Annotated in this window: 53 protein-coding genes and 3 pseudogenes (1 of these 56 running past the window's edge); 15 read left to right on the top strand and 41 right to left on the bottom strand. The window is 36.3% G+C overall.

Going from position 1 to position 57,671, the window contains the following annotated elements:
- The 4 genes from Q1B07_RS00280 to Q1B07_RS00265 all read right to left on the bottom strand — a co-directional run.
- Positions 1–866, bottom strand: the beginning of a protein-coding gene (locus tag Q1B07_RS00280) for a beta-L-arabinofuranosidase domain-containing protein (protein WP_299086781.1). The gene continues 1,072 nt to the left of window position 1, outside the view; the window shows 866 of its 1,938 coding nt (coding positions 1–866); its start codon is at positions 864–866; its stop codon lies beyond the left edge, outside the window.
- Between the two features lie 107 nt (positions 867–973).
- On the bottom strand, positions 974–2,032 hold the full coding sequence (locus Q1B07_RS00275) for a LacI family DNA-binding transcriptional regulator (RefSeq protein WP_299086779.1): 1,059 nt from the start codon (positions 2,030–2,032) through the stop codon (positions 974–976).
- Between the two features lie 189 nt (positions 2,033–2,221).
- Positions 2,222–4,042, bottom strand: a complete 1,821-nt coding sequence (locus tag Q1B07_RS00270; RefSeq protein ID WP_299086777.1) for an ABC transporter ATP-binding protein — start codon at positions 4,040–4,042, stop codon at positions 2,222–2,224.
- 9 nt (positions 4,043–4,051) lie between these two features.
- On the bottom strand, positions 4,052–5,806 hold the full coding sequence (locus Q1B07_RS00265; protein WP_299086775.1) for an ABC transporter ATP-binding protein: 1,755 nt from the start codon (positions 5,804–5,806) through the stop codon (positions 4,052–4,054).
- A gap of 516 nt (positions 5,807–6,322) precedes the next feature.
- On the opposite strand from Q1B07_RS00265, the gene Q1B07_RS00260 reads away from it, so the two are divergent.
- Entirely contained in the window at positions 6,323–6,745 is a 423-nt protein-coding gene (locus tag Q1B07_RS00260; protein ID WP_366945109.1) for a CBO0543 family protein, read from the top strand.
- Between the two features lie 139 nt (positions 6,746–6,884).
- Here the strand turns inward: Q1B07_RS00260 and Q1B07_RS00255 are convergent.
- Positions 6,885–7,079, bottom strand: a pseudogene (locus tag Q1B07_RS00255) (ABC transporter permease); the annotation flags it as partial.
- Between Q1B07_RS00255 and Q1B07_RS00250 the strand changes: the two are divergent.
- Both Q1B07_RS00250 and Q1B07_RS00245 read left to right on the top strand, forming a co-directional pair.
- Complete coding sequence (locus Q1B07_RS00250; protein WP_299087115.1) at positions 7,015–7,557, top strand: anti-sigma factor; 543 nt, start codon at positions 7,015–7,017, stop codon at positions 7,555–7,557. The pseudogene Q1B07_RS00255 and the gene Q1B07_RS00250 sit on opposite strands and share 65 nt — an antisense overlap.
- A 258-nt stretch (positions 7,558–7,815) precedes the next feature.
- Complete coding sequence (locus Q1B07_RS00245) at positions 7,816–9,339, top strand: MDR family MFS transporter (RefSeq protein WP_299086774.1); 1,524 nt, start codon at positions 7,816–7,818, stop codon at positions 9,337–9,339.
- 100 nt (positions 9,340–9,439) lie between these two features.
- On the opposite strand, the gene Q1B07_RS00240 is transcribed toward Q1B07_RS00245, so the two are convergent.
- From Q1B07_RS00240 to Q1B07_RS00225, 4 genes are all read right to left on the bottom strand, one after another.
- Positions 9,440–13,186: a bifunctional 2',3'-cyclic-nucleotide 2'-phosphodiesterase/3'-nucleotidase gene (locus tag Q1B07_RS00240; RefSeq protein ID WP_299086772.1), complete on the bottom strand. Its 3,747-nt coding sequence runs from the start codon at positions 13,184–13,186 to the stop codon at positions 9,440–9,442.
- Positions 13,187–13,411: 225 nt separating this feature from the next.
- Entirely contained in the window at positions 13,412–14,125 is a 714-nt protein-coding gene (locus tag Q1B07_RS00235; RefSeq protein ID WP_299086770.1) for an exonuclease domain-containing protein, read from the bottom strand.
- Positions 14,122–15,111: a DUF294 nucleotidyltransferase-like domain-containing protein gene (locus Q1B07_RS00230; protein WP_299086768.1), complete on the bottom strand. Its 990-nt coding sequence runs from the start codon at positions 15,109–15,111 to the stop codon at positions 14,122–14,124. Before Q1B07_RS00230 ends, Q1B07_RS00235 begins: the two co-directional genes overlap by 4 nt.
- A 55-nt stretch (positions 15,112–15,166) precedes the next feature.
- Positions 15,167–16,432 carry an ammonium transporter gene (locus Q1B07_RS00225; RefSeq protein WP_299086766.1) on the bottom strand — a complete coding sequence of 422 codons (1,266 nt, stop codon included), beginning with the start codon at positions 16,430–16,432 and terminating at the stop codon, positions 15,167–15,169.
- A 424-nt stretch (positions 16,433–16,856) separates the two neighbouring features.
- Between Q1B07_RS00225 and Q1B07_RS00220 the strand changes: the two genes are divergently transcribed.
- Positions 16,857–17,144, top strand: a complete 288-nt coding sequence (locus Q1B07_RS00220) for a DUF6509 family protein (RefSeq protein ID WP_299086764.1) — start codon at positions 16,857–16,859, stop codon at positions 17,142–17,144.
- 85 nt (positions 17,145–17,229) lie between these two features.
- On the opposite strand, the gene Q1B07_RS00215 is transcribed toward Q1B07_RS00220, so the two are convergent.
- On the bottom strand, positions 17,230–18,336 hold the full coding sequence (locus Q1B07_RS00215) for a phosphatidylglycerol lysyltransferase domain-containing protein (RefSeq protein WP_299086762.1): 1,107 nt from the start codon (positions 18,334–18,336) through the stop codon (positions 17,230–17,232).
- A gap of 180 nt (positions 18,337–18,516) precedes the next feature.
- Here Q1B07_RS00215 and Q1B07_RS00210 point away from each other — a divergent pair, with 180 nt between their 5' ends.
- Positions 18,517–18,696, top strand: a complete 180-nt coding sequence (locus Q1B07_RS00210) for an H-type small acid-soluble spore protein (protein ID WP_299086760.1) — start codon at positions 18,517–18,519, stop codon at positions 18,694–18,696.
- 230 nt (positions 18,697–18,926) lie between these two features.
- Here the strand turns inward: Q1B07_RS00210 and Q1B07_RS00205 are convergent, their stop codons facing one another.
- The 18 genes and pseudogenes from Q1B07_RS00205 to Q1B07_RS00120 form a co-directional block, all read right to left on the bottom strand.
- Positions 18,927–19,130 (bottom strand): cold-shock protein, encoded by a 204-nt coding sequence (locus tag Q1B07_RS00205; RefSeq protein ID WP_046511360.1) that lies wholly within the window; start codon positions 19,128–19,130, stop codon positions 18,927–18,929.
- A 434-nt stretch (positions 19,131–19,564) separates the two neighbouring features.
- Positions 19,565–19,767 (bottom strand): annotated as a pseudogene (locus Q1B07_RS00200) (molybdate ABC transporter permease subunit); the annotation flags it as partial.
- Between the two features lie 18 nt (positions 19,768–19,785).
- The gene (gene moaD, locus Q1B07_RS00195) at positions 19,786–20,019 is read right to left on the bottom strand and encodes a molybdopterin converting factor subunit 1 (RefSeq protein WP_299086758.1); all 234 of its coding nucleotides are present in this window, start codon (positions 20,017–20,019) and stop codon (positions 19,786–19,788) included.
- Entirely contained in the window at positions 20,019–20,486 is a 468-nt protein-coding gene (locus Q1B07_RS00190) for a molybdenum cofactor biosynthesis protein MoaE (RefSeq protein WP_299086757.1), read from the bottom strand. The genes moaD and Q1B07_RS00190 overlap by 1 nt, the downstream gene beginning before the upstream one ends.
- On the bottom strand, positions 20,479–20,991 hold the full coding sequence (gene mobB / locus Q1B07_RS00185) for a molybdopterin-guanine dinucleotide biosynthesis protein B (protein WP_299086754.1): 513 nt from the start codon (positions 20,989–20,991) through the stop codon (positions 20,479–20,481). The genes Q1B07_RS00190 and mobB overlap by 8 nt, the downstream gene beginning before the upstream one ends.
- Complete coding sequence (gene glp / locus Q1B07_RS00180) at positions 20,970–22,250, bottom strand: gephyrin-like molybdotransferase Glp (RefSeq protein ID WP_299086752.1); 1,281 nt, start codon at positions 22,248–22,250, stop codon at positions 20,970–20,972. The genes mobB and glp overlap by 22 nt, the downstream gene beginning before the upstream one ends.
- 32 nt (positions 22,251–22,282) lie before the next feature.
- Positions 22,283–22,903: a molybdenum cofactor guanylyltransferase gene (locus Q1B07_RS00175; protein ID WP_299086751.1), complete on the bottom strand. Its 621-nt coding sequence runs from the start codon at positions 22,901–22,903 to the stop codon at positions 22,283–22,285.
- Between the two features lie 112 nt (positions 22,904–23,015).
- Positions 23,016–23,471 (bottom strand): TlpA disulfide reductase family protein, encoded by a 456-nt coding sequence (locus Q1B07_RS00170; RefSeq protein WP_299086750.1) that lies wholly within the window; start codon positions 23,469–23,471, stop codon positions 23,016–23,018.
- Between the two features lie 94 nt (positions 23,472–23,565).
- A complete protein-coding gene (locus tag Q1B07_RS00165) occupies positions 23,566–24,108 on the bottom strand; it encodes a peroxiredoxin (RefSeq protein ID WP_046511377.1) in 543 nt (180 codons plus the stop codon).
- 322 nt (positions 24,109–24,430) lie between these two features.
- On the bottom strand, positions 24,431–24,676 hold the full coding sequence (locus tag Q1B07_RS00160) for a YkuS family protein (RefSeq protein WP_299086747.1): 246 nt from the start codon (positions 24,674–24,676) through the stop codon (positions 24,431–24,433).
- Positions 24,677–24,727: 51 nt separating this feature from the next.
- Positions 24,728–25,861 carry an N-acetyldiaminopimelate deacetylase gene (locus Q1B07_RS00155; protein WP_299086745.1) on the bottom strand — a complete coding sequence of 378 codons (1,134 nt, stop codon included), beginning with the start codon at positions 25,859–25,861 and terminating at the stop codon, positions 24,728–24,730.
- A gap of 144 nt (positions 25,862–26,005) precedes the next feature.
- The gene (gene dapD / locus Q1B07_RS00150) at positions 26,006–26,716 is read right to left on the bottom strand and encodes a 2,3,4,5-tetrahydropyridine-2,6-dicarboxylate N-acetyltransferase (protein WP_299086742.1); all 711 of its coding nucleotides are present in this window, start codon (positions 26,714–26,716) and stop codon (positions 26,006–26,008) included.
- 81 nt (positions 26,717–26,797) lie between these two features.
- Entirely contained in the window at positions 26,798–27,664 is an 867-nt protein-coding gene (locus tag Q1B07_RS00145; protein ID WP_299086740.1) for a LysR family transcriptional regulator, read from the bottom strand.
- Positions 27,665–27,717: 53 nt separating this feature from the next.
- Positions 27,718–29,199: an MDR family MFS transporter gene (locus Q1B07_RS00140; RefSeq protein WP_299087114.1), complete on the bottom strand. Its 1,482-nt coding sequence runs from the start codon at positions 29,197–29,199 to the stop codon at positions 27,718–27,720.
- A 146-nt stretch (positions 29,200–29,345) separates the two neighbouring features.
- Complete coding sequence (gene cbpB / locus Q1B07_RS00135) at positions 29,346–29,795, bottom strand: cyclic-di-AMP-binding protein CbpB (protein ID WP_299086738.1); 450 nt, start codon at positions 29,793–29,795, stop codon at positions 29,346–29,348.
- Between the two features lie 306 nt (positions 29,796–30,101).
- Positions 30,102–30,290, bottom strand: coding sequence for an antirepressor AbbA (gene abbA, locus Q1B07_RS00130; RefSeq protein ID WP_299086736.1), 189 nt, complete (start codon positions 30,288–30,290; stop codon positions 30,102–30,104).
- 48 nt (positions 30,291–30,338) lie between these two features.
- Positions 30,339–30,857 (bottom strand): ribonuclease H-like YkuK family protein, encoded by a 519-nt coding sequence (locus tag Q1B07_RS00125; RefSeq protein WP_299086734.1) that lies wholly within the window; start codon positions 30,855–30,857, stop codon positions 30,339–30,341.
- Positions 30,858–31,290: 433 nt separating this feature from the next.
- Positions 31,291–31,527 (bottom strand): YkuJ family protein, encoded by a 237-nt coding sequence (locus Q1B07_RS00120; RefSeq protein WP_299086733.1) that lies wholly within the window; start codon positions 31,525–31,527, stop codon positions 31,291–31,293.
- Between the two features lie 246 nt (positions 31,528–31,773).
- On the opposite strand from Q1B07_RS00120, the gene Q1B07_RS00115 reads away from it, so the two are divergent.
- Together Q1B07_RS00115 and Q1B07_RS00110 are read left to right on the top strand one after the other, a co-directional pair.
- Entirely contained in the window at positions 31,774–32,730 is a 957-nt protein-coding gene (locus Q1B07_RS00115; protein WP_299086732.1) for an MBL fold metallo-hydrolase, read from the top strand.
- Between the two features lie 42 nt (positions 32,731–32,772).
- Positions 32,773–33,009, top strand: a complete 237-nt coding sequence (locus Q1B07_RS00110; protein WP_299086731.1) for a glutaredoxin domain-containing protein — start codon at positions 32,773–32,775, stop codon at positions 33,007–33,009.
- A gap of 731 nt (positions 33,010–33,740) precedes the next feature.
- Here Q1B07_RS00110 and Q1B07_RS00105 read toward each other — a convergent pair.
- From Q1B07_RS00105 to fadH, 4 genes are all read right to left on the bottom strand, one after another.
- Positions 33,741–34,412 (bottom strand): DUF3993 domain-containing protein, encoded by a 672-nt coding sequence (locus Q1B07_RS00105; protein WP_299086729.1) that lies wholly within the window; start codon positions 34,410–34,412, stop codon positions 33,741–33,743.
- A gap of 196 nt (positions 34,413–34,608) precedes the next feature.
- The gene (locus Q1B07_RS00100) at positions 34,609–34,848 is read right to left on the bottom strand and encodes a hypothetical protein (protein ID WP_299086728.1); all 240 of its coding nucleotides are present in this window, start codon (positions 34,846–34,848) and stop codon (positions 34,609–34,611) included.
- Positions 34,849–34,947: 99 nt separating this feature from the next.
- Positions 34,948–36,162, bottom strand: a complete 1,215-nt coding sequence (locus Q1B07_RS00095) for an EAL-associated domain-containing protein (RefSeq protein WP_299086727.1) — start codon at positions 36,160–36,162, stop codon at positions 34,948–34,950.
- Between the two features lie 120 nt (positions 36,163–36,282).
- Complete coding sequence (gene fadH / locus Q1B07_RS00090; RefSeq protein WP_299086726.1) at positions 36,283–37,047, bottom strand: 2,4-dienoyl-CoA reductase; 765 nt, start codon at positions 37,045–37,047, stop codon at positions 36,283–36,285.
- A 325-nt stretch (positions 37,048–37,372) separates the two neighbouring features.
- On the opposite strand from fadH, the gene Q1B07_RS00085 reads away from it, so the two are divergent.
- Entirely contained in the window at positions 37,373–38,236 is an 864-nt protein-coding gene (locus Q1B07_RS00085) for a metallophosphoesterase (protein WP_299086724.1), read from the top strand.
- Between the two features lie 142 nt (positions 38,237–38,378).
- On the opposite strand, the gene Q1B07_RS00080 is transcribed toward Q1B07_RS00085, so the two are convergent.
- Together Q1B07_RS00080 and ppx are read right to left on the bottom strand one after the other, a co-directional pair.
- A complete protein-coding gene (locus Q1B07_RS00080) occupies positions 38,379–40,481 on the bottom strand; it encodes an RNA degradosome polyphosphate kinase (protein ID WP_299087112.1) in 2,103 nt (700 codons plus the stop codon).
- A gap of 187 nt (positions 40,482–40,668) precedes the next feature.
- Positions 40,669–42,204, bottom strand: coding sequence for an exopolyphosphatase (ppx, locus tag Q1B07_RS00075; RefSeq protein ID WP_299086721.1), 1,536 nt, complete (start codon positions 42,202–42,204; stop codon positions 40,669–40,671).
- A 260-nt stretch (positions 42,205–42,464) separates the two neighbouring features.
- On the opposite strand from ppx, the gene Q1B07_RS00070 reads away from it, so the two are divergent.
- The 3 genes from Q1B07_RS00070 to Q1B07_RS00060 all read left to right on the top strand — a co-directional run bounded on the left by Q1B07_RS00070 (position 42,465) and on the right by Q1B07_RS00060 (position 45,101).
- Positions 42,465–42,959 (top strand): L,D-transpeptidase family protein, encoded by a 495-nt coding sequence (locus tag Q1B07_RS00070; RefSeq protein WP_299086718.1) that lies wholly within the window; start codon positions 42,465–42,467, stop codon positions 42,957–42,959.
- A 200-nt stretch (positions 42,960–43,159) separates the two neighbouring features.
- Positions 43,160–44,449 (top strand): MFS transporter, encoded by a 1,290-nt coding sequence (locus Q1B07_RS00065; protein WP_299086715.1) that lies wholly within the window; start codon positions 43,160–43,162, stop codon positions 44,447–44,449.
- Between the two features lie 172 nt (positions 44,450–44,621).
- Complete coding sequence (locus tag Q1B07_RS00060) at positions 44,622–45,101, top strand: YkyB family protein (RefSeq protein WP_299086711.1); 480 nt, start codon at positions 44,622–44,624, stop codon at positions 45,099–45,101.
- 347 nt (positions 45,102–45,448) lie between these two features.
- Here the strand turns inward: Q1B07_RS00060 and Q1B07_RS00055 are convergent, their stop codons facing one another.
- A complete protein-coding gene (locus Q1B07_RS00055) occupies positions 45,449–46,354 on the bottom strand; it encodes a chemotaxis protein (RefSeq protein ID WP_299086708.1) in 906 nt (301 codons plus the stop codon).
- Between the two features lie 304 nt (positions 46,355–46,658).
- Between Q1B07_RS00055 and Q1B07_RS00050 the strand changes: the two genes are divergently transcribed.
- The 3 genes from Q1B07_RS00050 (at position 46,659) to Q1B07_RS00040 (ending at position 48,243) form a co-directional block, all read left to right on the top strand.
- A complete protein-coding gene (locus Q1B07_RS00050; protein WP_299086706.1) occupies positions 46,659–47,054 on the top strand; it encodes a hypothetical protein in 396 nt (131 codons plus the stop codon).
- A 383-nt stretch (positions 47,055–47,437) separates the two neighbouring features.
- The gene (locus Q1B07_RS00045) at positions 47,438–47,827 is read left to right on the top strand and encodes a transporter (protein ID WP_299086703.1); all 390 of its coding nucleotides are present in this window, start codon (positions 47,438–47,440) and stop codon (positions 47,825–47,827) included.
- A gap of 224 nt (positions 47,828–48,051) precedes the next feature.
- Positions 48,052–48,243: an alpha/beta-type small acid-soluble spore protein gene (locus Q1B07_RS00040; RefSeq protein WP_299086701.1), complete on the top strand. Its 192-nt coding sequence runs from the start codon at positions 48,052–48,054 to the stop codon at positions 48,241–48,243.
- 141 nt (positions 48,244–48,384) lie between these two features.
- Here the strand turns inward: Q1B07_RS00040 and Q1B07_RS00035 are convergent, their stop codons facing one another.
- Positions 48,385–48,564: a hypothetical protein gene (locus tag Q1B07_RS00035; RefSeq protein ID WP_299086699.1), complete on the bottom strand. Its 180-nt coding sequence runs from the start codon at positions 48,562–48,564 to the stop codon at positions 48,385–48,387.
- Between the two features lie 268 nt (positions 48,565–48,832).
- Here Q1B07_RS00035 and Q1B07_RS00030 point away from each other — a divergent pair, with 268 nt between their 5' ends.
- Positions 48,833–49,981, top strand: a complete 1,149-nt coding sequence (locus Q1B07_RS00030) for an aminotransferase A (protein WP_299086696.1) — start codon at positions 48,833–48,835, stop codon at positions 49,979–49,981.
- 51 nt (positions 49,982–50,032) lie between these two features.
- On the opposite strand, the gene Q1B07_RS00025 is transcribed toward Q1B07_RS00030, so the two are convergent.
- From Q1B07_RS00025 to Q1B07_RS00005, 5 genes and pseudogenes are all read right to left on the bottom strand, one after another.
- Complete coding sequence (locus Q1B07_RS00025; protein WP_299086693.1) at positions 50,033–51,853, bottom strand: PAS domain S-box protein; 1,821 nt, start codon at positions 51,851–51,853, stop codon at positions 50,033–50,035.
- A 343-nt stretch (positions 51,854–52,196) separates the two neighbouring features.
- The gene (locus Q1B07_RS00020) at positions 52,197–53,813 is read right to left on the bottom strand and encodes a long-chain fatty acid--CoA ligase (RefSeq protein WP_299086691.1); all 1,617 of its coding nucleotides are present in this window, start codon (positions 53,811–53,813) and stop codon (positions 52,197–52,199) included.
- A gap of 290 nt (positions 53,814–54,103) precedes the next feature.
- Complete coding sequence (locus tag Q1B07_RS00015) at positions 54,104–54,286, bottom strand: hypothetical protein (RefSeq protein WP_299086688.1); 183 nt, start codon at positions 54,284–54,286, stop codon at positions 54,104–54,106.
- 86 nt (positions 54,287–54,372) lie between these two features.
- Positions 54,373–56,460 (bottom strand): penicillin-binding protein 2, encoded by a 2,088-nt coding sequence (locus Q1B07_RS00010; RefSeq protein ID WP_299086685.1) that lies wholly within the window; start codon positions 56,458–56,460, stop codon positions 54,373–54,375.
- 241 nt (positions 56,461–56,701) lie between these two features.
- Positions 56,702–57,583 (bottom strand): annotated as a pseudogene (locus Q1B07_RS00005) (NAD(P)-dependent oxidoreductase); the annotation flags it as partial.
- Positions 57,584–57,671 lie beyond the last annotated feature (88 nt).

Here is a 57,671-nt window from a genome sequence, read left to right as displayed (position 1 = left end):
GCTTCACATGCTTTTTTTAAGGATTCATCGTTTGTCTTTGCAGCTAGATCTGCCATGGCTGTATACATATAGACAGCACGTACAGCATGGCCAACTGCTTCTTTTTGCTCTCTAACGGGAATATGTGCTTGATGATAAGCATAGTCATCATTGAACCAAAATGGCTTCATGTCATTTCTTTCTTTTTTCTCAATATCAAAATAATGCGGTTGTTTACCTCGCTCATCAATGAAATATTTACTTAAGTTTAAATACTTTTCATTTCCTGTCACATCATATAATTTTACTAATGCTAATTCAATTTCTTGATGACCTGGGTAGCCTTTTCGCTTATGATCTTCAGGACCGAAAATTGAATCAATATGGTCGGCATACTGACACATAATATCTAAAAATTGTTTCTTCCCTGTTGCTCTATAATATGCAACTGCAGCTTCGATTAAATGGCCTGCACAATATAATTCATGATTATCACGCAAATTCGTCCAACGTTTCGATGGTTCCTTCACTTGGTAATATGTATTTAAATAACCGTTTTCATCTTGAGCTCTGCCTAATAAAGCAACCACTTCATCAACAATTTGCTCAAATTCCTCATTAGACTCGTTTTCCAAGCTAAACGCAACAGCTTCGATCCATTTTGCCACATCACTATCCTGAAATACCATTCCAATAAACTCACCCTCCGCTTCACCTGCGGCAATTCTGAAATTTTCAATAGCATGACTTGGAGGGGTATCATGAAGGCGGTCATTTAAGGCTTCCCATTGATATGGAATGACATGATTACGAATAACCTCTAGGCGTTTTTTCCAAAAAGCATCCGTGATTTTAATATTTTGCTTACTTTTTTGTTCAATTTTCATTATATATCCTCCTTGTAGAGCTATTATTTTAATTGGTGGCAAGCACCGTTTTTTGAATACCAGAATTATTTACTTAATCGTTTCACTATAATATGAACCCGTCATTGTCAAGAAGATAAGTCCTCTGTTACAGTACTGACTGATTCTCTTTCAATCAATTCACAGTTTAACGTTATTTTTAATTCCTTGTAATCTGTTAAACTACCGCTGATTAATTTGTTAATCATTTCAATTGATAAAAGCCCCATCTTTCTTAATGGTAAACTCATCGTCGTTAATCTTGGAGAATAATATGCGCTAAATTCCCGATTATCAAAGCCAATGATCGAGATATCATCTGGTACTTTATAACCTAATTCATTGCAAGCACGAATAGCACCAATAGCCATCTGATCATTCATAGCAAGAATCGCAGTTGGAAGGTCTTTTGTTGTAAGGAGTTCTTTTGTCAGGGAATATCCAGAGTCAAATCGCCAATCTCCTGTCTTGAGATAAGCAGGGGTAAAGATAAGATTATGTTCTTTAATTGACCTATAATAGCCTGAATATCTAGAGTGAGAGGACATGGAATCAATAAGACCGCTGATCAAGGCAATTTTTTTATGCCCTCTTGAAACAAGGTAATTTGTCGCATCATATGCAGCTTGCTCATCATCGTAATTGATCGAGCAGTGAAAATCATTTGTTGTATAGCAATATGTAAAAAGGATCGGGGTATCGATTTCCGGAATGATTTCCGTTACATCTCTTGGATGCAAACCAATATATATAATGCCATCGACTTTTTTACTAATTAATTCATCCATTATTCTTTTAATTACTGATTGTATAGCTTTCGGATCTTTTATGTTGCTGCAAGAACGTTTTTCCAAGCGAATATTTGTTAACAATATTGAAAGCCCAAGCTTTTTGGCATTTTCATTTATTCCATCGATAATCGCTGGTGCATTAAATACAGTTATATCTTCAACAATGACACCAATTGTATTTGTTTTTTGCAGTTTAAGGCTCTTGGCAATTAAATTGGGGCGATAATTTAATTCTTTTATCACTTGTAGGACTTTCTTTTTCGTTTCCTCACTTATGTTTCCGCTTTCATTCAACACATAAGAAACCGTAGCAATTGAAACATTTGCTCGTTCAGCTATATCTTTCATTGTGACCATCTGCATCGCCTCGTCCTGTTTAATCGTTTAAACTATTTTGATAATAAACTAGTACAACGAAAAAAACAAGCTAATTTTCTGAATTTTCTTTCTACAAAAAATGCGATGTTCTTCCACTTGCTATGACGGATTTTGTCTATTAAGATAACGAATAAACGGCAAAAAAATAAGAGATGAAAACTCCATCTCTTAGCCAACATCAAGCATATTAAATTGCGCCTTAACAAGTCCGTAGTAAATTCCTCTTCGGTCCATCAGCTGTTCATGATTTCCTTGTTCCATAATATTTCCATGATCAAGTACGATAATATTGTCTGCCTCACGAATAGTCGAAAGCCGATGCGCAATCATGATTGCTGTACGTCCTTTTAATAAGGTTTTTAACGCTTTTTGTATTTTGATTTCTGTTTCTGTATCAATACTCGCTGTTGCTTCATCCAAAATGATAATGGTTGGATTTGCAAGCAATGCTCTTGCAAAGGAAATTAACTGCCGCTCTCCGACAGATAGGACATTCCCTCTTTCCTCAACCTCTGTCAAATATCCGTTTGATAATTGTTGAATGAAATCATCTGTGCCAACAGCTTTCGCTGCTTCCATAACCTCCTCATCAGATGCAGTAGGACGACCAAAGCGGATATTATCAAGAATCGTTCCTGAAAAAATAAACGTATCCTGAAGAACCACACTTATTTTTGATCTTAAGTCTTCAATAGAAAGTTCTTTAATATTAATTCCATCGATTTTCACTTCACCAGCAGTCGCGTCATAAAAGCGGCTAATTAAGTTGGCAATAGTTGTTTTTCCTGAGCCTGTAAGGCCAACTAGAGCAACGGTTTGGCCAGCATCGATTGAAAGAGATATTTGATTTAATGCCTTTCTTGTTTCATCATAGGCAAATTCAACTGATTCAAAATCGATTTTGCCTTCCATATTTTTAAGATAGATAGGATCTTTCGCCTCTGCAACAATCGGTTTTTCATCCATATATTCAAAAATCCGTTCCGAAGAAGCCATCCCAATTAAAAGTTGATTATATACCTGGCCAAGTCTTGAAATCGGCTCCCAGAACATTCCTAAATAAAAGGCAAAGGAAACAAATGTACCAATTGTAATCGAACCGCTTGAGATAAGAGTTGCCCCAAACCAGAGTAAAATGGCTGTACCAATCGCATTTGTCATCTCTACCATTGGCGTAAACATCGCATTACGCCTCGTTGCATTTTTCCAGGACTGAAAATTTTCAGTATTCACACCATCAAAAAACTCAATATTCTCTGTTTCTTGTGTGAACGATTGAGTAACACGAATTCCTTGAATTGACTCGTTTAAGTGAGAATTCAGCTTTGACTGCTTTAATCTCACCGTTTGCCATGAGCGGCGGATTTTTTTTCGCAAGCTTGTTGAAATAAAAAACATTAACGGAACAATGACCAAAATGGCAAGAGTAAGCTCAGGACTTAGTGTAAATAGAAGAACAACAACCCCGATGAGCAGGAAAAAATCCATTAATAGATTAATAACTCCACTCGTAAACAGCTCTTGTAAGGAATTGATATCATTCATGATTCTTACTAAAATCGACCCGGCGGATCTCTGGTCAAAAAAACGATGTGAAAGAGACTGAACATGTGTAAATAAATCTTTGCGCAAATCATAAATGACGTTTTGCCCAAGCATATTCATCCATTTTATGCGAAACGTATTTGCTAAATAAGATAATACGTACAATCCTGCAATGGTGATGACAAGAATCGTTAATAGATTCATATCATTATTTTTAATAGCATGGTCAAGCGTATATTTCCCTATTAAAATAGGAGCTGTTAACCGAACAACAGCAGAAACAATTACAGCAAGAAAAGCAAGCGGCAACAGTTTTTTTGAATAAGGCTTTAAGTAGCTTAACAGCCTCCACATCTGTTTCCAGTTAAACGGCTTATCAATAACGGTATCGGTTGAATAGCGGAAACGTTCCTTAATAACCAGCTTTTTATCTTGATTCTTCATGTATCACACCTACCCTACAGTAGACTGAAGAACAGCCTTCTGATCCTTATATTGAATATCATAAATTCTTTTATAGTATCCCTGGTTCTCGACTAACTCATCATGTGTTCCTCTTTCAATAATGGAACCATTGTCAAGAACAAGGATTTCATCGGCATGCTTCAAGGAAGAAATTCGGTGAGCAATGATAAACGTTGTTCTTCCCTTCATGACTTCTTTTAACGCTTTTTGAATATTAAATTCTGTTGTCATATCAACAGCACTTGTTGAATCATCCAAAATTAATATTTTAGGATCAACACATATCGCTCTTGCAATAGAAATCCGTTGTTTTTGCCCGCCTGAAAGTCCCATTCCTCGTTCACCAAGCATTGTATCATACCCATTTGGAAGCTCCATAATAAAATCATGTGCTTGCGCCCGTTTAGCTGCGTCAATAATTTCTTCCATTGACGCATCAGGTCTTCCATAGGAAATATTTGCTTTTATCGTTGATGAAAAAAGAAATGATTCTTGTAAAACCACTCCTATATTTGAACGAAGTGTTTTTAATGAATAATCAGATATATCTCTGCCATCGATAAAGATTTCACCATTTGTAGGGGTATAAAACCTTGTCATTAATTGAGTCAAGCTAGTTTTTCCTGATCCTGTTCCACCGATGAGCCCAATGATTTTACCGGCTGGGGCATCAAATGATACATTATTAAGTGCTAATGCATCCTCTTGCTTATAACGAAGGCTGACATTCTTAAATGTTACATGCCCTTTAATAGATGAAACATCGACTGTATTGTCTTTATCACGAATCGTTTCATCTGCTTCAAGTATTTCAAGCAAGCGTTCTCCTGATGCCTTTGATTGTGAAAACATATTAATGACAAAGCCCAGATGCATAATCGGCATCATCAAATACCAAACTAAGCTAAAAAATGCAACAAGCTCACCTGGCTGTAACTCTCCTCGCATAACGAGAACGCTTCCATATGCTAGTAAGGCCACAACACTAATGTTTCCGATTAGCTCCATAAGTGGAAAATACTTTGCCCATACTAATGAAGTTGATAAATAATTATCTTTATAATGACCATTTGCTTGATTGAATTTTGATATTTCAAAATCTTCCCTCGATAATGCTTTCACTGTTTGAATGCCGCTTATATTTTCTTGCACATTTGTGTTCAGTTTCCCAAATGATTTTCTGATATTCCGAAATGCGGGATGTACTCTTTTATCAAAACGGTAGACAGCAATTGCCAAAAATGGTAATGCAGCAATTGTCACCAGTGTTAACGGAACAGAATAGATAAACATAACGGTTAAAGTTCCTGTAACTAAAAGAAAGAAACGAACAAGCTCAGAAAAACCAAATGATAAAAAGAACCTGAAACCTTCAACATCTGCTGTAAGCCTTGACATTAAATCCCCTGTTTTTGCATTGTCGTAATACGCAAAAGGCAAACGTTGAAGTTTTTCATATAGTTCATTTCGCAGCCGATATACAGATTGAATCCCAAACATATCCCCTAAATACTGATGAAAAAAAGCTGAAAATCCTTTTACCGCCATTAATGATAAAAACCCGATTACAATCCATGGAATGTAGTCATACTGCTCTTTTAATACAATTTCATCAATTGTTAGCTGTAAGACAATAGGATAAATAACGGTTATTGAGGTGATAAATAAAACAAAAAACAGTGACGCTAAAAAATACTTTTTATAAGGCCAATAAAAGGATTTCAATTTTTTAAAGGTCTCCATGAAAACTCCTCCCGTCTAAAAGACGAATTGTTTAATTTTTACATTCGTTATAAATATGGCGGCATACAAATAAATATATCGGCAATCGAAATAATTTTCTAGCCCTTATTTCATTTTTCTGAAAATCGCATCATTAGGTGGAAGATGCCTCCTTCTTTTTGACGATCTGTCTACGACTTTTGTATGAGAAGATAGAAATACGCATTTAACTTATTGTTCCAACCACTCCTAAAGCTCCTTTAGAAACAAAATAAAAAAGCAACCTGCAAAATGAGGTTACTTCCATACCTTTAAAACGATATGCAATTAAAGCTTATTTAAGAATTCTCAAATGAACTTTTTCACCCTATAAACCATCCTATGGCTTTTGTGTATAGTTTAACAAATTTAGGAAATAATTTTAACGAATTATATAATATAAGAGGACTTTTATGTACTTATTATTTATAATTACTGTTTTTACCTTAATTGTATTCCTTTTTATTAATCGCGATCAGCTAAGATTATTATCCAACGATTCAATACTACGTCATTTGTAATCTCCTTTATAATTTTGTCTTTTACCAGCATACTTTATGGAGGTATGAAGGAGATCCTTCATGGTTAAAACATTCAATCATTGAAATTGCCTTTACATTGATCGTTGTCCCGATCATGATACTCGTTTATCTTCATTTTTTTCCTTCTGGCATAAAAGGGTTAGCATATATTGCGGCATGGGCTCTCTTCTTTTGGATAACAGAAGTTATCTTTAATAAAAGAGGGAATTTTATCTATGAAAACGGCTGGAATATTTGGTGGTCACTCCTTTTTAATATGATCATGTTTCCCGTCTTAAGAATCCATTATAAAAAACCGTTATTTGCCATTATTATTTCTATACCTATCATTTTCCTTTTGTTATTGTTCTTCCATCCCTCTTTAGGAGAGTTAAAATAAAGCAAGACTTCTTTATCAGTTTATTTATTTTTTGGATATAGGAGATTACTAAGGAATCTACTAAAATTTCAAAAAGAAGACTGTCTAACATAGGATAACCTTTAGCGACAGTCTTTTTTAGTTTAGCTATATCGACTAGTTAGTTACGAATTTCTTTCCGCATAAATAGGAAATAAGATATGCCGAAACATAGAAGAGTAGCAGCTATTAATCCAATTAGCTGAGGTGTGATTAATAATAAGCTTTGGCTTAATGGAAGAGCGCTTGGAATCGCTCCAACTACCTGCTCCATTGTTAACGGCCCAAGCGTACGGACAGAAGGTGTACAAATTGAACAGAACAAAAAGTTCCTCAGTTCAACTTTCATTTGGAAATCAACAAGTATTGCCGCTTTATGTGTTGCAGCTTTCTTTGGCATCATAAATAGTCAGCATCAGGAAAAAGTAATTGAACCAACCTCATCAGAAACGATGTTTGTAATGAATTCAGATACAGATCTCTATGAATTGAATCCAGAGACAAACGACCATTTAAAAGGATATGCCTGGGTCAATAATCGAACAGAGGAATTGTATTTATTTGTTGATGGACTGATCCCCATAAAAAACAAGGATTACCAAGCATGGGTAAAAACAAATAACGGATTACACGATGCAGGCATTTTACAATTATTAGATAGAAGCGGACAGCTTTACCTAAAAAATAAACCGATTGATGATGCTGAATACATTATTGTCAGTATTGAACCAAAAGGAGGGAGCCGTTCTCCTACAAAACAAGATTCTTATTTCATTCGATTTGATGCCAGGTAAAAAAATATTCTACATGTTAGAGTGCTAAATGAATTCTATTTTAATTTCACTTGGCCTCTTTTCTTTTTATCCCAATAAATTCACCTGTGGATTTCCATTGCATACACTCCGTCTTTAAGCAGAGTTTCTGGCGCACTCTAAAGCTTTGGAGTTATTTATAAATCCTAACTTTTCCTTTTAACAATTTGAGTTATATAATGATGAAGTACAAAAGAAACAAGTCGTATCTAATCATGATTGTTGAAGGGAGAAAAATATATGGAACAAGGAAGCAATCAACGGTTCATTGTTGCCGGATTATTATTGGCTATCTTAATGGCGGCAATGGATAATACGATTGTAGCAACTGCTATGGGAACAATTGTTTCTGATTTAGGCGGATTTGACAAATTTGTCTGGGTTACATCAGCATATATGGTGACGACAATGGCTGGGATGCCGATATTCGGTAAACTTTCTGACATGTACGGCAGAAAACAGTTCTTTATTTTTGGATTAGCTATTTTTTTAATAGGCTCTGCGTTATGCGGACTTGCTCAAAACATTGTGCAATTAAGTATTTACCGTGCCATTCAAGGGATTGGCGGCGGAGCTTTAATGCCGATCGCCTTTACCATTATCTTTGATATTTTCCCTCCAGAAAAACGCGGAAGAATGACAGGACTCCTTGGAGCGGTTTTTGGGGCTTCGAGTGTATTAGGACCGCTATTAGGAGCTTATATTACCGAGTACATAAGCTGGCATTGGATATTTTATGTAAATATTCCAATTGGTTTAGTTTCTTTATTCATTATTTATCGTAACTACAAAGAATCACCACAACACAGCAAACAAAAAATAGATTGGTGGGGTGCGATTACCCTGGTGATTGCCGTCGTTAGCCTAATGTTTGCCCTTGAGTTAGGTGGTGAAGAATATGCATGGGATTCCGTGCAGATCATTGGTTTATTCGTTATTTTTACCATCTTTTTTATTGCATTTTTCTTTATTGAACGTGTGGCAAAAGAGCCGATCATTTCATTTTGGTTATTCAAAAAGAGACTTTTCGCTACATCTCAATTATTAGCCTTCCTATATGGTAGTACATTTATTATTTTAACTGTGTTCATTCCAATTTTTGTTCAAGCAGTCTACGGTAGTTCAGCTACAAGTGCTGGCTTTATTTTAATGCCCATGATGCTCGGGTCTGTCGCGGGCAGTGGAGTTGGCGGTGTTTTCCAGACAAAGACGAGCTTTAGGAATTTGATGATCATTTCCGTTATTTCCTATTTTATTGGCATGTATTTGCTTGGAACGCTTACTCCTGACACAAGCCGGATGTTATTAACCATTTACATGATTATCGTTGGCTTTGGAATGGGTTTTTCTTTTTCCCTTTTGCCAACTGCTTCCATTCACGATCTAGAACCGCGCTATCGTGGAACAGCAAACTCCACGAACTCATTCCTGAGATCCTTCGGAATGACTTTAGGAATTACGATATTTGGGGTTATCCAAAACAATGTATTTACAGATAAGATAAAAAAGGCTTTTAATAATATGCAAGGTGGTCAAATGGAAGGGCAACAATCGTTAAATCTCGGAGACCCTCAACAGCTCTTCCAAGCCGGTGAACGCGAGAAAATCCCTGACTTCATTTTGGATAAAATTGTCCATTCAATGTCTGACTCAATTACAACTACATTTATGCTCGCATTAATTCCAATAGCCGTTTCTGCTGTTATCGTCCTGATGATGGGGAATGGGCGAGTTGAGACGAAAAAGAATCTAAGCAAAGGGTAAGAAAGTCGATTTTTTAAACAAATATGCTGGGCAATTTCAATATTGTCCAGCACATTCGATTGCCACTTATGATAAAAATATTTATAATTTTAAAGTTTTATTAAGATTGGACTTGCTTTGTCTTACGTCTTACAAAAAATAGGGCTACACCACAGACGATGATCACAATACCTGCTGCTAGTAAATTATATATATTTGTAGCAGTACTTGGTAATGAATTTCCTGAATTAGGAACATCACTATTTTTGGTACCATTACCTGAAGCTGAATTATCTTTACCTGAATCTTTCTCCTCATTATCATTTACAGGGTCATTACCAGGTTGCTCTTCAGGATCTTCTCCTTGGTTTTCTGCAGGCTCTGCTCCGATGGTAATTCTACCTTCAGTTTGAGCATTTACAGTACCTATTTCATTCAGATATTCTTGGAAAACTTCATAATCGGGGATGAACAGTTCCGTCATACGGCCATCTTCTTTTGCAGCTTTAAATGAAGCATAGCCATCCCCTCCATCTGCAAGATAAGCATTGGTAGCAACTGTGTAAGTTTCACCGAGATTAATTTTTTCGAATCCATTTTCCGTTTGAACCTGCACACTATGAACACGGCTACCAGCTGGTTTTGCAGGATCATAGCCAAATTTTAGACCTGCAACCTGTGGAAAGCGGCCTGCTATATCTTCCACTTGACTTACTCCATTCTCAAGGGCATCAATTATTTCTTGACCTGTCAAATCAAGCGTTACTAATGTATTGGCAAACGGCAAGACCGTTAGTACTTCACCAAGAGAAATTTCACCCTTATCAATTGAAGCGCGGATTCCACCGCCATTTTGAATAGCAATTGTGGCACCAGTATTTTGTTTTTGTGCACGCCAAAGCATTCCATCTGCTATTAAGTTTCCAAGATTTGTTTCTTTTGTACGAACATCTTCGCGTTCACCATTTAAGAATACTGATGTTTCACCAACAATTTGATTTTTTAATTCTTCGATCGGCTCAGCTAATTCAGCCAAACGTTGAGCAGCTGCAGCGTTTTCCTCAATTATATACTGACCATTTTCATCTTGTGCATCCAGATCGATCAGATTTTGCTCCCACTCCTGAAGAACACCATTTTTATTAAATGTTACGTTTGTATTGCCTAAATAGTAGCTGTATTCTTGTGCCGATAAAATAATGGTCGGTTCAGTATCTTGGTTATATACTGTTGGTTCTTCGAGGTATGTATGACTGTGTCCGCCAACGATTACGTCAATTCCTTCAACCTCTTCCGCTAACACCTTATCATTGTTATAACCAATATGTGTTAAGGCAATGATCTTGTTAATGCCTTCATTTTCAAGTAATTTTACTGTTTCCTTTGCCTTTTCGATATGATTATTAAAAGAAATATCCTTACCAGGATTTGAAAGAATCGCTGTTTCTTCTGTCGTTAATCCAAAAACACCGACCTTTTCACCTTCCACATCCAAAATAGCTGCTGGATAAATCCCTTTCTCCCCTGAATTTGCGAATTTGTCCTTAAATAATGGCCCTAGATGACTGTCTTCTGAGTAATCGATATTAGCGCTTACTATTGGAAAATTTGCCTTGTTAATAAAGTCTGCAAAAACACTAGTCCCTTTATCAAATTCATGATTTCCAGGTACCATGGCATCATATTTCATCATGTTCATAAATTCAAGGTCAGCTTGTCCGAGGTATTGATTAAAGAATAATGTTCCTGAGAAAACATCACCTGCATCAAGAAGGATCGAATGATCAGCAGCTGCTCGGACTTGCTCTACAGCAGTAACACGTCTGGCAACATTGTCCAGATGAGCATGGGTATCATTCGTATGCATAATCGTAAGATTCCACTTATCTGATCCTACCTCTAATTTATATTTACTAAACCCTGTATCTAATGTTTCAAGAAATTTAATCGTATCCGTATCTTCAGTAAACTGCTTTGCTTCTGTTGATGATTCAAAGGTTACGTTTACATTTCCAAAAATCGGAGCAATTGACCAGTTGTTATCTGCTGAAGGATTTACTTCGCCTTTTTCCATAATATAATTCATTACCGCTTGACGATTTTCATCTGGAAATTGTTCAATGATCTTTGAAGGCAGATTTCCAGGGAAATTCCCTCCGCCTGAAGCACGATAGTTATTCGTTACAACTAGAAACTCCTGGTCTAAGTCGATTGGCTTGCCATCATACATTAAATTTTTAATCCGTGATGATTCACCATTGATCAGGTTTCCCTTAGTATCATATTTAGCCGGTTTTGTTACATCAATTTGGTATGTAACACCGTCAATCACATCATAATTGTAGGTTGGAAATTCTGTATTGATTAAACTTTGTTCTTCTGTTGAAGCAGGATCAATTTGATTGAACTGACCCGCTGACATTTCTAACCATTCCTTCACTTCAGCACCAGTTATTTTCACAATTTGAACTGTATTGTCATAAAGGTAAAGGTCACCAATATTTTTAATGGCTAAATCACCTTTTGGGATATTTGTATAATAATCGGCTCCATTTCTCCCTCCTGCTTTAAATGGGGCACCAACCGATAATAATGGCATTCCTTCATATTCAGTTCCCTTTAACTTTTGTTCAGCATACCACCTTTGAGCATCTGTTACGATTTGAATGGAAGGATCATCTTGAACAAGGGCAAAGAAACTATTAATAGGAGCTGTTGTTGTCCCAACACTTTTTCTGACATATTCCAAAGTAGCGTCATGGGCACTCTTTACAGCAGCAACCATTTCCTGGTTCTTTTCATTAACACCTGAAATGGATTCGGCTGTTGACTTGGAATCAATGACATCCCATTCCTCTTCGCCATTAACGACCTCAGTTCTTTGTAAAGTAAGGTCAATCATCCCTAAATGGCTCCCCCAGTTTTTCGGCATGACAACTGGTACACCATTAACTGTTCCCTTTTCATTATCAATATTTGCAGCCCCATTAAATCTTGAGTCGCCTGGGAAGAGGTTATGCTGATGGCCAGATACAACAGCATCAATATCTGCTACCTGTTTTGTTAAATCAAAAACAGCATTTTCAGAGCCGCTTTGACCTTCATTTGGATCAATGCCCGTATGTGCAATAACGATGATTAAATCTGCTCCCTGTTCCTTCATTTCAGGAACGATTTTTTTGGCAGATTCGACGATATCCTTCGTTACAACCTTTCCGTCTAAATGCTTCTTATCCCATACGTTAATTTGCGGCGGTACAAACCCGGTAAAACCAACTTTCACTTTATGAGTTTCACCATTATGATCAACAAATTCTTTTTCAACAATTTCATAAGGTTTAAAATAGTAATCATTTTGATTGCCTACATGGAAGACATTGGCGTTTACCACTGGGTAATTGGCATCATCCATCGTTTCATTTAAAAAGTCTAAGCCATAATTAAATTCATGATTCCCCACGGTTGCAGCGTCATAGTCCAATAGATTCATAGCAGCGATTATCGGATGAACCTCTCCATCTCTTAATCCTTGTTTATAAACATATTCACCTAAGGGATTTCCTTGAATTAAATCACCATTATCTACTAGAATACTATTCTCTACCTCAGCTTGACGCTGCTTTAATAATGCAGAGGTTCTTACTAAGCCAAAGTTTGTGACGGATTTGTCCCCATAATAATCATAATCCATAATATGGGCATGGATATCCGTCGTCTCCAAAAGCCTTACATTCATGGTAACAGGTGTATCTTCAGCATGTGCAATGCCTGACAATGATGAAAATGGAAATACACTTAGAGCTAGAGTTGATGCCAGAGCACCATAAAAAATTTTCCACTTAAATATACGATTCAATCTTTTCCTCAAAACATTTCCACCTTTCCATTTTTTTATTCAGATACCATTACTTTCCTACTACTAAATTATTGTACTAAGAGAATGTAAATAAATCTGTAGGTAATTGTTCATTTTTTGTAAAGACTTGTAAAACGATGTAATAAAAACACGCTTTTTTACGAGGTTTGTATAAAAAAAAGAAGACCATAATGAAGGATGTCTTCTTCATTTGATCTTCATATTTATTAATACTTATCATACTTTCGTTAACTGTTCATATAAATCTTTCAGTGATTCACAGCCTTTTTGATAAAGCTTATTGACATAAATGCTCCAAAGTTGAGCAGTTAATTTCGCGTCTTGCAGCGCATGATGTCTGCCAATAATCGGGATTCCATTATGCTCACAGCATTCTTCAAGCGTAATTAACTTTACCTCTGGTTCAGCAATGCGATATAAGAAGGACATATCAACTAATCGATGCTTAAATGGTGCACGATATAACTTCCATGATGCATGCTGTAAGAATACTTTCTCATGGTTTGCATGGTGGGCGACGAGTGTATAGTCTTGTGTAAACTGAAAAAATTGAAAAAGGACTTCTGATAATGGTGGAGCCTGCTGTAATTGAGTGTCATATAAACCTGTCAGTTGACTAATTTCATCGGTAAGCAGCTTATCTGTTCTGACTAGTGAATAAAATGTTTCATTCTCGTTTATTTTATCACCCTTCACCTTGATAGCTCCGATTGAAATAATTTGATCTCCTTGCTCGGGATAAAAACCAGTTGTTTCTATATCAAAAACAATAACATTTAAGTCAGACAGCGGTATATTTAGTGTTTCCTCTACTCTCATTTCACGTTGCAATTGCCTTAAAAACGCAACCTGCTGTTGACTTTGTCCACTTTGTGAACCACCAAGCTTTCCTTGAATGCCTTTCATAAAAAAAAATGGGTCAAATGTCATTCATAACACCCTTTTTCGATTATCCCTTGAACATATTGATGGAGTTTTTTGCCGGCTTTCAATATGTTTTTAATTTCTTTTCGTTCAAGTTTAGACAATTTCCTAATATTAAGATAATGAATATCATCATAGGATTCAGCATTTGCAAATACTAAAAGCCGATAATCAAGAAGCTTTTCAAAATTTTGCTGATACTGAAGAAGTTCATTGCGATAGGTTTTATTTTCACAAAGGCGGTGTATTCGTTCTATGGTCGACGTCTCAACCACCCCCTCTTTAATCGCCAAAAGTCTAACTGCATTTACATATGGCAAAAAAGCTGCTTTTTTTATATCAATACAGCCCTCATACTTACCTCCGGTTTCAACATAAAGCTGGCCCAAAAGCCCTACTGAATGCTTAATATGCTGAACATTATCTAAAAATCGCTGAAGAAGCTTATGATGTTCCTTTTGATATAAAAATATCGACTGTTTAAGCTCATCCACATAGTTTTTTTCTCCAACAAGGCTGCGAGAATCGTAAAAAATTTGCAAGTAACGAATGGATTCCCATGTTTGTTCTTCCATCCAATTAAAAAGTTGCTGTTTCCAATTTGCAAACGATTGACACCAAAGCGGGTTAGAGCTCATGATCTTTCCTTCACAATAAGGATAACCAATGGCATGAAGACCTTTTGAAAGCTCTTCTCCTAGCTTTTTAAAATAAAAGCCAGCCTGTTCAGTGTCTTCTTCATAGATCAGACCATGGTCTTGATCGCTTATAATTCCTTGTTCGATCCTGCCGCCGCTTCCAGTAATAAACCAAGTATAGTTACAAGGAGGTAAACCAATGTTTTTCTCAAGATGAAAGAGTGCTAACTTACTAGCACTCCTCATCATCTCATCATGGAAATCGTTTAATTGTTTTGTGTCAAATTCAAATTTATGAATATGATCGTCTTTCCATTTTTTAATTGATTCATATGAATCAAACTCCCTATGCATGAGAGACACTCCCTCAACATTTTTAAAATGAAACGAGGTAAACCAAGCTTCCTGTTTATGAACCGACATTTTGATCTTTCGTTACAAATAATTCAGGATAACCATAGCTACCATGTTCACTTATATCCAAGCCCATGATTTCTTCTTCTTCTGTTACACGCAATCCATTCATCAGCTTTTTCGAGATTGCTAAAATGATAAATGATACAACGAATGCGTATGCTCCAGAAACTGCTACTCCCATAAATTGTACGCCAAGCTGTGTAAATCCGCCACCGTAAAATAGTCCTGGCAAGCCTACAGTAGCGAGTTCCGGTGTTGCAAAAAATCCTGTCGATAATGTTCCCCATACACCCGCTACTCCGTGAACTGATAATGCGAAAATTGGATCATCGATTTTTCTCTTTTCAAAGAATCTAGCACTATAGAAAACGAGGATCCCAGCTATTAAACCAATGACAACCGCTGCCCATGTATCAACGAATGCACAAGATGCAGTAATGGCTACTAAACCTGCTAAAGCTCCATTCAACATTGTCGGAATATCTGATTTACCCAATACGATCCAAGAAATAATAAGGGCTGAAACAGCTCCTGCACCTGCTGCTAAATTCGTATTTAAAGCTACAAATCCAAAAAATCCGTCATCGACCGCTACAGTACTTCCTGCATTAAAACCGAACCAGCCAATCCATAAAATTAACACACCTAAAGCCGTAAATACTTGGTTATGTCCTTGTATATTATTGGCAGAACCATCTTTATTATATTTGCCAATACGCGGCTTCAACAAAATTGTTGCGGCAAATGCTGCCATCGCGCCTGTTAAATGAACAACTGTAGAGCCAGCAAAATCTTGCTTTCCATGTTCAGCTAACCAGCCGCCTCCCCAAATCCAATGTGCAATAACCGGATAAATAAGTGCTGAAAATAATACAGTAAAAACAAGGTAAACAGAAAGCTTCGCCCGTTCTGCAAATCCACCTAAAGCAATTGTGATAGAAATTCCTGCAAAGGCTAATTGGAAGACAAAAAATACAGATGTTGCTAAGCCCATATCTTCTACTTGATAACCAGAATAGAAGAAATCGGATAAGCCAACAAAAAAGTTTCCATTATCACCAAAAATAAATCCATACCCTACTGCCCAGAAAACCAATGATGCCAAACCGAATGTAAAAATTGTTTTACCCGCAATATGACCTGCGTTTTTCATTCTTGTTGAACCGGCCTCAAGTAGTATAAATCCACCTAACATAAAAATAACTAAAATTGCTCCTAGCATGACCCACAAGCTGTTCATTAAAAACATCGTGTCCATTGTATTTCCTCCCTTGTGCGATTTACTAACTTTAGATGTAAGAAAATATAACATCTCGTTCTTATTTACTATTTTATACGATTATCTTTAAGTGTCAACCTATTTTCGAAGGTTTCTGAAAATTCAACGTTAGAAAATCTAACAAACTTTCGTTTTTTTGCTATGCATCTTACAAAAAAAGGGATTAAATAGACAAAAAGAACATCTCACACGTAAGATGCTCAGTAAATTATAACTATGATAGGGTTATATTCAATTCAATTCACTTTAAACTCCAGATCACTGTCTTTTATAACGCAAAGGACATTCCAGATAAAGCTTACATCCATCCTGAAAGAACTCATATTTGGCTTGGTTCCTTTAAAAGGCTATAATATACATTGAGTTAATCCTTGTTGAAAATAGAAAAGAGGTTACATAAAGTATGAAAATTATTGAATCTAAAATCGAAAAATTGGAAGATCCATTCGGTATTCTTACAGGTGAACGGTATGAAATAATCCTTACTTTGGATATTGATGAAGAAGATGTACTTTATAGTGAAAACGGAATTGTCCTAAATCTCATCTTTGCAGTTGAAGGTGAACAAGCTAAAATTGCGCAATATCATTTTATCGAAAAAACAACCGAGCTTGTTTTAGACTATGCATTATTGGACGATGAAATAAAGGAAGTAACGAGCTATTGCAGGCAGCTTGTTGAAAGTATATGAAAGCATTCTTATCAAAAAGGGTCAAATCCTAGATCCAAATCTTCTAGTTTAGAGGATTTGGTTAGGATCTGACCCTTTTCCACTCTTACACCGCTTTTTTAACACGAATTAGCTTTCTAACAAATGAGTTTCGTTTTAGTCTAGGCTGTTTTCTTACCATTGCCATTAAGTGAATAATTAAAATCAACAAAAATGATTTCTTATAAACGAGATAACGCGGCATCCAATCAGTGGCAAATTTAGCTTTATATCTGCGCAATCCTTTAAAATTATAATATTTACAGCCATTCAAAAAGACATACCTTGCTATTTTCTCCGGAATAGGCGCCCCTTCCTCAGTTCCTACATTTGATAATGGCGACATTCCTAAGCTGCAGGATGAAAATCCCTTTTCCTTTGCCCACATTATTGTCGAAAGAAAAACCATATCCATTGCTCCAGAAGAACCAGCCTTTGTATACCTCATTAAATCAATGCTTATTGACTCATCCGCTTTATAATCAGAAGGCAAGCTCGCAAAGGCAACTAACTTCCCCTGTGGACTTCTTAAAATCGAAACGGGAAAAAGGGTAATATAATCTTCATGAAAGGAGCTGACCGAAAAGCTTTTTTCATATCGTTCTGCTAACCATTCGTCAGAAACCGCTTTAAGTTCTTCAATCAGTTCAGTACTAAACGGAGGATAGATGACGGAAAATTGATATCCCTCTCTTAAAAACTTGTTTCTTGTTGTCCGAATTTTTGCAGATTTCTTGCCTTCTATCTTGAAATGATCCAAACAAACCCTTGCTTCCTCACCAACTTTGAAGAAACGATAGCCGCGCTCTTGTAAAAATGGTAGGAACCTTTCACTAGCTTGGTAAAAAACAGGTATTGCTCGCATGCGACTGGCATAATCAATGAATTCATCCAGACCAGCTTCAAAACACAACTCTTCTCCAATTGGATCACCTAGAACAAAAAGTTTATTTCCTTTTTGTCTATAGGAAATCATCACAGAATCATTTTGCGCCATATAAATTTGTTTATCCTGCAAAAATAGAAGATGTGATAACGAATTCCCGCCATATCTTTTAATAAATGATCGGACAAATGATTCATCGAACGGTGTTTCTCCTGAACGTTTCGGGACATTCCAGATGAACCAACAAATAAAGAAAAATAGAAAAATTAAATACATGAGATTTAACAAATACCTGATCCCCCTTATTTCACTTTCCTTTATACAAGATACCATAATAAACAGAATGAAAAAATATCTTTTCGATTCCTAATTATTCTATTTTTCATTCCTTTCTTTGAATAGTTATTTTTAAAATGGATATGGTAAAGGCGTATACTCACATTTTAAGGATGAAAGGAAGAAAAAGAAATGAATATAAACCGCGCAAAAGAAATATCACAAATGGGAGAAATGATGAATGTTCTCTATCAAGGTGAAGGTATATATATACAATCAGTAAATGAAGAGCAAGGAACAGCAAGAATTTACCCGCTAAATAACCCGCAAGCAGAAAAAGATGTTCCAGTTGAGAGCTTAATTGAGAAATAACAGAATTCTTCATAAAAAAAGCGCAAGGCGCCTGCCTATCGGCGACAAGCATAAGGCGAACAGGAATAGAAGGTGTACTTTACCTTCAATTCCTGTTTGACTTATGACCTCGAGCCGATGGCGCCTGGAGCTAGATTCAGAAACTCAAGCTATGTTAAGAAAATATATAAATTCTGATATCATAAAAAAGGCTGACGTTTATAATAAAACGTCAGCCCTTTTTATGCTTATTATAATTTAACAACGTCTTCAGCTTGAGGTCCGCGGTTGCCTTCAACTATGTTGAATTCAACTTTTTGTCCTTCTTCTAACGTTTTGAATCCTTCACCAGCGATAGCGCTGAAGTGAACGAATACATCGTTTCCTTCTGCAACTTCGATAAATCCGAAACCTTTTTCTGAGTTAAACCATTTTACTGTACCAGTTGTTTTCATGAGAGAACCTCCAAAGATTTTTTAATATGTTACTTGTATTTACTTGGTAAATAAAAATTCACATATTATAGAGACTATCAAAAAAGGAGTAGATAATCTCGATAATATGTGAATTATATAGCTCCATATTTGGTCTTTTAAATAAACAATCATTTGATCAATTTATTATTATTAAAGAAATTGCATTATCTCAAAACAACGAAAGCCCTGCCTCTCTTTCGTCCTTACGGCTCCTAGACCGTGCCAGTGTGAATTGTGATCAAACGTCCTCTTTTACTATTACACGATGCATGTAATTCAAAGTCTTTCATCATTCACACAGCACCACCAAGGTGAAATTCTATAAAAAGCACTCTATTACTTTAACCGATTTGTAAGGTATTGTCAAATTAAACACATTATTTGTAAATGTACAAATTAATATGAATTTTACATCAATTCGTATCTTTATTAAACAATTGAACAAAGAAAAATAGTCTAGCTGAAATGACAATAATCGAACAAACCCACAGCCAGGCCAGCTTCATATTTCTACTATCAACCGCAACGAAAATAGCAGTTGAAACAGTTTGTGTTTTTCCAGGAATGTTTCCAGCAATGATAAAGGTGACTTGGCTCAAAATTCCCCTAAAGCCCTCTCTTACCTTTCATAACATTAACCACCACTAACAGGTGGAATAAAAGCCACTACATCACCTGATTGCACAAGGTCTTCATCTAGGGCATATTCTTCATTTACCGCAATCATGATATGCTCTAAAGTGCCAAGTTCAAACCTAGTACCTACAAGCTCCTTTAATTCTTTCACAGTGATGCTCGGAATATCGAAAGAAATGCTCTCCTCTCCAATCTTCTCTTGTAAATGGGCAAATAACAAGATCTTAATCATCACAACAACCCCTTTTCCGGCTTTCCTTTTGGATAAGGTGTTTTTTCTAATTGATCACCTATCCATGATTCGCCATCTTCCCAAATCTCTTTTTTCCATATCGGTACAATTTGTTTTATCCGCTCAATGGCATATTCATTTGCTTCGTACGCATCCTTACGATGTGGAGTTGAAACAGCAATGACAACAGCAATTTCCGAAATTGTTAATTTACCGATTCGATGTGTAATGGCTACCTTTGCATCACTCCACCTCTCCTTTATTTCATCACCAATCTGCTCCAGCTTTTTTACGGCCATTTGTTCATATGCTTGGTATTCTAATGACAATGTTCGCTTTCCATGAGTAAATTCCCTTACAGTTCCGATAAAAGTGGTAACCGCCCCAGCTTCACGGCGAATCACTTTATCCGTTATTTCTTCAATTGAAATAGGATCCTTAACTATTTCAAACAATGGTTTAGTCAATTATTTCACCTACTTTATTTGTTAGAAGCCACTTAATACCTTCGAAATAATTTGTGAAACATCTATATTCTTCTGTAATGCTCTCGGGTAGAGCAACCCTCGATATCACACAGCTGACATTTACTACATCTTCTAATATTTTTATATCATCAAGCGACCTTATTAATACTACTTTTGGATAACCAGCTGCCTTATACCCTTCAACAACAATCACATCTAATTGAAACTGGCTATATAAGGATAGCAATTGGACGAGGGATAAAGAGGCTTGTTCTGAAGTCAAAATAACTGAGCCATTGCCCTCTACTACAGAAACATAAGCACCCGCTTGTCGATGCTTCCCTGTATCCTTTTTGTGGTCACTTATATCAATTGCCCCTGGATGGCCGTGATGCTTAATTGTCCCCACTTTTAAACCTTGCTCAACAGCCATTTTGATATAATCTGCAACAAATGTTGTTTTTCCGCTATTTTGATAACCGACTACTTGAAGGACTTTGCCCATGAGGATTCACTTCCCACTTGATCGTCTATTAGCAATACGTCAACATGATCACCTTTCTGAAAACCTCTTGTTCCACCAGGCAATACGATAAGTGCGTTGGCATCAGCAAGTGATGTCACAACATTTGATTTATCTAATCCTACAGGTAAGGCAAGAATTTTCCCATCGGAAAAATTAATTTTCCCCCGAACAAACCTTGTGAAAGGATTTGGTTTTAAAAAGTCTTTTTCCAAGCTTGCCGTTACTCTTTGCAGATGAACACGATCAGAGAATAAAAAGGTGCGAATAATCGGTCTTACAAATAGTTCAAAGCCGACATAACAAGCAGATGGATTGCCGGAAAGCCCAAATAATAATTTCCCATTAAGCTCTGCAACCGTTGTGACACTGCCCGGACGCATAGCTACTTTATTAAACAATACATTAGCACCTAAACGACTGTAGATTTCTGGCAAATAATCAAAATCTCCAACAGAAACACCACCAGTAGTTATTAAAAAGTCAACATTCTCTAATGCTTTTTTGATTGCAGCATAGCATTCCTCAAGGTCATCTAGTAGTTTGCCTAAAAAAATAGGCTCAGCTCCGCTTCTTCCAGCTTGTGCCTCAATCATATAAGAGTTACTATTTCTAATTTTACCAGGCTTTAAAGGTTCATCAACATCGAGCAGTTCACTGCCTGTCGCAATAATCCCGATCCGCGGTTTTTTAACAACCGAAACCGTTTTATACCCAAAGGTTGCAAGCAAGGCAATAGTACCAGGAGTAATAAATGACCCTTTTTTCACTAAAACACTGCCTTTTGGTGTATCCTCCCCTTTAAAGGAAATATTATCTCCTTTTTTGAAAGGCCTTTTGATAGACATGAATTTTTTTCCATTTTTTTGAAATTCTTTCGTTAACTCTAGCATAACAATCGCATCACAGCCACTTGGAATTTGGGCACCTGTCATAATTCGTGCTGCCTGCATTTCACCAAGTGTGAACATACTAACATCTCCAGCACCAATCTCATCAATTACTTCAAAAACTGCTGGTTGATCTGAACTTGCATATATGGTATCAACTGATCGAACCGCAAATCCGTCATATGGTGAGCGATCAAAAGGTGGTACTGGATGATCAGCAATTAAGTCCTCAGCTAAAAATCTCCCATGGCTTTCTATTAAAGACACAGATTCACTCTCACCTTTTACAGAGTAACGTAATACCTTATGTATTGCTTCGCTTACAGCCAATGGCTTTCTTTTTTCTACCATTTCATCACTCCGGTCTATCATTGATCAATTCATCAACTATTATTATTTGATTCTGATATTTTACCATTTGTATGTAGTTCTGTATAATCCTCTTGTGAGTTTACATTACGAAAAATGCTTGGATCAACCTGCAAATTTTTTTCAGTTACATATAATACCTCAATTTTTTCAAGAAGTGAAATAATTCTATACTCATGATTCTCTAACTGCTCTTTCATAAGTGAATATATCGAATGGTGATAAACCCCTGTTAACGGCTGAAGCCTTCCGTTTATTTTAGGTATAATTGCCTTAATGTCTTGCTGTCGAAAATGTAGCAACCTTAAAACAGCCTGATTAGTGATTAAAGGTATGTCACATGCTAAAAACACATACCATTCTGCCTGAACATGATTCATTGCCGTAATCATTCCTGCCATTGGCCCTTTTCCTTTAACATCAGGTTCATCAAGTAATACAGGACAGAGAACTGCATCCTTTAATTTTCCAGCTATATTGGGATGACTAATGATTATTTGCTTATCTGATACAGCTTTTAATACGGAAAAGGAATGCTCCCAAAAGAATTTCCCTTGATAACTCGCAAATGCCTTATGATGGCCAAATCGACGGGACTCCCCCCCAGCTAATAACACACCTATCGTTTCTTTCACTGCATAGCCCCCTTTTTAATATTTTAACGTGAATCGGAGAAAGGAATATTCTTATATGCATTATCTGCAAAAAAAGTCAGTTACCATGTTGTGGCAACCGACTTTATAGTCATTATTCAGCGTTTTCAAGTTCAGCTAAAACACGATTCACGCGTTTTTCAAGCATTTTCATCCCGCTTCCGCCAGCTTGGAAGTGGCGAAGCTTACCTTCTTTATCAAAAACATAGTAAGCAGGCACATATTGATTTTCAAAAGAGTCTGTTAATTTATGCTCATTATCAACGAAGATTGGCTGGCTAATATCATGCTCTCCAGCAACCTTTTTGATCTCATCAAGTTTTAAATCATCTTCTGAACGCGGCATATGAACTGCTACAACATTTAATTTATCTTTAAATTTATCACGGAATTCGTTAACTTGCGGCATCGCTTCCTTACATAAGTGGCAGCTGATTGACCAGAAATGAATAAGCGTTGGCTTCTCACCAATTAATTGTTCTTTCGTTACCTCACCATTTAACCATTCGGTTGCACCAGTAAGCTCCGGCATTGGCTCACGTAATTTCATCTCTATCCCTCCATGTTAAATGAACAGATTAAAAAAGGGGCTGACATTCTTATTTTTGTCAGCCTCTCTTTTATCAATGTGTTTTTTAAAGAAATTATAATGTAGCTTGGCCTGGCTTCCAGTTTGCTGGGCAAAGTCCGCCAGTTTGAAGTGCTTGAAGCACACGAAGTGTTTCATCTACGTCACGGCCAATGTTGTTGTGGTTTACGACAGAATATTGTAATTCACCTTCTGGATTAATGATGAATAATCCACGAAGTGCAATACCCTCTTCTTCAATTAAAACACCATATTCACGGGAAACAACATGATTTGTATCAGCAGCTAATGGATATTTTAAATCGCCTAAGCCGTTGTCTTTGCGATCTGTTTTAATCCATGCTAAGTGTGTATGAATGGTATCAGTAGAAACACCGATTACTTCTGCATCTAAATCTTCGAATTCATCATAACGATCTGACAATGCAGTGATTTCTGTTGGACATACGAATGTAAAGTCCATTGGATAGAAGAAAAGAACTGTCCATTTATCATTCTTCATGTTTTCTTCTAGACTTACTTTTCCAAACTCTTTGTTTGCTAAAACTGCTTCCATTTCAAATCGTGGTGCTTGTTTTCCTACCATACGTTCTGCCATTATGTATCCCTCCAAATAAGTTTTGTTAGGTTTACTAATTGAGAAAAATTTATGCTTCTCAACCAATATTTATATGTCTAATACAGTGAACATTATAGGACAAGCATCCTTTTTAGTCAATGTAGGTGATAATGATTTTAAAATATCCTTTTGTTTATTGTGTAAAAAATTTGAAATTCAACTTATTTACTCAAAACAAAAAGAAAAGGCTGTCTCATAACAAATGGATCAGCCCTATACAAGAAGCTAATACGTAAGAAGGTTCGTATCTTGTTGTTTGTTAGGGACAGACCATTTTAGACAGCCTTTCTTTTAACGAATTTTATCGATTTATTTTGCTTTCAACTTGCTGGCAAATTTCTTCTGCTGTCATTCCGCTCGCTTCGATAACAGAGCCTGCAGTTACAACATTACTAATCCCCATTACGTTTGAATCTTGTCCTGTAACCACACAGCAGTCACAGCCTTGTGCATCATTTTCATTTTTTAATTGGACAACCTCATAGCCTTTTTCCTGTAAAGCAGATGATACGTCAGATAATGATTGTTCTACACCGATTTTTGGCATTGTTTATCCACCTCCTACATGTATTGTGTACATGGGAGGAAAAAATATACTTTAATTATTTTGATTAGCCTTGAATGTGATATACTTTGTCATCAAATCAACAGCGACATGGATTGCATCTTCACTAGGCTCTAGTTTAGCATGATGCAGGCCGAATGATGATTCAACGCCTAACCAAAACATAAAGCCGGGAATTTGATCGACCATATATCCGAAATCCTCACCAGTCATTGCTTCCTTACATTCTTGGACGGTAACGGATGTGTTTGCAGCTGCAAATTCCATAAATTCTGCTGTTAAGACTTCTTCATTAAAGACTTGATGATACATCGAACCATAATCAATAGTCGCTTTACATGAGTAGCCAATCTCAACCCCTTTAACCAATGCCTCAATTCTTTCCTTCACTTTATCCATTGATTGAACAGAAAGGGTTCGAATTGTACCTTCTAATCTAGCATTTTCCGCTATAATATTCTGCACGGTGCCTCCTGTTATTTTTCCAATTGTAATAACAGCACTGTCAAGAGGATCGACATTCCGTGCTACGACAGTTTGCAATTGTGTAATAAGTGAACATGCTGCAACAACCATATCATTTGTCGTATGAGGGTATGCTGCATGTCCGCCCTTTCCTTTTAAATCAATAAATAATTCAGAAGTATTGGCAAAAAGCAATCCAGGTTTTGTTGCAATGGTTCCAACCGGCAGCTCTGGAGAAATATGAAGAGCTGTTATGATATCAGGTTTCCATTGCTTCGCTATATCGCTATTAAGCATTGGTTCCGCTCCTCCTGGCCCTTCCTCTGCAGGTTGAAATAAAAACAAAATATCATCCTGTACAGAGTGTTCTACAAAATGGCCAAGGATACCTAACGCTATTGTCATATGAAAGTCATGACCACAGGCATGCATATAACCAGGATGCTCTGATTGAAAATCATAATTTGTCTCCTCAGTTATCGGTAATCCATCGATATCAGCCCGGTAGCCAATGATCTTTGTAGGGTTTGTCCCCTTTACTAAAGCAAAAATACCTGTTTTCCATGTTTTAATCTCAATTCGCTCTTGCGGTAATTGCCTTAATACACCTAATAAATATTGCTGTGTTTTAAACTCCTGAAAACCAATTTCAGGTATTCGATGAAGGTCCCGGCGAATTTGATTAAGTTGTTCTTTGATCATCTAATCACCCCTATACAAAAGAGGCTGACTCAAATCAAAGAGTCACCCCTGTAAACACAATATAGGATTTAAAATAATGAACAAATCCATATATTCTTGTTTCCTAGTGGGTTATCCCCTTCCTGAGACAGCCTCTCTTTAATCCTATAATTGTCTTAGCTCTTGCATGATTTCTGTTTTTGATTTTGTTTTGGCATCAATATCCTTAATTTTACGGGCTGGAGCACCTGTAACAACTGTATATGGCTCTACATCCTTTGTAACAATTGCGCCGGCACCAACTACCGCACCTTTTCCAATTGTAACGCCTTCTAATACAACAACATTTGCTCCAATAACAACATCATCTTCTACAACAACAGGTTTAGCAGAAGGGGGCTCGATAACACCTGCTAAAACTGTGCCAGCACCGATATGGCAATTTTTACCTACAGTCGCACGACCTCCAAGTACACAATTCATATCAATCATTGTACCTTCACCAATAACAGCACCAATATTAATAGAAGCACCCATCATGATAACGGCATTATCACCAATTTCAACTTGATCACGAATGATTGCGCCTGGCTCAATACGTGCTTTAATTCCCTTTAGATCAAGCAGAGGAATCGCAGAATTTCGGCGATCATTTTCGACAACGTAATCTTCAATATGGTCTTTGTTTGTTTCAAGCGCATCCTGGATTTCAGCCCATTCTCCAAATACGACACCAGTATTGCCAGTTATGAAGGTTTGAGCTGATTCACCAAAGTTGATGCCTTCTAGATTTCCTTTTAAATAAACCTTTACAGGTGTAGATTTTTTACTGTTTTGTATAAATGAAATAATCTCATTTGCATCCATCATTTTCATATGTATGTTTCCTCCTTGATTCATTTTACAATCATTCTTTACTGTATCAAAGGATTTAATTCTTGACAAGCAAATGTTCACTTATTTATGTCCTTTTACAATGTCTAGAAATGCCTTTACTTGTTTTAATTCAAACGAAGATTCATATCCTAATAGCCACGTATCTCTCTCAATTGGTTTTCCATTTTCATCAAGAAGAGGGACCTTAAAAATATCCTGCTCATCTTCCTTTAACGTAACAGAGGGTAAAATAGCATAGCCAATACCATTGAATGCCATTTGTTTACAAGTTTCGATTTGATCCACAACGATTGTTCGCTTTGGCGAGGTTTGAAACTGCCGATGCCACCAATCTTGAATTTCTTGATAATACGTGGAGTCACTTTTGAATTGTATAAAAGGTCTTTCTGTATGCAGTACGTCCTCAACCTTACTAATTTCCGTATCCACAAGATATAAGGTATCTGAAAACAGATGTTCCTTAACCCCCTTCCAATCAGGATTTCCTCGAATGATACCGATATGGACGTGATCTTCAAACATGCTTTTTAATATTTCACTGCTCCACCCAGTAATAAGTGAAATTTTAGCATGTGGATTTTTTCTAACATAGGTTTTTAAAACCTCAGGAAGCCAATGCTGACCAATGATGGACGCGACTGCAAGCTTTAGTGTTCCATGAACCTCTCCTTCGAGCTCTAAAATTTTCTCACGTACCTGTTCTTCTTTTTCGACAACCTCACGGGCAAAGGAAACAACCTTTTCTCCTGCTGGTGTTAACGTTAATCCTTTTTGAGAACGGATAAAAATTTGAAAGCCCCATGATTTTTCTATCGTTTGTAAGCGCTGTGATAATGCTGGCTGGGAAACAAATAGTCGTTCAGACGCTTTCCTCATATTCATTTCCTCAGATAAGACAACCAGCATTCGGAGCTCTGACATTTGCATAACCATCCACCTGCTTTTCAAAAATACATTTCTTTACAAGTTTAAAGGCTGAATTATTTTGAATCAGCCTTTTCATTTTTTGGTAGAAATAAAATAAAGGCAAAGCTTAATAATGCAAAACCAAAAACAACAAAATAAACATCATGTAAAGCAAATTCCAGTCCCTGCTGAAGGAGCCCTTTTGACTCAGCTGACAAGCTTGTACGTTCTGAAGATTCAAGTAAAGTGGTTGCAGAATCAAGACTCAACTCTTCCTTCACACCTTTGCTTGATAAATAACTTAATAGCCGGCTGTTTAAGATCCCTCCAAGCAGAGCGGCCCCAATTGTACTTCCTACATTTCTCATAAACATATTCGTAGCTGTTGCAACACCTCGCTTATTCCAATCTACTGTACTTTGAATCGAAACAATGAAGGCTGTTGTTGTTAGTCCCATCCCTATTCCAATGATAAATGAACCGGCAGCAGCAAAAAGAGCACTATCATTTGCAGATAACATGATAAAAACAATACTCCCACAAACTAATGCTACTCCTCCTAAAATAGAGGTTGTTCGAAAACCGATTGTTAAAATAGCTCTTCCAGATATCATTGCAGCGATTGGCCAGCCAATGGACATGGTTGTTAATGTAAAGCCGGCAACAATTGCTTTTTCCTCCATAACACCTTGAACAAATGTCGGCAAAAAAGTCGATAACCCGATTAATAACACACCAGTTGTTAAAGATGTCAGATTGACAATTAAAATCGATCTTTCATTCCAAAGCTCAAAAGGCATCATTGGTTCCTCTACTCTTCGTTCATATAGTACAAAGGCGATAAAGCTAAGGAACGAAAGACCTCCCAATAAGAGGATTGGCATCGAGAGCCACTCCCAGCGGACACCGCCTTCGACTAAAATAAACATAAACGATGTCACTGATAAGGTAAGCAGGATTGCTCCGCCATAATCAATTTTTGGCTTCTTTTTATCGATATTTTCATGAAGAAACATAAATAAGCCAATTATTGCTAGGATACCAAGGGGAATGTTGATCCAAAAGACAAACCGCCAGCTAACAAACTCAACTAGAAGCCCGCCAATCGCTGGTCCCAAAATGGCAGAAATCCCCCATACACTTGATAAATACCCTTGTATTTTTGCCCGCTCTTCCTTTGTATAAATATCCCCCACAATCGTCGAAGCAATCGGCATGACCGCACCTGCGCCAAAGCCTTGAACAAACCGCGCAAAAATAAGCCATTCCATTGATGAAGCTAAACCACATATTATTGATCCGAGCAAAAAGATAATGATTCCTATCGCAAGAACGGGTTTTCGACCAAATAAATCTGAAAGCTTACCGTAAATCAAGACCGTTACCGCATTCATTAACAAATAAGATGAAAAAACCCAGCTATATAAAGAAAAATCCCCTAATTCTGTTACAATCGCCGGCATGGCTGTTGCCACAATCGTCGCTTCTATTGCAGCCATAAACATCGCAAGCATAACTGTTACTAAAACAAAAGGTCTATTGGTTTTCTTTGACATATCCTTTTGTGCCATTGACTGTTTCTGTATAATTGCTTGTCCCAATCCAACATCACCGCCTATATGTATTAATGATTTGTCAAACGATCTGAATAAAAAGAAAACGATGTAATGAAGTTATCCCTCTCATCTACATCGTTTCATTGTTATTGTTCTTGTTCCAAACCTCTCATTCGCTTTTTTAATTGTTTTAATATAGCTCTTCTTGTAAAAATCCCTTCAAATACATTTTCTTTATTTTGAACACATACGAAAGGATGATTCAAAATAAGGTCAAGTCCCTTTTTGATAGGATCATCCAGGTACAACCTTGGTATTTCTTTATTCATAACCTCTTCAACCTTCATATTTTCTAATTTTTCAAATTCAATCCGCTTTAATCCAAAAATTTTATCCATTATTAAATTCATTCCTATTAAGCCATGCAGCTTAAAGGTTGGGTCTAATACTGGTATGGCTGTATATCCTGTTTTTGTTAAAACAAGCAAAGCATGTTCTAGATTATTGCCGATTTGAACATGTGCCACTTTATCTGCTGGAATCATTAACTCTTGAATAGTTGCATTCATTAAATCTCCGGTTTCTAAACGAATCATAGTTGCTCTTCCTCTCTAAAAAACATTGTCTAAGGCCGCTTTCTAATTAAAGAGGTCATAAATTGAGACTTCCATTAATAGGATTTCCTGCTGGAATTGCGGTGGAAAAATCACCAATTCTATCATACCATATTGTTTGCAATCCTTCTTATAAAAACAAATCATTATAAAAGAAAATCCCAATATTTTATTTTTTCTTCATTAATTAGGGGACAAAAAAATGATACCCAATAAGAGTATCATTATTACCTTTTTTAGCAACATACCGACTAAATCATTTTACTTCCTAATTTACTATGTAAATAACTATCTGACTCTTAATCGATCATACAAGGCAATTAATTGTTGATATGTTTTTTCATCTGTTCTTTTCATTCCTGCTTCAATATCATTAATCTCGCTGCAAACAATTTCTAAAGCATATTGTTGGCGTAATAATAATTCGATAAGTAATTTTTGCTCATCAGAAGTAAGCCCTTCAATTGTCGCTTTCATACGTTCCTCCTGGTTTTATTCATATAAAAATAAGCAGGCATTTACCTTTTATTTTGTATATCGATTGGCATAACTGAATGCCGTATAGGACTCTGGTTTAATTTTCGCTTCAACCCCCATCGCCTCAATTCTGCCTGTCATTTCCTGAATTAATTCCTTTGTCATGCCCTTTTGGCCGATATCTAGATGGATTTCAAATAGTAAATTTGCTCCTTCATCTGCAAAAGGGATTAACAATTCTGTTAACACATTTAAATATTTGGTGAGAAAAAAATAAGCCACCTCTTGACTTAATGCTGTTTCGATGGATATTTTTTCACGTACGCTTAAAATAGGGCGTTTCACACTATGTGCCTTTAAACATCCCCATGCCCCTTTGCCTTTTCGATGAAGATGAATGGCTGTAATAAATCTTGTCTCTTTTTGATGAACATGTGAATCCGAACCGATTGAGAGTATATACTCTGTACGCAGATCTTTTAACATAAACCTTTTTATACGCTCTATCACGGTTTGGAATGACATTTTCTTTTCTGAGATATTATAAAAGGTAAAAGATTCGTTCATGTCACATCTCCCCATCAACATATCTTTTGTTCCAGCTCATTTTTGTAATATAGTTTTCAAAAAATATCCTTATAAATTATATGTCGTATATCATTTAAAATATGTTCATAAAAATGTTACCTTTCAAAAGTTTTCAAAAAAAATAGCTATGCCTATAAAGGCATAGCTATTCTCCCTTACTCGTCTCAATGTTTCGCAATTTTTCAAGACAATGAGCGCACGTAAAGATAACATTTTGATTTGATTGAGCTGTTAAAGATTTTGATAGTGGTTGCTGATTTTGACAAAACGGGCAAATAACAGTAGGCTCTTTTCTCATATTGCCTCCTTTATAATCCCTAAATAATGGGCAGCAATGTTCATTACGTATAAGTCAAAATGTTTTTTTCTACTACCAACTAGTCTACGCTAAGTATAACAACTAAAGTTTCACTTATTGCAGAAGGTCGAAGATTTCCATAGCAATCATATCAATATTATCAAATTGGTATGATTGGGGTTTATCTCCTTTTTGAAATACCTCTAATTCAAATGTATTGCTTTTATCGAAGTATTTCACACTGCAACGCTTTTCTCCCTCAACCTCAAAAAAACGTTGTAAAGGCTCGCCTGATCCAGAATTTTCCTGTAAACTTTGCAATCTTGTAATAATACCTAATAGCTGTGACAAAAAGAGATCCCCCTTCCGGAAGAGTTAACGTATAACTGATTCCTTATATTTAATATTGTTTTACACTACCATACATTCTATCCACTAAACAACGATTCAATAATCTGTATCTTTACTTTGTGCCTATTCAATTTTACACTATGTATGAAGGGATTTCCAAAGAAATTACGCCTCTACACCCTTGTCAGTCATAAAAAGCTTTATTTTCAGGCGAATATTAGCTATTTATACAAGGGGGAGCTTATAATGGCATACATAAAAACAATTGATGAAAGAATCTCGATTATTGACAGTTTAGACTTAGGAATGCAAGGCAGAACAAGTTGCTATGTTCTTCAGGATGAAAAAGTGGTTCTTTTTGAACCCTCTGCAAGCCCTTCAATCCCTTTCTTATTGGAAGGCTTATCAGAGCTTAACATTCCGTTAGAAGAAATAGCCTTCATTATTGTAACACATATTCATCTAGATCATGCCGGTGGAGCAGGATTACTTTTAGAAAAATGTCGAAATGCAAAATTAATTGTTCATCCTAGAGGAGCAAAACATATGATAGATCCTGCTAGGCTAATCTCTAGTGCCAGAGCTGTTTATAAGGATGAGTTTGATCGCCTCTTCCATCCAATTATACCTGTACCTGAAAATCGTTTATTAATCAAGTCCCACGGAGAAAAAATAAAAATCGGGAAAAATTCATATTTAACGTTCTTCAACACACCAGGTCATGCCAATCATCACTTTAGTATCTATGATTCAGTAAGCAATGGGATCTTTACAGGTGATACGATTGGAATATTTTATCAGGACCTTCTCGACCAAGGGATTGAGTTCTATTTACCCTCAACATCACCAAATCAATTTAACCCGAAAGCCATGCTGGAATCAGCTAAAATGATCGAAGAATTACAGGTTGACAAAATATATTTTAGCCATTTTGGTGTGAGCTGCCAACCTCAGCTAGTATTCAGCGAACTTAGAAAATGGCTCCCTATATTTGTTGATACTGCTCAAAAGATTGTAGAAAAATCCAAAGATAGTTCTTTTGAGGAATGCTGTAAAGCTGTTGAAACTGAATTAAACCATCTCGTTTTCAATCAACTTCGCAAGCAAAATATTATGATAGCCGACCAAGCTTATGCTATGTTAAAACTTGATTTGTCAGTAAGTGCTATAGGATTAGTTGATTATTTACGAAAGAATTTCTAACAAAAGGTTTTGTTGAAAAATGAAGTGTTTGGAGTGATTAATATGGAAAAGGTAGTAACAGTATATACACAGCCGAGCTGTCCACCCTGCCAAGTTGTGAAACAATTTTTAAATCACCATCATGTTTCATACATTGAAAAAGATATTAGTGTTGACACAGAAGCACGTGACAAATTAGTATATGAACTTGAATCAACATCAACTCCTACAATTACCGTGGACGATCAAGTAGTAACCGGATTTGATTTAAAAAAACTTGAGGAACTTTTAGAACTCTAAGAGCAATATCATAAAAGCGCAAGCGCACTGATCAGCCTCGAGCAAATAAGAATAGAAGGCGTTCTTTACCTTCAATTTTTTCATACCTTTTTAAAAAGACACATGAAAAAAAGCTTGGTGACCAGCCAAGCTTTTTTCCGTTCTATTAAAAGGGGTTTGGGGAAAATCGAGAGTTCATGACTAATCAAATTCCAGCGTTAATTGTTTACAAGGGTGAATGAAACAATTAACCTTTACACACCTACCAGAGCAGTATGTAAAACAAGAACTTAATTGATTACCTTTCTCATTTATAATGATAATGATTATCAGTTTCATTGTCAACAGTTTTTTATGATTTTTTAAATTTAATTTTATATATGCAAACAACACTAAATAAAAAAAGCGCAAGGCGCCTGCCTATCGGCGACAAGCATAAGGCAAACAGGAATAGAAGGTGTACTTTACCTTCAATTCCTGTTTGACTTATGACCTCGAGCCGATGGCGCCTGGAGCTAGATTCAGAAACGCAAGCTATGTTAAGAAAATATATAAATTCTGATATTATAAAAAAGCGCAAGCGCCTTGATCAGCCTAAGGCAAATAAAACGCTCATGAATAGAAAACGTTCTTTGACTTCTATTCATGAGTGGCTAGACCCTAGAAGGGCTAGGCGCTGGAGCAAGACACTAAAACTAGGTTAAAATTTTATACTTTCCTATAAAAAAGAGAGGCTTCCCGCCTCCCACTTTTTACTGTATTACCTTGAAATGTTCATCCATTAAGGAAAAGAATAAGACTTTACTTTGATTTAAAAATGAATGTTTAAATAATGAAGAGTCATTATTCAGAGCCTGTATCAACGGCTGAAAAGATGTATTATTAATCATGTTTGATGTTGTATAATCTTCACTTCTCATTGTATCTTTCACTAATTTTGGCTTTTGTTTTTGACTATCAATTGAATAGATCTTCCAACTTCCATTTGTTTTGCGCATTTTTACTAACTCGTAATGGTCCTCATATTCAACCGGTCCATCAGAAGTAGCTTGGAAAAATTCATAAATAATCCGTTGATTCCCTTCTTCAACTACTTTTGTATGTTCATCATAGCTAAAGAATGGAATCGTATAAACCGGGAAATCTGTCCCGTAGACAATAAATTGATCTTCTATAGGTTGAACATTTGCATCCATATATTTTTTAATCAATTCATTCTCAAAATAGGGTGTTAAAATTAGCCTCATTTCATAAAGTGATCTTGGTTTCTCAGTTAAAGAAGTTTGTGCTTGAAAAGCATCTTGTATGTGATTCAGAATTTCCGCTTTTGAGTTACCCTCAAGTTCTTTTGCTGTTGCTTCATGTGAAAAGGAAAAAATAGCAATCAAAAGGAGTAGACTAAAGCTTAAGAAATTTTGTTTCAACTTACTCATCCTTTCATCTTATTCCGTCATCTGGACAACCTTTCCTTCCCTAATCTCATTTTAACAACTATCTTGTCAAAAAAGCCTATTAACCGTTCGTAAAATACTCTTAAAATGCGACACAATTTTTATATTTAATATGTATCTACCCGGAAACATGATTTTCTAATCAAAAAAACAGCGGAAAATTCCGCTGCTACCAAACCACCGTATAGGCCAAATAAAAAATAAAGGCTAATGCAAGTATACCGAAGATTACGTATGTCAAAAATACAGGGTTGCGCATATAAGGATGTTCTTGAACTTTTTCATTAATTTGTGTGTCCATATTTGATTTTCTTGCCCCAACAAGTCTCCCTACCTTGATCGTATAGATTAAACTTGCTGCTAAAATAAGTAATGCAATTATACCGAGTATCATTGTTAAATTGCCCACTATTTAGTCACCCCTTCTATGTATAGGATGACTAAAAAGCCAGGCAGCTATGCCTTGGTTTTCTTTACCATTTTGGCTGTGGCTTTATCCAAATCTTTATTATAAGACTTCTTTCTCATATAAAAATTCATATGATAAATCAATAAACAGATAATGATTTTGTTGTAAAGGATAGGAAAATGTTCGGATTAAATCGCCTTTTTCGATATCACTATAAACATCACTAAGGAAACCCTTTTTATCATAGCGCATTTTCATAATATTAGCTAAAAAGTATGGGCGCCAGCTCCAATTTTTCATATAGTAATTAGGTTGAATTTCCCAGCCGTTATTTTTATAGATATTCACCGATTGTTGAAAGCCATCTTCATCGCAAATATAGATCCGGAAACTGCAATCATCCAGATGTACAGAAAGCTCCTTTAAAAGCTGATTGTAATCACTATTTTGTTTACTTATTTTAGAAATAAGTTGATCAATTCGATGATGGAAATCTTCTGTAAAGTGATTAAGCCTTTCCAGCTTCCTTTTTTCTGCAGAAATATAATGTTGGAATTCCTGTTTCAATCTTTCCTTACAATGATCTTGATGAATAAATTGTCTCTTTGGTTTGCTTAAGAAAAATCCTTGATAATACCTGCCGCCATTTTTCCAAGCATATTGCAGCTGAAAATTCACTTCAACATCCTCATATAAAAGTGTCGCACCGATCTTCCTTGCTAAAAGAGAAATTGAGTATAGTACATCATAATATGATTGGGATGGTGATGTCAGTCGTAATGGCTGTAAATCAATTTTTAATATATCCGGAGATAGCATAACGATACGATCTAAGTTGCTGCTAGCCTTTCCAATATTATCAATTGCAACTTTTATGCCATATGTTCTGTAATAAGTTAATAGATGATACAACTGCTCAATATCGCCTTTAAAATTATGCTCTGTTATTTCAAGTACAATTTGAGTAAGCTGTAAACCAGCTTCTTGCTTTTCTAATAAAATTTGCAGAAAACTCTCTCCATGATCAAGCATGAGTATGTTAGCATCGCGATTAATAAAAAGCAGTAGTTCTTGATCCTGCAATTGTAAGAATTCATCAATTGCCATATGTAAAATAAAGTCGTCAACCTCAATTCGATATTCATCGGGAACATTTTCATCTTGGAAGAAAGGGCCTAAACTTTGAATTTCATCGTTATGCTGAATTCTTCCAAAAACTTCATAACCGATAACCCGTTGTTCATCCGCACTAAATATCGCTTGGTAATAAGGAATGACCTTCTCTACGTTTGTCAGTACATCCAATGGATCCATTGCAATCCCCTCACCTATATCTATATAGATTACGTATGGATTATACCATATTCCTATTTATAATTGGTGGGAAATCCCTTACAGGATGATTTAACAGAAGTCTACATAGAGCATCCTTTTTTAAAATGGAAACTGATTTAACCATTGTCCCCCATCCATCGTGATACACTCACCGTTAATATAGGCTGCATCATCAGATAGTAAAAACACAGCAAGCGCAGCAATTTCTTCCGGGGTCCCAAGTCTGCCAAGCGGGACACTGTTTAACGTACGCATAGCCGATTCCTCAGACTCCCATAATTTATCTGCTCCGCCAGTTCTTTCAATTGGTCCTGGCGCTATGGCATTAACCCTTATCCCATACTTTCGACCCCATTCAACAGCCAATGTTCTTGTCATAGATAATACACCCGCTTTTGCTGCTGCTGAGTGAATAACTCCAGCCCCCGCATTCCAAGCATAGGTAGCGATCATATTTAAAATCACACCTTTTGTTTTTCGTTCAATCCAATACTTCCCAATTGCTGAACTGCAATAAAATGTCCCATTTAACACAATATCAATGACTGATCTCCAACCATTGATCGATAAGTTTTCAGCAGGACAGATAAAGTTACCCGCAGCATTATTAACAAGAGCATCGATTCTCCCATATAGCTGATCAACCTGCTTTATCATCTGAGCAACCTTTTCCGGATCTCGAATATCCAGTTGAATTGTGTTTATTTCTCCTTTGACGGATTCTATCTCCATTTTTGCTGCTTCTAATTTGTCCTGGGTTCTTCCAATAATGACCACATTCGCTCCAGCTGCCGCAAATTTCTTGGCCATCGCTTTTCCCATCCCGCTTGAACCGCCTGTAACAATTATGACTTTATCCTTCATAATAAATCCCCCTTAGAAAAAATGAATGAATGACCATTCATTATGTATTTTACCATTTCTTTTCAATCATTCCTATCAAAAAGTCAATTAGATGACAATTCAGTTTTTAAATAGAGTCCTTATTGAAACCATGCTATACTTAAGAAAAGCGCAAGCGCCTTGATCAGCCTAGGGCAAATAAGAAGCTCATGAATAGAAGGCGTTCTTTGCCTTCTAGAGGGGCTAGGCGCTGGAGCTAGACACAAAAAATATGTTAAAATTTTATATTTTAAAGAAAATTAACAACTTTAAATGAGAATAAAACAATGGAGAATGGTTGGTAAAGATGACTAAAAAATATTCAAGGAGATCGTTTTTAAAAGGTCTTCTTTCTATTTCCTTTGGAAGCATCATTACTGCAGCTGGAGGATATACTTATGCACGGTTTATTGAACCAGCATTATTAGATATAACGAAACACTCAATTACACATGAGAAAATTCCAGTGGCCTTTGACGGCTTTAAAATTGTTCAATTCAGTGATACTCATTTAAGTGACTTCTTTACATTAGACAGATTAGAAACAGTAGTCAAAAAGATTAATGAATTGTCACCAGATCTCTTATTTTTTACTGGTGATTTAATGGATGAGCCAAATCAGTATACTGAAATTAACAAAATTGTTCCTGTTCTTGAAAAATTACATGCTCCGTTTGGAAAATACGCTGTTTACGGTAATCATGATCATGGCGGTTATGGAACAGATATCTATAAAAATGTCATCAAAATGGCCGGCTTTATCTTATTACAAAACGAAGCAACAAACGTTACTATGCTAGATGGCAGTAAAATAGGTGTGGCTGGAATTGATGATTTAATGCTTGGAAAGCCAAGCTATGAAGGAACTTTAGGGAATTTAAATAAAGATGTGTTTAATATCCTACTAGCCCATGAACCAGATGCAGCACTGGATGCAAAGAGATTTCATGTTGATTTGCAATTATCAGGACATAGTCATGGGGGACAAATTCAACTACCATTTTACGGACCGCTTATTACTCCACCATTTGCATCTGTTTATTCTGAAGGAATGTATGAGGTTGATGAGATTAAGTTATATGTGAATCGTGGATTAGGTACAACAAGACTACCTTTTCGCTTTTTATCTGTACCAGAAATCACACAATTTACACTTTTTTCAACATCATAAATTTTGGGCTGTCTCCATAAGGTTTTTGCCTCACTGATAAATTTGTTTAAAACTGTGTTTTAGGAGGACTGACCCTTTGTTTTAGACAGCCCTATTTTTTCCACCTCATCAGAATGAACAGGAATCTGCCCATACTTTTCGATTACTCTTCATCATCCATTACTTGGTAAGCCTTACTGAACAATAGCAATTGACTGTCAATTACAGGCTCCTCCATTTTTCTTGATACATAATTGTATTCACCAAATTCATCCTGTTCTCTTGCTTTCACATTATCAGCTAATGCACTAGTAAGAATATATTTCACTCGTTTTTTAATTTCGCCTTCAAAAATAGGAAATAGTATCTCAACTCGTTTTTCCATATTGCGTGTCATCATATCAGCTGATGAAAGGAAGATTTTTTCCTCTCCATTGTGATGGAAATAATAGATTCGACTATGCTCTAAAAATCTTCCAACAATGCTTCGAACTTTTATATTTTCACTAACTCCACTAATACCCGGGCGCAAGCAGCATGTACCGCGAATGATTAAATCAATTTTCACTCCAGCATTTGATGCCTCATATAGTTTCATGATAATCACTTTATCAGTTAAGGAATTCATTTTGGCAATAATTCTGCCGTTTGCAAACCTTCTATGAAATTCTATTTCCTCATCTATTAACCTGATAAAATCTTTACGAATATCAAACGGTGCAACAGATAAATGGTGAAAATCTGGTTTTTCCGTAAAGCCGCTAAGATAATTAAAGAAATTTGTAGCATCAATTCCAAATTTTCTTTTTGAAGTCAGTAAACCCATATCTGTATAAATCTTTGCTGTCTGATCATTATAGTTTCCTGTACCAAGATGGACGAATCGTTCTATTCGGTTATTTTTCTTTCTTACAACTAGTGTAATCTTGCTATGTGTTTTTAAATAGGTCATGCCATAAATAACATGACATCCAGCCTTTTCAAGCTCTTTCGCCCACTGAACATTATTTTCTTCATCAAAACGAGCTTTAAGTTCAACCAATACGGTTACTTGCTTTCCATTTTCAGCTGCTCGTTTTAACGCATCAATGACAGGAGAATCACCGCTTACACGATAAAGGGTTTGTTTTATTGCCAATACATCAGGATCATCAGCGGCCTCAGCAACAAATTCAACAACAGGCTCAAATGATTCGTATGGATGATGCAATAAAACATCCTGTTCTGAAACCTTTTCGAAAATATCTTCATCTGAGGCAAGGTCCCGTGGCGGCTGAGGTATGAGTGCTTCATATACTAGATGCTCCCGCAGGCTAGCCATCTCTTTATAAAAACCAAATAGCAATGTTAAGTCTAAGGGACCATCAATCTCGTAAACATCTTTTTCGTGTATTTCAAGCTCTTCAGTTAAATAACGTAAAATATTGCGATCAAATCCGTCTTGCTGGATTTCAAGCCGGACTGCGGCTCCCCATTTTCGTTTTTTCAATTCTTTTTCTATCTCTTTTAGGAGGTCGCGTGCCCCTTCCTCATGGATCGTCATATCAGCATTTCTCGTAATCCGAAATACAGAGACAGAAAGAACTTTATATCCCTTAAATAACTTTTGAATAAAATAGCTAATGACATCCTCTAAAAGAATTAGCTGCACTTTTTCAGCAGATGAATCAAGCTTAACAAACCGATCTAAGACTGCAGGTACTTGTACAATCGCCGTTTTGTAACGATTTTCAACATACTCATCATGATCCTCAATTACAATGGCTAAATTTAAGCTTTTATTTAACAGCATAGGAAAAGGACGATAGGCATCAATAGCCATTGGAGTTAAAACAGGGAAAATATGTTCATCAAAATAATCTTCCATCGCTTCCAACTGTTCCGTTGTTAATTGATTCATCTTTAAGAATTCAATATCTTCCTGGTTAAGCAAAGGCAGAAGTATGTTATTAAATGCTTCATATTGCAACTCAACCAGATAATGTGTTGTAGCAGCTATTTCAGCTAATTGCTGTTTAGGTGTCATTCCTGCTTTATTTTCGGGCTTATTAAAGCCTGCTTTCACCTGATCCTTTAGTCCAGCAACACGAACCATAAAAAACTCATCGAGATTTGAGCTGAATATCGCCAAAAATTTTAATCTTTCTAATAATGGATTGCGTTCATCTAGCGCTTCCTCTAGGACGCGTTTATTAAATGCAAGCCAGCTAAGTTCTCTGTTGTTGTAATACATTGGACTAGATAGTTCAACAGCATTTTTATTCATTGTATTCATATGTACTGCCACCCTTTTATTCGACAATTTCTTACAACTTCATCTTAGCATTTACTTTTATTACTATTGTAAATTTATTGTAAATATATTGTAAATGTTATGTAAATATGAATAATTTGACAATATATTCAAAAAAGCGACGTATTATGATCGTCACTTTCAGCTGTAATCGTATTAACTAGTTTGTTTTTTCTAAAAATGTAACAGAAATTGACTTTTTTATTTGCTTTTCCAAATGTTTTTTTTGTTTTTCAACTTGATACTGTTCAGGCTTCCAATCTTTATGGCAAGTAAAGGTAAATAAAAGTTCTTCACCATTTAATCTCAGATCTATTTTTTCAATTATATTTCTTTTTGTTGCATGAATACTGTAGGAAAATTTTAAGATTGCTCCTAATAAACGATATTTATTTAGCTCTTCTTTAGTAAACCATTCATTATATGGCAGGACGTTTCGCTTAAAAGCAGACTTGCTAGTAAAAGAAGCAATGAGCGCAATAATCAAACGTTCTCTATGAAGAAGCCCGTCTATTGTCCGGTTTGCTAGTAAATAGAAGGTATGCTGGCTGCTAGATTCAGAATCAATGTATGCCCCAAGGTTATAAACAAAGGCACTACGTTTTAAAAGCTTTGCATCCTGCTTATTTATGGAAGACAAGCCAGCTTTGTTTAATAGTTGTGCAATGATCATCGCACTATTTGTGACATGGAATACATGATTTAGATTAATATGATAATCTGCAGCTAATTCATAAAAACTCTCTTCAATAACATTTGGAAATACAGCAATTCCAAAATCTTTTGTTAATTCCTTATAAAATACACCGTCTCTTAAACCTTTTCTGCTTAAGGCAAACAGATCCGTATTGACGACATCCATTAAAGAAGTAAAAACTTCCACAGCCGGAATAATAATATCTGCACGATCCTTTGATAAACCTTCAACACGCTGAATTTCCGAAAATGACAGCGATTGTAATAAATCACTTATTTCCCGGACATCCTGTTTTTCCATTACATATTGATGAACTCCTGCTAGTGGATAGCCTATATGCTCTTGATGGACTTGTACCATATTCCTTGCACTTCCTCCGATACCGATAATCGGAAGCTTCTTGTCAATAATCCACTCAAGCGTTTTAAATTGTTCATTAAGGTATGTTTTAAGTAAATAAAGTTCATTTTTCGTCGGAGTGTCATTCTGCACAAATTGCTTTTTTAAAGATAAAGCCCCGAATGGAAAGCTGTGATAGTTGATTAATTTTCGATCCTTAAAATAGGTAACCTCAGTACTACCTCCGCCAATATCAATGGTGATTCCGCTTTCAAACGGAGTTGAATTGACAACAGCTAAGTAACCGAAATAAGCTTCTTCATATTCTGATAAAATCCGAATTGAAAAATCTGTCTCCTCTTCAACTTTTTTGACAATTTCCTCTTGATTTTTCGCTTGCCTTATTGTCGCGGTTGCCACACATTTTACTTCTTCTAATTGATGGTGTCTTGTAATTTCTTGAAAGCTTTTTAGCGTATTTAGTAAAATGGTAATTCCTTTATCCGCAAGCCTTACCTCGTCAGTCAAATAATTGCGAAGCCGTGCGACAACTTTTACATTTTCTATTTCTTTTAATCTGCCGCTCGTGTCTCTTAAGTACATAACAAGCCTCATCGTATTAGAGCCTATATCAATTATTGCATACTTTTCATGTTTCACTTTCAACCCACACCCTTATCATAAAACATGCTTATCGCTAAATATCATTAGTATAACAGCTATTACTCTAAAATAAGGTCATTATACCATAATAAGAAAATATTTATTGGGATTTTTCACTTTAACTTCAAAAGAAAACGTGTCTTAGCAAATCTTTTCGGGCAGTAATCCCTACATAGCTTTTTACCTTCTCTTGAAATCATGTAAAGTGGTGTTTACTGCCAGTTTAAATTGGGATAAAACGTATGAGGAGGGGTTAAATGATTCATATTGTCAAGCAGGGAGAATCATTGTCTATGATTGCTGCTAATTACCGATTGCCACTTAATCAATTAATGGCCGCGAATAACATCATGAACCCAAATATTCTTTATATAGGGCAACGTATCAACATACCAACCTTACCCGATCCGGACACTATTCCATATTCGATTCACATTACAGTTTCAACGAAACGATTAGTTTTAAAAAAAGGGCAACAAGTTGTTAAACAATACCCTATTGCTGTTGGCAGAATGGTAACAACTACACCAGTTGGTGATTTTGTTATTGTAAATCGCGAACCCAACCCTGGTGGTCCTTTTGGAGCGATGTGGTTAAGTTTATCAAAACTTCATTATGGAATCCATGGTACAAATAACCCTGCTTCAATAGGGAAGGCTGTTTCACGCGGGTGTATCCGGATGTATAACAAGGACGTTTTAGAGTTGGCATCTATCGTTCCTAACGGGACCAAAGTATTTATCAGACCTTAAGATTTTATTAATATTTTGTAAGATACGTATTCAAATTGGGGAATAACCCTTATAATGACTAATGTAGCAACGAACGAAATCAGCTAGAGCGAATTTCCTATGATTCGAAGAGAGAAGACAAGATATTCATATCATGAAATACACCCAACAAGTCTAAATCCTTTAGAGCTGATCGATACCGCAATTTAAGGAGCGAACAGATGAAAATTTTTCAAAATAAGAATTTTGTAAGATTATTTTATGCAGCTCTATTCTCACAGATGGGAACTACGATTGGAAATATGGCCTTTGCTTTTTATCTCCTTGATCACTTCAGCCATCAGCCATCTTATGCAACAATTGCTGAATTGATGTACTCCTTGCCGACAATTTTAGTCTTTTTTGTTGTGGGAGTCGTCGCCGATCGCTTTGACAGGAAAAAGGTAGCTGAAAACTGCGATTGGATCCGAGCTGCACTAACATTAGTATTATTTGGAGCTTTATTTACAAATTCCATTCCACTCGTTTTTCTGATCTTATTTTTACGAAGTGCTGTCACTAAATTCTTTTTCCCGGCAGAAAATAGTCTTGTTCAAGGCATTTTAAATAAGGAACAATACGCTCAAGCCGCAGGTCTAAATCAAATGCTTTTCAGTATTTTTATGGTTTTTGGCGTCGGGATTGGAGCAGCAATTTATAAAACGATCGGGATTCATGGAGCTGTTACAGTAGATTTTATCAGCTTTATTATTTCAGCTCTGCTCATTCGTTCTTGTAAAATCCCTTCATCAGCCAGGCTTCCAAATGGCAAGTTGGAATGGAAGGATATCAGCATTAAATCATCGCTGAATGACTTTAAAGCAGGGATTATTTATATCATTAAAAATCGTTTGCTAGCTGTATTAGTTTTCGGTTTTTTCATCTTTGGTATCGTAAATGGTGCCTTTGCCATTTTGCCAATGTTTACAATGAAATATGAGTTAACACCTGATAATTACGAATGGTATGCATCATTTTTTGCAATCGCACTTGGATTAGGTTTATTGACTGGCAGCGGCGTTGGAACGCTGATTGCATCAAAGTTTAAGCCTTATCAACTAATGGTATTTCCAATATTTATTACAAGCTTGCTTATTTTCTTTTTAGGTTTTACTGATAGAGTATCGATATTTCTAGTGATTGTTTTCATTATTGGTATGTGCTTAGGACCGATAAATATAGCTATTGGCGGTTGGATGCCAAAAATCGTTCATCCAAAGTTAATGGGGAGAGTCAGTGGATGGATTGACCCGTTAATGATGCTGGCGCAATCCATCACATTAGGTTTAATTGCCCTGTTATTCCCTAAAATCATTGAAACAATTGATTATTTATATTATGGAATGGCGCTTATTATTCTTTTGGTATCCCTCTTTTATGCCTGGACATTACCAAAATTGAGTGAAGCTTTAGAAGCAAAAGAAAAACGGAATCAACGAACAAAAACAAATCCAAATATTACATCGATTTAAAGAAGATGATCAAGACCTAGGTTTTGGTCATCTTCTCTTTTAGAGATTGCACATGAATTTCCAACGAAATTTGCATGAAGCTTCTAATAATTAGTTGCTTTTTACTATACTCAAAGTATAATTTAATTAAGAATGGTCCAAACTGAAAGTGTTCAAGAAAAGGAGAGAAACAATGGACGATCATAATCGACTCGATCCAACGAATCAATCAACAACTGAAAACCTCGCACGTGCAATCTATGTCGTTAACCGTCATGCTAAAACTGCTACAAATCCTAAATATCTTTATGAACTAAAAAAGAGAGCTTTAATTAAACTTGTCCATGAAGGAAAAGCAAAAAAAGAAGGGTTACATTTCTCAAATAATCCAAAATTCAGTAAACAGCAGTCTGACGTTCTCGTTTCAGCTGGAGACTATTACTTTCATATGCCTCCTACAAAAGATGACTTCGTTCAACTTCCACATTTAGGATCCTTGAATCAAACATATCGTAATCCTAGAACACATATGTCCCTATCAAAGGCAAAAATCCTTTTACAAAATTATGTAGGAATGAAAGAAGCAAAACACCCACCAAAACCATACCAACCCAAAAAAACACGTACATACCAAAAACCCGTGTTTAAAAAACTAGGGGAAAGTTATAACTAAAACAGAGGCAATGGTGCTGGGGATAAAACAATGTACTATGACCTCTACTTTTGTATCTTTTTTAGAAAACGATTTGCTCAACCTCGGTCAAATAAGATGTTTTTAGAATAGAAGGTCATTTCTCGCTTCTTAAATGATAAAGCGCAAGCGCCTTGATCAGCCTAGGGCAAATAAGGCGCTCATGAATAGAAGGCGTTCTTTGCCTTCAATTCATGAGTGGCTAGACCCTAGAGGGGCTAGGCGCTGGAGCTAGACACTAATAAAACTAAGTACAAAATTTTATACTCTTACCATTTAAAAAAGTTGTTCCAGAGATTGATACAAATCCCACTCTGGAACAACCTAGTCTATAAAATAACTTCATCAATTTTAGAAATCAGTTTAACAATTTCCGGTTTACTAATTTGTCCGTTCGCCCCTACTTTTTCTCCTTTATGTCGAAGATCACTTGTGATTAACGATGAAAAAATGATAACCGGCAAAATCGATAATGTCTGGTCTTCTTTAATTTTTTTCGTAAGATGATGCCCATCCATTTGCGGCATTTCAATATCTGTTATAACTAGTTGTACCTCATCCTCTATGGCTTTTCCAGAATTAACTATAGTTTGTAAATACGAAAACACCTCCTTGCCATTTTCAAAAAATTCAATTTGAGAAAATCCTGCTCTATTCAAAGTCTCTTGCAAAAGCTTTCGTAATAGTGGTGAATCCTCGACAACTACCAGCTTTTTAGTAGAGCGATTTCTTGGCCCTATTTTTTTTACCTGATCTACATGTATGCCTGATTCCGGATTAATTTCAACAACAATCTTTTCAAAGTCTAGCAAAAACACCATTTCATCATGTATTTTTACAACTCCTGTAACTTGATTCTCAAGTCCTTGATACATTGCTGCTGGTTTTTCAATTTCATCCCAAGATATACGATGAATTTGTGTAACTGCATGTACATGAAACACAACCTTTAATTGATTAAATTCTGTGACGATGAATTTTTCACTGCGAGGGTCCTCGAATAAATCCAGTCCAAGTGCAGTTCCTAAATTTACAACAGGGACAATCTCTCCGCGGATGTCGATGATCCCTTCAACATTTGGATGAGAGTGCGGAATATTCGTCACTTTAACAGGCTGAATGATTTCTTTCACCTTCAACACATTTATTCCAAACTTATTCTGTCCGACGCAAAACTCTACGATTTCCAGTTCATTTGTACCACTTTCAAGAAAAATGCCTTTATGCTGCTCCATACACTTCTTCCTTCCATGTTAAAACGATGCACCTTTTATATCGGTTGTTTTTTCTCATTCTTTAACATAGCCAAAAAGTAGTTGCTTTCCAAGCTTAGCTAATAAAGATCATTTAATATTGTTTCTTCTGAAAGATTTGTATTGATCGGTCATTTATTGACCTTCCGTCCATACGTCCAAAACCATACATTCGCTTCACACTGAGGAAATCCCTTTTTTGCTGTTATCCACATTGCATAAAAATACAAAAACCATTACAAACTAAATAGTGTGGAATCAATAACTTTTTTATATGAGGTGGATAATGAAGTATTTCCTACTATTTATCATGATAGCTGTTTGTTCAGCCTGTAATGTAAATGATCAAGACGAAGCATTAAATGAAACTGGTACAGAAGAAAACGGCTTATTGCAAACAGGGAATGATCAGAGAATCACAAATGATGATATCTTAGTTGAAGCTAGAGAAGAAGTGAACCTTGATAAAGACCACGATCCCCTGCACCCAACAATGGCAGAAGAGCTCGTTCGCGAAAAGCTTGGCTTGGAAAATAACGAAAATGTGATTGTTCAATATGATCACCTGGAAAAAGGCAAATATATAATCCATGTTTATTCTGTTGAAGGTTCCCAAGAAAATAGTGAAGCTTGGTATATGGTTGATTTGCAAACAAAAGCTGTTCAATCCCTAAGACGATAACTTTAATAGTGACACAAATAATAAAAGGATGCTTCATACAGGGTAACTCCTGATATGTAAGTCATCCTTTTTCTATGTATTTAAACTAGTTAGACCGAAACGGACAATATGGGAAAATTCCGCTTGTTTCCCTTTCAATTGCTGTAGTAACGAATCAACATCAAACATTTCAATCGATTGAACATATAAGTAAAGTTTCGGCTATGGTAAAAAAACAATGTAAGTCCGTTGAAGGAAGCTGCTTTATTTCTTATGAAACAATACACCAAAAGATCTAATCCCATGATGTTTTAGATAGCTCCTGTTTATTCTTAGACATTCACCCATCTCTCAACATCTGCATATCGTAATCGTGAAGGTATGTGAGAGGAGTGAAAAATTGAATGTATCCATATTATAGACAATTACCCATACAAATCCCAGGTTTTCCCCAGTTAGGCGGTGGAACAGGCTTCCCGCCTTTTGGACCTCCAGGCAGCGGTTTCGGCGGAGGGCCAGGTCAAAGCGGACCTCCTTCAGGGCCACCTCCAACTGTAATCCCTCCTGAACAAGGACAAGGGCAGTTTGGGGTGTATGCAGTGGATCCAGGAGGAATTCGAGGTTGTCTCTATCGTTATACGTATGTTCGCCTAAATAATGGCCGTGCATTTTGGTACTATCCAACATTTGTAGGCAGAAACTCTGTAGCTGGATGGCGTTGGCGCAGAAATCAATATCGTTGGGTATATTTTGGTATTGATTTAGATCGTATCCGTTCATTTAGTTGCTATTAAAATAAAGTGAGATTTCCCGAACTTACTCATCTCTGCTCTTTTAGATAGGGATAGGACTTTATTTTGTTTAATCGCTACAAAAAACTTGATCCTTCACCATTATTCACCATATTACTTTCAACTTTTTCTTGTTAAAAAATAAGCCAGAGGACATGATAAAAATGAGCATCTCATCGGTTGCTCAAAGTTCTTAAACCATACAATTCAAAAAGGGGTGTTGGAAGATGGCAAGAAACAAATTGTTAGTGCCAGGTGCCGAAAATGCTCTGAATTCCATGAAAGAAGAAATTGCGAATGAATTAGGGGTTGAACTTGGTGCCGATACGACAGCTCGCGCAAATGGTTCCGTAGGTGGAGAAATGACAAAACGGATGATCGCAATGGCCGAAAATCAGCTTCGGAACCAATCCCGATAAATATATTGGGATAAAAATAATGGGGGTGTCTAAAAAGTATGTTTACTTTTTAGATACCCTTATTAATTATAGGACAAATGACACTTAAAGCAATCAGTAAATGATCGATTACTTTAATTTGCTACAACAAGCAGTAAAACCCTAAACTTTTGAAAATCCACTTAAAAATTGATGGCGTCTTTTCGCTTGGGAGATAATGGTTTGAATTTCATTTTTATAAAAGTTCATATGTGAAAGTGTAAGTGCGTACATCATTTCAGCTTCTAATTTTGTAACAATTTCTAGCTCTTCTTTTGTAAGCAATTCTTTTTCAGCGATCATCTTTTCCACCTCTTTCATGGATTGATCAAAAAGTTTGACAGGTAAATATATTCGTTGACTATTATTGATTTATGTCGGTAGCAGCCATATACTTGTATTTTTTCCTTTAAAAGCAGAAATAAGATGACAACAAAATCAAAAATGGTAAAATAACACCTATATATTATTTTTTGAAAGGTATTTGAATGTAGCTATGAGGTTTTTTGGCTACTTGGCAAAGCTTTTCTACCATGTTCGATGTGGAGTCTTATTCCACGAGGAGGTTAAAATGGAGCATTTAGTAAATTCAAAAGTAAGACAAATTGAGCTTTCAGGGATTAGGAAGTTCTTTAACATGGTCGCAAATTATGAAGACGTCATATCCCTTACAATCGGTCAACCTGATTTTGATACTCCACAGCATGTTAAAGATGCTGGGATTGCAGCAATTGAACAAAATTACACTACATATACTTATAATGCAGGATTTATTGAACTTCGCGAAGCAGCGAGCGAGTATTTACGAAAAAAATATGATTTAAATTACTCTCCGGAAGATGAAGTAATTGTAACTGTTGGCGCTAGCCAAGCAATAGATTGCACCTTTAGAACATTATTAGAAGAAGGTAGTGAAGTTATTTTACCTAGCCCTGTTTATCCTGGTTATGAACCGTTGATTAAACTTGCCGGAGGCACTCCTATTTATGTCGATACGACTGAAAATAAATTTAAATTAACTGCCGAGCTGCTTACTCCATTTATCACAGAAAAAACACGATGCATCGTTCTTCCTTATCCTTCTAATCCTACAGGTGTAACTTTGGAGGATGATGAGTTACAAGCAATCGCAGAATTAGTCAAAGGGAAAGATATATTTATTTTATCTGATGAAATTTATAGTGAGCTTGTTTACAGAAAACAACATCGATCAATAGCCCGTTACATAAGGGAGCAAACGATTGTTATCAACGGATTATCAAAGTCGCACAGTATGACAGGTTGGCGTGTTGGCTTATTATTTGCTCCAGCTGCTGTTACAAAGCACTTAATTAAGGTACATCAATATAATGTGTCATGTGCATCATCAGTATCCCAAAAGGCAGCATATGAAGCTCTTACTGCAGGTTTTGATGATGCTAAAACGATGAAAGACTCCTATCAAGATCGATTAGAATACGTATATAACCGTTTGGTGAATATGGGATTTGATGTCGTAAAACCTGACGGAGCTTTCTATTTATTTCCCTCTATAAAAAGATTTAATCAAACTTCCTTTGATTTTGCCCTGTCACTAGTAGAAAAAGCTGGTGTTGCATTAGTACCTGGCAGTGCCTTTTCCAAATATGGGGAAGGGTATGTTCGTCTATCCTATGCCTATTCAATGGAACGTTTAAAGGAAGCGATGGATCGTATTGAAAGCTATGTGAAAAATGAATGATACCACTTCTAAAGCAACGGCGAATAAGCCGTTGTTTTTAGTTAAACGACTTCATTCTCCTAAAAAATCACCAGATGGCATTTCAACCGTAAAAGTACTGCCCTTCCCCACTGTACTTTCAACAGTAATACTCCCATTATGATCCTCAATAATTTTGTAGGTAATCATTAGACCAAGTCCATTTCCTTTTTCTTTTGTTGTTAAGAATGGCTCACCTAATCGGTCAATCAGCTCTGCAGGAATTCCTTCTCCTTCGTCCTGAACGATGATACGAATTTTATCCTCCGTTCTTTTTGTTTGAACTGTTACTTTTCCACCTTTTGGCATTGCATCGATTGCATTTTTAAATAAATTGATAAACACCTGTTTAAGCTGATTTTGATCACAATTAATCAGCAATTTCGCATATTCATGTTTTTGTAGAATTGAAACACTGTTTAGATTAGCCTGTGTTTCTAAAAGCATCGCTACATCCTGAATCAATGTGACCAAATTGGTTTTCCTGAATTGTGTTTCTTGAGGTTTAGCAAGCACTAGCAATTCGCTTAAAATCATTTCTATACGATTTAATTCTGAAAAGATAATTTGAAAATATTGCGCGTGATTTTTAAATTCAGGATGCATGATTTGCAAGAATCCCTTAATTGCCGTTAAAGGATTTCGTATTTCATGCGCAATTCCCGCAGCTAACTGGCCAGCAATTGATAGTTTTTCTGAACGCAGCATTAATTCTTCTGTTTTTTTGCGGTCTGAAATATCGCGCAATATGACTTGAACTGCCAGTTCACCAAAATACGTTGTTGGAATGCAAACCATTTCTGAATAAATGGTTTTTTCCTTAGAAATAACCCACGATTGGTTCGTTACGTTTACTTCTGATTTACCTGACAGAATATTTTCTAATGATTCCTTCATTTTTTGATGATCATTCGGGTGTAAATGTTCATAGATGTTTTTCCCCAACATTTCAGGATAATCTCCAGCTTCAAATAGCTTTACTCCTGATTCATTAATAAAAACCCATTTATCTTGATGGATTACACCGATGGTATCAATCGAATTGTCGATAAGCCGTTGATAACGCTCCCTGCTTTTTTGGAGTATTTTTTGAAAGTTTCTTCTTGAAGAAATGTCTGTTAATACGATTAATTCAACCTTTTCCCCTTTGAAGGTTGTAAGATTAGCAGTTACTTCGACATTAATTTCAATGCCGTCAAGTCTGCTCCACGTTTGTTCTATTATTCCAATTTTTTCACCAGTATGGAGCCTTTTAATTCTATTTTTCACAACCTCATGATAACTATTATCAATGAAATCTACTGTGTGTTTTCCGATTAATTGTGCTTTAGAGTTTGCTCCAAGTAACTCCATAAAAGCTTTATTTACATAAACGATTTTCCCTAGATGAGAGATATATAGCGGACTTGGCAAATCGTCGAGTAAAAGATCGCCATCCACTTGACCAATGGTATAATCCTGACTGTTCTTATCATTTTCTATCGATTGTTCAATCATAACATTGTAGGTGTCAAGCACTCTAATTTTTAGAACGATATCCTGCCCTTGCTTTGATACTGTACTTCTAATGAAATCTACTGTTGCCTGAAACCATACATAGAACCCTTTTTTATGCATAAAGCGAAATGTACATGGGTGTAGGTGGTGCTCGTTAAAAAAATAACTTTCTATTAAGAATAGATCCTCACTATGTATAAAATCCTTCATATATTTACCAATTAAATCATCATATGAATAACCGATCAGTTCAGTAGAGTTTGAAGAAATATATTGGAAGCGCCCATTTGAAGAAACTACAGCATATACCTCGACATCTTGTATAACTGTATGAACATTTGTTGCATTATGATCCATAGCATCTCCTCCTAAGTTATGACCTCTTCACTAATGAAAAAGCAGGATTTATAGAAAACAATTAATAGTACTAAAAAATAAATCATTTTTTAATACTAGATCGTGACATGATGAACATAATGAATTTTCTACTTTTTATACTATTCTATTCCAATTTATAAAAATCCTTTTTTTAGGTAATTCACGTATTCAAAAAGCATTAAAGATATTATAAGTTTACGTTGTTATCCCCTTTTGTCAATACACTGTTCAAATAATAGGAAAAAAGCCGGTTCATACCGACTTTTTCTTTTACAACATTTTCTTTAGAAAATGTCATCAACTTTTATTTTTATTACTTAAATTACTGTTTTTTTATGCTCTCTTCCCGTAGTACTCTGCGTAAAATTTTACCTACGTTTGTTTTTGGAAGTTCTTCTCTGAATTCAACAATTTCCGGGACTTTAAAAGCAGCTAGGTGCTGACGGCAAAAACCTTTGATTTCATCAGGATCTGCTGTATTTCCAGGTCTTTGGACAATGAATGCCTTAACCGTTTCCCCTCGATAATCATCTTGAATCCCGATAACAACAGCTTCCTGTACGGAAGGATGTTCATATAGAACCTCCTCAATTTCACGAGGATAAACATTGTAACCGCTTGCAATAATAAGATCCTTTTTACGATCAACTATCGATACATATCCTTCCTTATCCATTCTTGCAATATCTCCTGTAAAGAGCCATCCGTCACGAAGAGTTGCAGCGGTTTCCTCAATCATATTCCAATAACCTTTCATCACTTGTGGTCCTCTTATGATGAGCTCACCTAGTCTACCAGGCGGTACTTCCTGTGTTCCTGTTGCAACATCAACTATTTTGTATTCTGTCTCTGGCAGACCTATTCCAACAGTACCAGGTTTTCTTTCAGCAAAGGCAGGATTGCAATGTGTGGATGGCGAGGCTTCTGAAAGACCATATCCCTCTAGAATCTTGGCACCTGTCTTCCATTCAAACTCCCTTAAAAGCTCGAGAGGCATCGGAGCACTACCGCTATTACAAAGTCGAATTGATTCAATCCCATATTCCTCCGCCCTCGGATGACTAGTAATCGCCATATACATCGTTGGGACACCAGGAAAGAGTGATGGCTGCTCGCGTTTGATCGTTTCAAGCACCTCCTCAAGATCAAATCTTGGCAGCATGATCATCGAATATCCACAATAAATGGAGAGATTCATGCAGGCAGACATTCCAAAAACATGGAAAAGTGGAAGAACAGTTAAGCATTTTTCTTGACCTTTCTCTATTTCCTCTTTAAAAAATTGATAGGTTTGAACCGCATTTGCGACGATATTACGATGTGTGAGCATTGCCCCTTTTGCCCGGCCTGTCGTCCCGCCAGTATATTGAAGAACAGCAATATCATGCTCTGGTTCACATTCAATCGGATGAACTTGCCCATTTTGTCTTGTTAGGAAGCTCTCAAATGTATCATCCTCTAGTTGATTTGTCACGGGAGATTGGAGACTTACAGTAATAATATTTTTAATGCTTGTTTTAATTTGAATCGCTTTTAATCTTGGGTAGAGTGCATGTAATAATACGATTGTTTCAGCTTCACAATCATTTAACAAATATTCCAGCTCTCTTTCAACAAGCATTGGGTTTACTTGAGTAACAATTGCTCCTGCTGTCAATGCACCATAAAAGGAAACCAAATACTGCGGGCAATTTGGCAGCATGATTGCAACTCGGTCACCCTTTTGTACCCCTGCCTGCTGCAGAGAAGATGCAAATTCACCTACCAATCTTGCAATCTCATTATATGTGTAGCTGTTTCCATAGAAAGAGACCGCTTCATGCTCTCCAAAAAGTTCAACTGTTTTATGAAGCATTTCCGGAACAGAAATAGGAGGTATTTCCACTTCATTTGGGACATGTACAGGATACGTTGCCAACCAATGTTTAGGATTTTTCATTTTTTTCGTCCTCCTCTTATTAGTACACAATCAAGATCATCTTTTTGATATTCTATTCGTTCATTACTTTATGTATTCGCTGCTTGCTGCCCTGTACCCTTTTTTAAAAAGAAACTGTTTTTCCATAAGAAAAGCGCAAGCGCCTTGATCAGCCTAGGGCAAATAAGACGCACATGAATAGAAGGCGTTCTTTGCCTTCAATTCATGAGTGGCTAGACCCTAGAGGGGCTAGGCGCTGGAGCTAGACACTAAAACTTTCTTAAATTTTAAAAAAAGAGACACCAGGTCTCTTAATGGCTTCCTTTATATTCACCGTTATTTTTGGCTGCTTTTACTTTTTTCGCTTTATCATGATGAATTTTATTTGTTGCTGCACTGCCCATTTCATGGCTGAATTCTGAATCAATAGCACTTGAGTCAAAGCCTTTTTTGTTTTTTTGCTGTGGATCATTTTTCTTAGTACGTTTCGCCATCTTCTTCACTCCTCTTTATAGACCTCATGAGTATTTTGTGAAAAAATCAGGGAATTATGTAGCGCACAGTAAAAAAGAAGAGGTTATTATTCCTCTTCTTTTTTACTGTCTGTATTAATTTCTGTTGTTGTAACATATTTTTCTTGAAGATCCATATAAGCTTTTACAATTCGATTTGCAATATGCTTATTGACGGGATCACTATCATCACTAGCCCAAGGGACAACAACACTAAAGGCAACCTGTGGGTTTTCAGATGGATAATAGCCAACGAAGTTTAAGTTATTTGTTTTTCTTCCCCAATATTCACGTTTAGGACCATAATAAAGGGTTTGTGATGTACCAGTTTTACCAGCCACATCATAATCGATATAGGCAGAAGCTGTTCCTGATGTGACAACAAGCTTAAACCCTTGTTGTACCCGTTCAATTTCTTCTGTTGTATTGTTAACGCGATTTAAAATATTCGGTTCTTTATCAACAACAATTGGTCCTATTTCATTTTCCTCAACAGGTGCATGGATACTGGTAACAATACGGGGCTGTACACGATACCCTCCATTGGCAATAACCGAAACATATTGAGCCATTTGAAGCGGTGTATACGTATCAAATTGTCCGATCGCAATATCCAAAAGCTTACCGGCTGAATCTGGTGTACTGATTAAACCTGAAGACTCCTGTGGTAAATCAATACCAGTTGCCACCCCTAAACCAAATTGAGCAAAATAATTACGAAGCTTTTGGAAATCCTCTGAAGTCGCATTAAACGGTCCATTTTTCACATATGTGATGTCAGCAATTCTCATCGCCACATGGAACATATAGACGTTAGATGATAGCTTTAATGCACTTAAATCAGTCATATATCCAAGATTTCTATAAGAGCCTTTTGGCGGTGTTCCCCTTAAATAAAGGGTTGTATCATAATATCCTTGGCCGATCGGCATCCCGTCTTGATAACCGGCAAGCACGGTTGCTCCTTTTACTGTTGAACCTGCTTCATATTGAGTTGCGAATGTCCCATAAGCAAAATCAAGCATTTCACCACTGCGGTTCTCTGGGTTAAGCTGCTTCCCTACCATCGCTAATACATCGCCTTGATATGGATCCATCATGACAACAAACGCGCGGTCCATCAAAAAGTGGCTTGCACTAGCTTTACGAAGTTCTTCCTCAACAATTTTTTCTACTTCCATTTGCAGTTCCATGTCAAATGAAAGCTTTAGATCATAACCTCTTTGTCCTTCATCAACCACTTCTTCAGAAACAATGTTCCCGCTTTTATCCGATATATATTCAATCTTTGCTTTACGCGGATTTAAGTAATCTTCGTATTGGTATTCAAGATAGCTCGTCCCTACTCGTTCATTTCGGGCATAGCCTCTTGCCGTATAAAAATCCTCCCTGGATTGAAGAATTCCTTGTTCAGGAGTACTAATACCGCCAAAAATGGTTTTCAATGATTCATACGGATAATCTCTGGCCCAATCCGTAATAACGTCAACGCCAGGAAGCTCTTCTAAATGCTCTGCAACCATAGAAACTTCTTCATCTGTTAAATTCGTTGATTTCACGATTTGCGGCTCATATTGGTAGCCTGAAGAAAAGCGAGTGTAGATATAGGCAAGTTCTTTTTCTTGGCTGCTAGCTTTAATGGCAGCAACTTCCTCTTCTGGAACACGTTCAACCTGTAATCGATAAGTTTCAGATGATTCTAACTCCAATTCACTCTCTGAAAGCAGCTCTTTCGCTTCATCTGGATGTGAAGCCAGCCAATAATCCTTTATATCTCTTTCCTTCAGCTCTTTCTCTAAAAACGCCGCATCATAGCTTATATATTGTGATAACTTTTTAGCTGTCGCTATTTTATCCTCTGCTTTTGTTGTTTTATCAACAGTATACGTAATTGCAGGCACACTTTTGTTGTCAACGACTACTCGATTATAGCGATCATACATTTTCCCCCTTGGTGCAGGCATACTAGCATAATCTGATTCTGTTCGTGCCACTTCTTTGGCAAATGCCTCACCTTGGACAATTTGAACGACACCGAGCCGTACAATAAGTGCAACGAACAATACAAACACTAGGAAAAAAAATACATTAATGCGAATGTATCTCGACTTTTTTAATTTTCGGTGTTCAGATGCATTCGCGCCTTGTTCAGTCAATACAAATTCCCCCTTTACTAAAAGATCTGCTTATGTCAAAAGATCTATATTTACAGTTTTGGTCCACCCATTATTTTACCACTAATCTTTGTGAAGATATAGGTTTGGAATTTGAAAATAATGTGAAGTAAAAAACTGCAAAAGAAGAGGCGACAACTCCTCTTCATTTGCAGCTTATTTCTATGGTGATCTCTTCAACATTAATAAGTAAAGCAGACCGCATGATCTATAAATTTTCCCTTTATTTTTCACCTTTCCATAGTTTAATCAACGCTTGTGTACCGCAATTTTCATTCCCTAACTCCGCTAGCTGTTCATAAAGCTTATGGGCAAGCTGCAGGCCTGGCGTGTTTAAGTCCATATTCATCGATTCTTCGAGAGCAATTCCCATATCTTTAATAAAATGTTTCACGAAAAAGCCTGGTTCATAATTGTCAGCAAGCATTCTTGGTGCCAAATTGCTAAGTGACCAGCTTCCTGCTGCACCAGTGGAAATACTCTTTAATACATTTGCAGGGTCTAAACCAGATTTTTCTGCATAAGCAATTGCTTCACATACACCGATCATTCCTGAGGCAATCGCAATTTGATTACACATTTTTGTATGCTGGCCGGCACCTGCTTCACCTTGATAAACAATATTTTGTCCCATTAGCTCAAATAGCGGTAAGCATTCTTCAAATGCTTTTTTATCACCGCCAACCATTATAGCTAACCTTGCTTCTTGTGCACCAATGTCGCCGCCTGATACTGGTGCATCAAATGCATTGATTTCCTTGGCTTTTGCTCGTTCATAGATTTTTTTTGCTAAGGATGGCTGTGATGTTGTCATGTCAATAACATATGTACCTGGCTTTGCAGATTCAATAATGCCTTTTTCGCCTAAATAAACGTCTTCGACATCCTTTGGATAGCCGATCATCGTAATAATAATATCGCTATCAGTTGAAAGCTCTTGAACTGAATCCTTCCATATTGCCCCTTCATTTAAAAGATCATCTGCCTTCTCTTTCGTTCTTGTAAAAACATTAAGCTGATATCCTCCTTTTAAAAGATGCTTGGCCATGCTTTTCCCCATGACGCCAAGCCCAATAAAACCAACCGTTTTTCTCATATTATAACTCCCCTTTACTTTTTCGTATTGTAAAAACTTTTATATTAAAAAAGTTAATAATCTTTGAATTTAAGGGCTTTAAATGCAAAAAACTTGC

It is taken from the genome of uncultured Metabacillus sp. (assembly GCF_947503125.1).
GTDB lineage: Bacteria > Bacillota > Bacilli > Bacillales > Bacillaceae > Metabacillus.
The sequence above is the reverse complement of the archived record's forward strand: the minus strand, read 5'-3'. Positions and strand labels throughout refer to the sequence as shown.

Excerpts from the sequence above, each read along its gene's own strand:
- Q1B07_RS00115 (WP_299086732.1), top strand. The coding sequence starts at position 31,774 with ATGGCATACATAAAAACAATTGATGAAAGAATCTCGATTATTGACAGT.
- moaD (WP_299086758.1), bottom strand. The coding sequence starts at position 20,019 with ATGATTAAGATCTTGTTATTTGCCCATTTACAAGAGAAGATTGGAGAG.
- Q1B07_RS00055 (WP_299086708.1), bottom strand. The coding sequence starts at position 46,354 with ATGGAGCAGCATAAAGGCATTTTTCTTGAAAGTGGTACAAATGAACTG.
- Q1B07_RS00045 (WP_299086703.1), top strand. The coding sequence starts at position 47,438 with ATGTATCCATATTATAGACAATTACCCATACAAATCCCAGGTTTTCCC.
- Q1B07_RS00125 (WP_299086734.1), bottom strand. The coding sequence starts at position 30,857 with ATGAACGAATCTTTTACCTTTTATAATATCTCAGAAAAGAAAATGTCA.
- Q1B07_RS00030 (WP_299086696.1), top strand. The coding sequence starts at position 48,833 with ATGGAGCATTTAGTAAATTCAAAAGTAAGACAAATTGAGCTTTCAGGG.
- Q1B07_RS00170 (WP_299086750.1), bottom strand. The coding sequence starts at position 23,471 with ATGAAATTACGTGAGCCAATGCCGGAGCTTACTGGTGCAACCGAATGG.
- Q1B07_RS00265 (WP_299086775.1), bottom strand. The coding sequence starts at position 5,806 with ATGGAGACCTTTAAAAAATTGAAATCCTTTTATTGGCCTTATAAAAAG.
- Q1B07_RS00050 (WP_299086706.1), top strand. The coding sequence starts at position 46,659 with ATGAAGTATTTCCTACTATTTATCATGATAGCTGTTTGTTCAGCCTGT.
- Q1B07_RS00140 (WP_299087114.1), bottom strand. The coding sequence starts at position 29,199 with ATGTCAAAGAAAACCAATAGACCTTTTGTTTTAGTAACAGTTATGCTT.
- Q1B07_RS00270 (WP_299086777.1), bottom strand. The coding sequence starts at position 4,042 with ATGAAGAATCAAGATAAAAAGCTGGTTATTAAGGAACGTTTCCGCTAT.
- dapD (WP_299086742.1), bottom strand. The coding sequence starts at position 26,716 with ATGAAAATGATGGATGCAAATGAGATTATTTCATTTATACAAAACAGT.
- Q1B07_RS00080 (WP_299087112.1), bottom strand. The coding sequence starts at position 40,481 with ATGAATAAAAATGCTGTTGAACTATCTAGTCCAATGTATTACAACAAC.
- Q1B07_RS00225 (WP_299086766.1), bottom strand. The coding sequence starts at position 16,432 with ATGGACACGATGTTTTTAATGAACAGCTTGTGGGTCATGCTAGGAGCA.
- Q1B07_RS00205 (WP_046511360.1), bottom strand. The coding sequence starts at position 19,130 with ATGAAAACAACTGGTACAGTAAAATGGTTTAACTCAGAAAAAGGTTTC.
- Q1B07_RS00245 (WP_299086774.1), top strand. The coding sequence starts at position 7,816 with ATGGAACAAGGAAGCAATCAACGGTTCATTGTTGCCGGATTATTATTG.
- glp (WP_299086752.1), bottom strand. The coding sequence starts at position 22,250 with ATGGTAGAAAAAAGAAAGCCATTGGCTGTAAGCGAAGCAATACATAAG.
- Q1B07_RS00160 (WP_299086747.1), bottom strand. The coding sequence starts at position 24,676 with ATGCCAAAAATCGGTGTAGAACAATCATTATCTGACGTATCATCTGCT.
- Q1B07_RS00015 (WP_299086688.1), bottom strand. The coding sequence starts at position 54,286 with ATGGCGAAACGTACTAAGAAAAATGATCCACAGCAAAAAAACAAAAAA.
- Q1B07_RS00230 (WP_299086768.1), bottom strand. The coding sequence starts at position 15,111 with ATGCATAGGGAGTTTGATTCATATGAATCAATTAAAAAATGGAAAGAC.
- Q1B07_RS00235 (WP_299086770.1), bottom strand. The coding sequence starts at position 14,125 with ATGACATTTGACCCATTTTTTTTTATGAAAGGCATTCAAGGAAAGCTT.
- Q1B07_RS00040 (WP_299086701.1), top strand. The coding sequence starts at position 48,052 with ATGGCAAGAAACAAATTGTTAGTGCCAGGTGCCGAAAATGCTCTGAAT.
- cbpB (WP_299086738.1), bottom strand. The coding sequence starts at position 29,795 with ATGATTCGTTTAGAAACCGGAGATTTAATGAATGCAACTATTCAAGAG.
- Q1B07_RS00070 (WP_299086718.1), top strand. The coding sequence starts at position 42,465 with ATGATTCATATTGTCAAGCAGGGAGAATCATTGTCTATGATTGCTGCT.
- Q1B07_RS00110 (WP_299086731.1), top strand. The coding sequence starts at position 32,773 with ATGGAAAAGGTAGTAACAGTATATACACAGCCGAGCTGTCCACCCTGC.
- mobB (WP_299086754.1), bottom strand. The coding sequence starts at position 20,991 with ATGGGCAAAGTCCTTCAAGTAGTCGGTTATCAAAATAGCGGAAAAACA.
- Q1B07_RS00020 (WP_299086691.1), bottom strand. The coding sequence starts at position 53,813 with ATGAAAAATCCTAAACATTGGTTGGCAACGTATCCTGTACATGTCCCA.
- Q1B07_RS00085 (WP_299086724.1), top strand. The coding sequence starts at position 37,373 with ATGACTAAAAAATATTCAAGGAGATCGTTTTTAAAAGGTCTTCTTTCT.
- Q1B07_RS00060 (WP_299086711.1), top strand. The coding sequence starts at position 44,622 with ATGGACGATCATAATCGACTCGATCCAACGAATCAATCAACAACTGAA.
- abbA (WP_299086736.1), bottom strand. The coding sequence starts at position 30,290 with ATGAAAGCGACAATTGAAGGGCTTACTTCTGATGAGCAAAAATTACTT.
- Q1B07_RS00220 (WP_299086764.1), top strand. The coding sequence starts at position 16,857 with ATGAAAATTATTGAATCTAAAATCGAAAAATTGGAAGATCCATTCGGT.
- Q1B07_RS00210 (WP_299086760.1), top strand. The coding sequence starts at position 18,517 with ATGAATATAAACCGCGCAAAAGAAATATCACAAATGGGAGAAATGATG.
- Q1B07_RS00145 (WP_299086740.1), bottom strand. The coding sequence starts at position 27,664 with ATGCAAATGTCAGAGCTCCGAATGCTGGTTGTCTTATCTGAGGAAATG.
- Q1B07_RS00065 (WP_299086715.1), top strand. The coding sequence starts at position 43,160 with ATGAAAATTTTTCAAAATAAGAATTTTGTAAGATTATTTTATGCAGCT.
- Q1B07_RS00095 (WP_299086727.1), bottom strand. The coding sequence starts at position 36,162 with ATGGATCCATTGGATGTACTGACAAACGTAGAGAAGGTCATTCCTTAT.
- Q1B07_RS00035 (WP_299086699.1), bottom strand. The coding sequence starts at position 48,564 with ATGATCGCTGAAAAAGAATTGCTTACAAAAGAAGAGCTAGAAATTGTT.
- Q1B07_RS00155 (WP_299086745.1), bottom strand. The coding sequence starts at position 25,861 with ATGATCAAAGAACAACTTAATCAAATTCGCCGGGACCTTCATCGAATA.
- Q1B07_RS00165 (WP_046511377.1), bottom strand. The coding sequence starts at position 24,108 with ATGGCAGAACGTATGGTAGGAAAACAAGCACCACGATTTGAAATGGAA.
- Q1B07_RS00275 (WP_299086779.1), bottom strand. The coding sequence starts at position 2,032 with ATGGTCACAATGAAAGATATAGCTGAACGAGCAAATGTTTCAATTGCT.
- fadH (WP_299086726.1), bottom strand. The coding sequence starts at position 37,047 with ATGAAGGATAAAGTCATAATTGTTACAGGCGGTTCAAGCGGGATGGGA.
- Q1B07_RS00025 (WP_299086693.1), bottom strand. The coding sequence starts at position 51,853 with ATGGATCATAATGCAACAAATGTTCATACAGTTATACAAGATGTCGAG.